This is a genomic window from Gilliamella sp. wkB195 (assembly GCF_001690445.1).
Lineage (GTDB): Bacteria > Pseudomonadota > Gammaproteobacteria > Enterobacterales > Orbaceae > Gilliamella > Gilliamella apicola_E.
In genome coordinates, this window is record NZ_LZGP01000025.1 from 57672 (window position 1) to 115342 (window position 57671).

At 36.5% G+C, this 57671-nt stretch carries 71 protein-coding genes (2 of these 71 cut by a window edge); 18 read left to right on the forward strand and 53 right to left on the reverse strand.

The window, feature by feature from the left end:
* A protein-coding gene (locus A9G08_RS06400; protein WP_065562900.1) for an SrfA family protein crosses the window boundary here: on the reverse strand, positions 1–428 show its 5' portion. The gene continues 1222 nt to the left of window position 1, outside the view; the window shows 428 of its 1650 coding nt (coding positions 1–428); the start codon lies at positions 426–428; its stop codon lies beyond the left edge, outside the window.
* A gap of 211 nt (positions 429–639) precedes the next feature.
* A complete protein-coding gene (gene gss, locus A9G08_RS06405; protein WP_065562901.1) occupies positions 640–2532 on the reverse strand; it encodes a bifunctional glutathionylspermidine amidase/synthase in 1893 nt (630 codons plus the stop codon).
* Positions 2533–2713: 181 nt separating this feature from the next.
* On the opposite strand from gss, the gene ybeD reads away from it, so the two are divergent.
* Together ybeD and A9G08_RS06415 are read left to right on the forward strand one after the other, a co-directional pair.
* Entirely contained in the window at positions 2714–2980 is a 267-nt protein-coding gene (gene ybeD / locus A9G08_RS06410) for a DUF493 family protein YbeD (protein WP_034883735.1), read from the forward strand.
* Positions 2981–3047: 67 nt separating this feature from the next.
* Positions 3048–4325 (forward strand): bifunctional O-acetylhomoserine aminocarboxypropyltransferase/cysteine synthase, encoded by a 1278-nt coding sequence (locus A9G08_RS06415; RefSeq protein ID WP_065562902.1) that lies wholly within the window; start codon positions 3048–3050, stop codon positions 4323–4325.
* A 46-nt stretch (positions 4326–4371) separates the two neighbouring features.
* On the opposite strand, the gene adk is transcribed toward A9G08_RS06415, so the two are convergent.
* The 11 genes from adk to putP form a co-directional block, all read right to left on the reverse strand.
* On the reverse strand, positions 4372–5016 hold the full coding sequence (gene adk, locus A9G08_RS06420; RefSeq protein ID WP_065562903.1) for an adenylate kinase: 645 nt from the start codon (positions 5014–5016) through the stop codon (positions 4372–4374).
* A gap of 33 nt (positions 5017–5049) precedes the next feature.
* Complete coding sequence (locus tag A9G08_RS11510) at positions 5050–5301, reverse strand: YfgJ family double zinc ribbon protein (RefSeq protein ID WP_065734947.1); 252 nt, start codon at positions 5299–5301, stop codon at positions 5050–5052.
* Positions 5302–5304: 3 nt separating this feature from the next.
* Positions 5305–6771, reverse strand: coding sequence for a ribosome biogenesis GTPase Der (gene der / locus A9G08_RS06425; RefSeq protein WP_065562904.1), 1467 nt, complete (start codon positions 6769–6771; stop codon positions 5305–5307).
* Between the two features lie 18 nt (positions 6772–6789).
* The gene (bamB, locus tag A9G08_RS06430) at positions 6790–7962 is read right to left on the reverse strand and encodes an outer membrane protein assembly factor BamB (RefSeq protein ID WP_065562905.1); all 1173 of its coding nucleotides are present in this window, start codon (positions 7960–7962) and stop codon (positions 6790–6792) included.
* Positions 7963–7988: 26 nt separating this feature from the next.
* Positions 7989–8756: a YfgM family protein gene (locus tag A9G08_RS06435; protein WP_065562906.1), complete on the reverse strand. Its 768-nt coding sequence runs from the start codon at positions 8754–8756 to the stop codon at positions 7989–7991.
* Between the two features lie 23 nt (positions 8757–8779).
* Positions 8780–10057, reverse strand: a complete 1278-nt coding sequence (hisS, locus tag A9G08_RS06440; protein ID WP_065562907.1) for a histidine--tRNA ligase — start codon at positions 10055–10057, stop codon at positions 8780–8782.
* A 24-nt stretch (positions 10058–10081) separates the two neighbouring features.
* The gene (gene ispG, locus A9G08_RS06445; protein WP_065562908.1) at positions 10082–11191 is read right to left on the reverse strand and encodes a flavodoxin-dependent (E)-4-hydroxy-3-methylbut-2-enyl-diphosphate synthase; all 1110 of its coding nucleotides are present in this window, start codon (positions 11189–11191) and stop codon (positions 10082–10084) included.
* A gap of 86 nt (positions 11192–11277) precedes the next feature.
* Positions 11278–11721 (reverse strand): helix-turn-helix domain-containing protein, encoded by a 444-nt coding sequence (locus tag A9G08_RS06450; protein WP_081299520.1) that lies wholly within the window; start codon positions 11719–11721, stop codon positions 11278–11280.
* A gap of 83 nt (positions 11722–11804) precedes the next feature.
* On the reverse strand, positions 11805–12671 hold the full coding sequence (pdxY, locus tag A9G08_RS06455; protein ID WP_065562910.1) for a pyridoxal kinase PdxY: 867 nt from the start codon (positions 12669–12671) through the stop codon (positions 11805–11807).
* 4 nt (positions 12672–12675) lie between these two features.
* On the reverse strand, positions 12676–13947 hold the full coding sequence (gene tyrS / locus A9G08_RS06460; RefSeq protein WP_218058428.1) for a tyrosine--tRNA ligase: 1272 nt from the start codon (positions 13945–13947) through the stop codon (positions 12676–12678).
* Between the two features lie 41 nt (positions 13948–13988).
* A complete protein-coding gene (putP, locus tag A9G08_RS06465; protein WP_065562912.1) occupies positions 13989–15476 on the reverse strand; it encodes a sodium/proline symporter PutP in 1488 nt (495 codons plus the stop codon).
* A 256-nt stretch (positions 15477–15732) separates the two neighbouring features.
* On the opposite strand from putP, the gene nth reads away from it, so the two are divergent.
* Genes nth through A9G08_RS06480 form a run of 3 tightly spaced genes read left to right on the forward strand, consistent with a single transcriptional unit; the run spans position 15733 to position 17301 of the window.
* A complete protein-coding gene (gene nth / locus A9G08_RS06470) occupies positions 15733–16371 on the forward strand; it encodes an endonuclease III (protein WP_065562913.1) in 639 nt (212 codons plus the stop codon).
* 6 nt (positions 16372–16377) lie between these two features.
* Positions 16378–16908 (forward strand): endonuclease SmrB, encoded by a 531-nt coding sequence (gene smrB / locus A9G08_RS06475; RefSeq protein WP_065562914.1) that lies wholly within the window; start codon positions 16378–16380, stop codon positions 16906–16908.
* Positions 16909–16941: 33 nt separating this feature from the next.
* A complete protein-coding gene (locus tag A9G08_RS06480) occupies positions 16942–17301 on the forward strand; it encodes a hypothetical protein (RefSeq protein WP_065562915.1) in 360 nt (119 codons plus the stop codon).
* 333 nt (positions 17302–17634) lie between these two features.
* On the opposite strand, the gene cgtA is transcribed toward A9G08_RS06480, so the two are convergent.
* From cgtA to rplU, 4 genes are all read right to left on the reverse strand, one after another.
* Positions 17635–18798 (reverse strand): Obg family GTPase CgtA, encoded by a 1164-nt coding sequence (cgtA, locus tag A9G08_RS06485; RefSeq protein WP_065562916.1) that lies wholly within the window; start codon positions 18796–18798, stop codon positions 17635–17637.
* On the reverse strand, positions 18782–19762 hold the full coding sequence (locus A9G08_RS06490) for a DMT family transporter (protein WP_065562917.1): 981 nt from the start codon (positions 19760–19762) through the stop codon (positions 18782–18784). The genes cgtA and A9G08_RS06490 overlap by 17 nt, the downstream gene beginning before the upstream one ends.
* An 86-nt stretch (positions 19763–19848) precedes the next feature.
* Entirely contained in the window at positions 19849–20109 is a 261-nt protein-coding gene (rpmA, locus tag A9G08_RS06495) for a 50S ribosomal protein L27 (RefSeq protein ID WP_034883716.1), read from the reverse strand.
* Between the two features lie 15 nt (positions 20110–20124).
* On the reverse strand, positions 20125–20433 hold the full coding sequence (rplU, locus tag A9G08_RS06500) for a 50S ribosomal protein L21 (RefSeq protein ID WP_065562918.1): 309 nt from the start codon (positions 20431–20433) through the stop codon (positions 20125–20127).
* Between the two features lie 232 nt (positions 20434–20665).
* On the opposite strand from rplU, the gene narX reads away from it, so the two are divergent.
* Both narX and narL read left to right on the forward strand, forming a co-directional pair.
* On the forward strand, positions 20666–22474 hold the full coding sequence (gene narX, locus A9G08_RS06505; protein ID WP_065562919.1) for a nitrate/nitrite two-component system sensor histidine kinase NarX: 1809 nt from the start codon (positions 20666–20668) through the stop codon (positions 22472–22474).
* A gap of 3 nt (positions 22475–22477) precedes the next feature.
* Positions 22478–23131, forward strand: a complete 654-nt coding sequence (narL, locus tag A9G08_RS06510) for a two-component system response regulator NarL (RefSeq protein ID WP_065562920.1) — start codon at positions 22478–22480, stop codon at positions 23129–23131.
* A 37-nt stretch (positions 23132–23168) separates the two neighbouring features.
* Here the strand turns inward: narL and cysG are convergent, their stop codons facing one another.
* From cysG to nirB, 4 genes are all read right to left on the reverse strand, one after another.
* Positions 23169–24542, reverse strand: coding sequence for a siroheme synthase CysG (cysG, locus tag A9G08_RS06515; RefSeq protein ID WP_065562921.1), 1374 nt, complete (start codon positions 24540–24542; stop codon positions 23169–23171).
* Between the two features lie 111 nt (positions 24543–24653).
* Positions 24654–25421: a nitrite transporter NirC gene (nirC, locus tag A9G08_RS06520; protein WP_065562922.1), complete on the reverse strand. Its 768-nt coding sequence runs from the start codon at positions 25419–25421 to the stop codon at positions 24654–24656.
* A gap of 22 nt (positions 25422–25443) precedes the next feature.
* Positions 25444–25776: a nitrite reductase small subunit NirD gene (nirD, locus tag A9G08_RS06525; RefSeq protein ID WP_065562923.1), complete on the reverse strand. Its 333-nt coding sequence runs from the start codon at positions 25774–25776 to the stop codon at positions 25444–25446.
* Between the two features lie 3 nt (positions 25777–25779).
* Positions 25780–28302 (reverse strand): nitrite reductase large subunit NirB, encoded by a 2523-nt coding sequence (nirB, locus tag A9G08_RS06530; RefSeq protein ID WP_065562924.1) that lies wholly within the window; start codon positions 28300–28302, stop codon positions 25780–25782.
* A gap of 278 nt (positions 28303–28580) precedes the next feature.
* On the opposite strand from nirB, the gene A9G08_RS06535 reads away from it, so the two are divergent.
* The 5 genes from A9G08_RS06535 to edd all read left to right on the forward strand — a co-directional run bounded on the left by A9G08_RS06535 (position 28581) and on the right by edd (position 34033).
* Positions 28581–29078 carry a MarR family winged helix-turn-helix transcriptional regulator gene (locus A9G08_RS06535; protein ID WP_065562925.1) on the forward strand — a complete coding sequence of 166 codons (498 nt, stop codon included), beginning with the start codon at positions 28581–28583 and terminating at the stop codon, positions 29076–29078.
* A 58-nt stretch (positions 29079–29136) separates the two neighbouring features.
* Entirely contained in the window at positions 29137–30273 is a 1137-nt protein-coding gene (locus A9G08_RS06540) for an HlyD family secretion protein (protein WP_065562926.1), read from the forward strand.
* A complete protein-coding gene (locus A9G08_RS06545; RefSeq protein ID WP_218058430.1) occupies positions 30270–31433 on the forward strand; it encodes an ABC transporter permease in 1164 nt (387 codons plus the stop codon). Before A9G08_RS06540 ends, A9G08_RS06545 begins: the two co-directional genes overlap by 4 nt.
* Positions 31434–31648: 215 nt before the next feature.
* Positions 31649–32179 carry a gluconokinase, GntK/IdnK-type gene (locus tag A9G08_RS06550; RefSeq protein WP_065562927.1) on the forward strand — a complete coding sequence of 177 codons (531 nt, stop codon included), beginning with the start codon at positions 31649–31651 and terminating at the stop codon, positions 32177–32179.
* Between the two features lie 48 nt (positions 32180–32227).
* Positions 32228–34033 carry a phosphogluconate dehydratase gene (gene edd / locus A9G08_RS06555; RefSeq protein ID WP_065562928.1) on the forward strand — a complete coding sequence of 602 codons (1806 nt, stop codon included), beginning with the start codon at positions 32228–32230 and terminating at the stop codon, positions 34031–34033.
* A gap of 88 nt (positions 34034–34121) precedes the next feature.
* Here the strand turns inward: edd and A9G08_RS06560 are convergent, their stop codons facing one another.
* Positions 34122–35843, reverse strand: a complete 1722-nt coding sequence (locus A9G08_RS06560; RefSeq protein WP_065562929.1) for a thiamine pyrophosphate-dependent enzyme — start codon at positions 35841–35843, stop codon at positions 34122–34124.
* 260 nt (positions 35844–36103) lie between these two features.
* On the opposite strand from A9G08_RS06560, the gene A9G08_RS06565 reads away from it, so the two are divergent.
* A complete protein-coding gene (locus A9G08_RS06565; RefSeq protein ID WP_065562930.1) occupies positions 36104–37972 on the forward strand; it encodes an SLC13 family permease in 1869 nt (622 codons plus the stop codon).
* 253 nt (positions 37973–38225) lie between these two features.
* Positions 38226–39185, forward strand: coding sequence for a methionyl-tRNA formyltransferase (fmt, locus tag A9G08_RS06570; RefSeq protein ID WP_065562931.1), 960 nt, complete (start codon positions 38226–38228; stop codon positions 39183–39185).
* Between the two features lie 35 nt (positions 39186–39220).
* On the opposite strand, the gene tehB is transcribed toward fmt, so the two are convergent.
* Positions 39221–40090 carry an SAM-dependent methyltransferase TehB gene (gene tehB / locus A9G08_RS06575; RefSeq protein WP_065562932.1) on the reverse strand — a complete coding sequence of 290 codons (870 nt, stop codon included), beginning with the start codon at positions 40088–40090 and terminating at the stop codon, positions 39221–39223.
* A 189-nt stretch (positions 40091–40279) separates the two neighbouring features.
* Here tehB and fabI point away from each other — a divergent pair, with 189 nt between their 5' ends.
* Positions 40280–41068 (forward strand): enoyl-ACP reductase FabI, encoded by a 789-nt coding sequence (fabI, locus tag A9G08_RS06580; protein WP_065562933.1) that lies wholly within the window; start codon positions 40280–40282, stop codon positions 41066–41068.
* 105 nt (positions 41069–41173) lie between these two features.
* Here the strand turns inward: fabI and ppnP are convergent, their stop codons facing one another.
* Positions 41174–41464, reverse strand: coding sequence for a pyrimidine/purine nucleoside phosphorylase (ppnP, locus tag A9G08_RS06585; RefSeq protein ID WP_065562934.1), 291 nt, complete (start codon positions 41462–41464; stop codon positions 41174–41176).
* A 243-nt stretch (positions 41465–41707) separates the two neighbouring features.
* Between ppnP and slyD the strand changes: the two genes are divergently transcribed.
* From slyD to A9G08_RS06600, 3 genes are all read left to right on the forward strand, one after another.
* Positions 41708–42274: a peptidylprolyl isomerase gene (slyD, locus tag A9G08_RS06590; RefSeq protein WP_065562935.1), complete on the forward strand. Its 567-nt coding sequence runs from the start codon at positions 41708–41710 to the stop codon at positions 42272–42274.
* 159 nt (positions 42275–42433) lie between these two features.
* Complete coding sequence (radC, locus tag A9G08_RS06595; RefSeq protein WP_065562936.1) at positions 42434–43105, forward strand: RadC family protein; 672 nt, start codon at positions 42434–42436, stop codon at positions 43103–43105.
* Between the two features lie 48 nt (positions 43106–43153).
* On the forward strand, positions 43154–43357 hold the full coding sequence (locus A9G08_RS06600; RefSeq protein WP_065562937.1) for a SlyX family protein: 204 nt from the start codon (positions 43154–43156) through the stop codon (positions 43355–43357).
* A 180-nt stretch (positions 43358–43537) separates the two neighbouring features.
* On the opposite strand, the gene rplQ is transcribed toward A9G08_RS06600, so the two are convergent.
* From rplQ to A9G08_RS06745, 29 genes are all read right to left on the reverse strand, one after another.
* Entirely contained in the window at positions 43538–43924 is a 387-nt protein-coding gene (gene rplQ / locus A9G08_RS06605) for a 50S ribosomal protein L17 (protein ID WP_034884211.1), read from the reverse strand.
* 29 nt (positions 43925–43953) lie between these two features.
* The gene (locus A9G08_RS06610) at positions 43954–44943 is read right to left on the reverse strand and encodes a DNA-directed RNA polymerase subunit alpha (RefSeq protein ID WP_065562938.1); all 990 of its coding nucleotides are present in this window, start codon (positions 44941–44943) and stop codon (positions 43954–43956) included.
* Positions 44944–44968: 25 nt separating this feature from the next.
* Entirely contained in the window at positions 44969–45589 is a 621-nt protein-coding gene (gene rpsD / locus A9G08_RS06615) for a 30S ribosomal protein S4 (protein WP_065558591.1), read from the reverse strand.
* Positions 45590–45635: 46 nt separating this feature from the next.
* The gene (rpsK, locus tag A9G08_RS06620) at positions 45636–46025 is read right to left on the reverse strand and encodes a 30S ribosomal protein S11 (RefSeq protein WP_025314405.1); all 390 of its coding nucleotides are present in this window, start codon (positions 46023–46025) and stop codon (positions 45636–45638) included.
* 15 nt (positions 46026–46040) lie between these two features.
* Complete coding sequence (gene rpsM, locus A9G08_RS06625; RefSeq protein ID WP_034884217.1) at positions 46041–46397, reverse strand: 30S ribosomal protein S13; 357 nt, start codon at positions 46395–46397, stop codon at positions 46041–46043.
* Positions 46398–46568: 171 nt separating this feature from the next.
* Positions 46569–46682: a 50S ribosomal protein L36 gene (gene rpmJ, locus A9G08_RS06630; RefSeq protein ID WP_034884218.1), complete on the reverse strand. Its 114-nt coding sequence runs from the start codon at positions 46680–46682 to the stop codon at positions 46569–46571.
* A gap of 26 nt (positions 46683–46708) precedes the next feature.
* On the reverse strand, positions 46709–48046 hold the full coding sequence (gene secY / locus A9G08_RS06635) for a preprotein translocase subunit SecY (protein ID WP_065562939.1): 1338 nt from the start codon (positions 48044–48046) through the stop codon (positions 46709–46711).
* Positions 48047–48054: 8 nt separating this feature from the next.
* Positions 48055–48489: a 50S ribosomal protein L15 gene (gene rplO / locus A9G08_RS06640; RefSeq protein ID WP_065562940.1), complete on the reverse strand. Its 435-nt coding sequence runs from the start codon at positions 48487–48489 to the stop codon at positions 48055–48057.
* A 5-nt stretch (positions 48490–48494) separates the two neighbouring features.
* A complete protein-coding gene (gene rpmD / locus A9G08_RS06645) occupies positions 48495–48674 on the reverse strand; it encodes a 50S ribosomal protein L30 (protein ID WP_025314400.1) in 180 nt (59 codons plus the stop codon).
* 6 nt (positions 48675–48680) lie between these two features.
* Positions 48681–49181, reverse strand: coding sequence for a 30S ribosomal protein S5 (rpsE, locus tag A9G08_RS06650; RefSeq protein ID WP_025314399.1), 501 nt, complete (start codon positions 49179–49181; stop codon positions 48681–48683).
* A 14-nt stretch (positions 49182–49195) separates the two neighbouring features.
* A complete protein-coding gene (gene rplR, locus A9G08_RS06655; protein ID WP_025314398.1) occupies positions 49196–49549 on the reverse strand; it encodes a 50S ribosomal protein L18 in 354 nt (117 codons plus the stop codon).
* Positions 49550–49558: 9 nt separating this feature from the next.
* On the reverse strand, positions 49559–50092 hold the full coding sequence (gene rplF, locus A9G08_RS06660; protein WP_065562941.1) for a 50S ribosomal protein L6: 534 nt from the start codon (positions 50090–50092) through the stop codon (positions 49559–49561).
* An 11-nt stretch (positions 50093–50103) separates the two neighbouring features.
* Positions 50104–50496 (reverse strand): 30S ribosomal protein S8, encoded by a 393-nt coding sequence (rpsH, locus tag A9G08_RS06665; RefSeq protein WP_034884228.1) that lies wholly within the window; start codon positions 50494–50496, stop codon positions 50104–50106.
* A 17-nt stretch (positions 50497–50513) separates the two neighbouring features.
* Complete coding sequence (rpsN, locus tag A9G08_RS06670) at positions 50514–50819, reverse strand: 30S ribosomal protein S14 (RefSeq protein WP_025314395.1); 306 nt, start codon at positions 50817–50819, stop codon at positions 50514–50516.
* Between the two features lie 11 nt (positions 50820–50830).
* Complete coding sequence (gene rplE, locus A9G08_RS06675; RefSeq protein ID WP_025314394.1) at positions 50831–51370, reverse strand: 50S ribosomal protein L5; 540 nt, start codon at positions 51368–51370, stop codon at positions 50831–50833.
* A gap of 17 nt (positions 51371–51387) precedes the next feature.
* Positions 51388–51702 carry a 50S ribosomal protein L24 gene (gene rplX / locus A9G08_RS06680; protein ID WP_034884230.1) on the reverse strand — a complete coding sequence of 105 codons (315 nt, stop codon included), beginning with the start codon at positions 51700–51702 and terminating at the stop codon, positions 51388–51390.
* A 10-nt stretch (positions 51703–51712) separates the two neighbouring features.
* Complete coding sequence (rplN, locus tag A9G08_RS06685) at positions 51713–52084, reverse strand: 50S ribosomal protein L14 (protein ID WP_025314392.1); 372 nt, start codon at positions 52082–52084, stop codon at positions 51713–51715.
* 194 nt (positions 52085–52278) lie between these two features.
* Positions 52279–52539 (reverse strand): 30S ribosomal protein S17, encoded by a 261-nt coding sequence (gene rpsQ / locus A9G08_RS06690; protein ID WP_025314391.1) that lies wholly within the window; start codon positions 52537–52539, stop codon positions 52279–52281.
* Position 52540: 1 nt separating this feature from the next.
* Entirely contained in the window at positions 52541–52732 is a 192-nt protein-coding gene (gene rpmC, locus A9G08_RS06695) for a 50S ribosomal protein L29 (protein WP_034902373.1), read from the reverse strand.
* Positions 52733–53143 (reverse strand): 50S ribosomal protein L16, encoded by a 411-nt coding sequence (gene rplP, locus A9G08_RS06700; RefSeq protein ID WP_025314389.1) that lies wholly within the window; start codon positions 53141–53143, stop codon positions 52733–52735. It lies immediately after the preceding gene.
* A gap of 12 nt (positions 53144–53155) precedes the next feature.
* A complete protein-coding gene (gene rpsC / locus A9G08_RS06705) occupies positions 53156–53893 on the reverse strand; it encodes a 30S ribosomal protein S3 (RefSeq protein ID WP_065562942.1) in 738 nt (245 codons plus the stop codon).
* A 14-nt stretch (positions 53894–53907) separates the two neighbouring features.
* Entirely contained in the window at positions 53908–54240 is a 333-nt protein-coding gene (gene rplV / locus A9G08_RS06710) for a 50S ribosomal protein L22 (protein WP_034884235.1), read from the reverse strand.
* Between the two features lie 13 nt (positions 54241–54253).
* Entirely contained in the window at positions 54254–54532 is a 279-nt protein-coding gene (gene rpsS, locus A9G08_RS06715; protein ID WP_024496505.1) for a 30S ribosomal protein S19, read from the reverse strand.
* A gap of 19 nt (positions 54533–54551) precedes the next feature.
* On the reverse strand, positions 54552–55376 hold the full coding sequence (gene rplB, locus A9G08_RS06720) for a 50S ribosomal protein L2 (protein WP_065562943.1): 825 nt from the start codon (positions 55374–55376) through the stop codon (positions 54552–54554).
* 18 nt (positions 55377–55394) lie between these two features.
* Positions 55395–55697 carry a 50S ribosomal protein L23 gene (gene rplW, locus A9G08_RS06725; RefSeq protein WP_034885052.1) on the reverse strand — a complete coding sequence of 101 codons (303 nt, stop codon included), beginning with the start codon at positions 55695–55697 and terminating at the stop codon, positions 55395–55397.
* Positions 55694–56296, reverse strand: coding sequence for a 50S ribosomal protein L4 (rplD, locus tag A9G08_RS06730; RefSeq protein WP_065562944.1), 603 nt, complete (start codon positions 56294–56296; stop codon positions 55694–55696). Before rplD ends, rplW begins: the two co-directional genes overlap by 4 nt.
* A 16-nt stretch (positions 56297–56312) precedes the next feature.
* Positions 56313–56939, reverse strand: a complete 627-nt coding sequence (gene rplC / locus A9G08_RS06735) for a 50S ribosomal protein L3 (RefSeq protein ID WP_034902384.1) — start codon at positions 56937–56939, stop codon at positions 56313–56315.
* 31 nt (positions 56940–56970) lie between these two features.
* On the reverse strand, positions 56971–57282 hold the full coding sequence (gene rpsJ, locus A9G08_RS06740) for a 30S ribosomal protein S10 (protein ID WP_006120582.1): 312 nt from the start codon (positions 57280–57282) through the stop codon (positions 56971–56973).
* A gap of 366 nt (positions 57283–57648) precedes the next feature.
* On the reverse strand, positions 57649–57671 hold the end of the coding sequence (locus tag A9G08_RS06745; RefSeq protein ID WP_065562945.1) for a pseudouridine-5'-phosphate glycosidase. The gene runs 913 nt beyond the window's last position; only the last 23 of its 936 coding nucleotides appear in the window; its start codon lies beyond the right edge, outside the window; its stop codon occupies positions 57649–57651.

A 57671-nucleotide genomic window follows, 5' to 3' on the forward strand; every position in this document is an offset into this window, starting at 1 on the left:
CGTATCGCCATCAAATTAGGTTCAAGGCTATCTGCGCTTTGTTTAGGATCATAGATAAGCCGACTAAAAAGTAGTTGGTCACCTTCTAAATTGGGGTTTCTAGATAATTTTTGACCTAATTCGATAACTTTGTTTTCAAAATCTTTAAGCAAAACTAGGGCAGATTCTTTTTCTGATTCACTAGCTGATGTCCAAGGAACAATATCATATTCCCCATCAGGTGAGTCTGAATCGAAAGGGATATACCAATCAACAATATTACCCTGATCATTACGTTGTGGGATAGCTAAACAATCTGAGTATTGACGCCCTAATTTGACTCGAAACATTTCTCGAATTTGAGAAGCAACAAGATAAGCTGCTTTACCATCATGCCCGAGCATTTTAAAATCTTTTATATCACCACTTCGGAGTAATGTGTTTGCCATATATTTCCTGATATTCCTTTAAATTACTTATATTTTTTGTAATTATTATTTAATTAAATCAATTCTATCAGAAATAGCAAGTTGTTGTCATTGTTAACCCAAAAGATAATATGATTTTTTTGTCATATTTAATTCTTTATAATGATTTAAGCTATAAATATTCAATTAATTAATGACTAAATTGTTAAATTAGACCTCAAAAACCCGTTCCTCAACTTTTTTTTGATTTTTGTTTTAAAAATTCTTCATCCGTTAACACTCGTAGTGGTTGCATATCACTTTCTCCTCTTATAACCAAAGAAGGATCAGAACGTAAACACGCACCACCATAATGGCCACCAACGGTGAAAGTACAAACTTGCAAATAACGATCATCAACTTTTGGCAAACACCATAATTCTTGATAAATATTTTCCTGTTTTGCAAATCGTCCAACAGTTTTATCCAACACTTGTTCATGACTACCAACTAACTCAATATCACTACCTCTGCGCCCAGCAATAGGCTTTATTGCATAGCCTTTTTTGATTAAGTTGTCATTAAGTTCAAATGTAGATTCAAGCAAATAACGATGATTCGGAAATAAAGACCATAATACAGGTAAAATAGCTTTATTACTTGGAATTACAGTCCATAAAGGCTCAAAAACAGATACCTCAGGCCGCAGCAATACATCAATTAGTCTTACCGCATTTTCAGGATGCCATGTTCGAATCGGTAATCCTGCTACTTGTGCCTCACTTTCTTGGCGTAGTTGTTCAAGTACGGTTTCCCATGCCCACGTTTTCCAGACACAGGTAACTTGACGATCTTCATCATCAACTAAACGTCCGCGTTTATCCCATCTTAGCCCGGTTAGTCCTCGTAAAATTTTACTTTTAAATCCAGCTTGGGTCAGGGCCTTTTGCATAAATAGCGCATGATAATTTTCCTCATTGTCATTATCTTGCATAATGTGTACAAATGCTTTTGCGTCGCTATGCTTCCAACAACTCGCTAAAGCATTGAGTAATCCTGCACTCGGGTTTACCCCAACATTTAATTCGGCTTGGATTGCCCAATTTTCCAATATTTTTCCAGCTTCGGTATGACATGATGCAGAATCAGCATTGTATTCATAAACTTTAAAGCCTCGCTCATCCATACAAAAATCTAATCGGCCAGTGATCATTTGATAACGCCGTTGCTGCCAAGATAACCGAAGTCTAGGCCAAAGAATTTCAGGAATATTGAAATTGCATAATAAATTATCATCTTTTAATACTTTATCTGTCGCATGTAAATACATTAAATGAAGCTCATTTGTGGCACGAATAAGTTCCTGTTCTGCACTCTCAGAAATAGTGAAATAACGATATTGATCATCATGACTGATAGCATGACCAGTTGCTGATACATAAGCGCTTTCTAACGGATCGTTTTCGTTTAGCCATTTGCCATCAAATTGACCATGATTTTCAATGTGTACGCTGTGGATTTCGAGTAAGCGCTTATTAACTTCAGGTTGTGGTAGGCTGTGAAGTGTATTATCAGTTTGAATCATCCAACCTAAAATTTTAGTATCATCAAAAGTATCATGTAAATAAAAGCCATCATCAGATACGGTCATCTCCAACTCACGCGTCCATTGCTGACCAATAGGAAGTCGGGTATGGATAACATTTTGTTCCGCAATTCGAATTTTATTATCAAAAACTTCAGTAACAATAGCAACATGGCCTGTTCTATCAAATATACCGCCATCATCCCATATTAATAATGCTCCTGCTTCTGGCATTTTTTTACTGCCGTTAGCAAATGCTTGTAATGGTAAAATAGCTTCATTGATAACCTGGCGAAGAAACCTTAATGAGAAAATTTCATGTGCCATGCCAACATCAGTAAAAACAATACCATAATTTAAAAATAAAAATCTTCTGGCAAATTCAACACATTGCCACTTGTACCCCATATACTCATGACCAGAATAGCTTCGAAATGAAGCATCATTAGGAAATTGTTCAGGATCTAATGTTTCATAATCAGATGAATAAATTGCGACACCACCTGGTGCATAACCAAGTAATGTACCAAAAGGTTCTTTATTAGCGGATTGGGATGACATGTTATTTTAGCCTTTTAGAATAATAGTAAGGTAGGTTTTACTAAGCTATGTTAGAATTTGCTTATCATAGATCAAATTATAAGCTTTAAAAAGTGATGTTTATGGCTTGAAGAATAATAAATTGACTATATATATTAGCAAAAGTTAGTAGTTATATTGATAAAACGAGAAAAAGACTATTATGCAACAAACAAAATTAAATGAATTATTAGATTTCCCTTGTTCTTTCACTTATAAAGTAATGGGTGAAGCAAAACCTGAATTAGTTGATAAAGTGGTGTCAGTTATTCAGCGCCATGCGCCTGGAGATTATACACCGTCGATTAAACCAAGTAGTAAAGGTAATTATCATTCTGTTTCAATTACGATTAATGCAACACATATTGATCAGGTGGAAAGTTTATACAAAGAATTAGGTGAAATAGATATAGTGAGAATGGTTTTATAATTCTTTACTTTTTGGTAATTTTTTGCACAAAATAAGAGTCTTATAGTTGTAAATATGAGGCTCTTATATGAAACCAGAAACAATTGTTTTGCACGCAGGCTATACTCCTGAACCAACCACTCACTCCGTCGCTGTTCCCATATATCAAACGACATCTTATGCTTTTGATGACACACAACATGGTGCCGATTTATTCGATTTAAAAGTCACGGGGAATATTTATACTCGAATAACAAATCCAACAAATGCAGTACTTGAAGCACGTGTTGCTGCTCTTGAAGGTGGTATAGGCGCTCTTGCGGTAGCATCTGGTATGGCGGCGATTACTTACGCAATACAAGCCATCACATTTGCTGGAGAAAATATTGTTTCAGTGTCTAAACTTTATGGTGGCACATATAATTTACTTGCTCATACATTGCCTAATTTTGGTATTACAACTAAATTTGCACCACACAATGACCTAAACGCTATCGAAAACCAAATTGATGACAAAACTAAAGCCATATACTGTGAAAGTATAGGTAATCCGGCTGGTAACCTTGTTGATTTGACTGCACTTGCTGATATTGCCCATCGGCATGGTATACCATTAATTGTTGATAATACAGTTGCCAGCCCTGCCCTTTGCCGACCATTTGAATTTGGCGCTGATATAGTTGTACATTCATTAACTAAATATATCGGTGGGCATGGCAATAGTTTAGGTGGAATGATAGTTGATTCTGGTAAATTTCGTTGGAAAGATCATGCCGATAAGTATCCTATGTTAAACCAACCAGACCCTTCTTATCATGGCGTTTCTTATACTGAAAGCTTTGGTGATGCAGCTTATATTGCACGTTGTCGAGTAATACCTCTTAGAAATATGGGAGCAGCTTTATCGCCATTTAATACGTTCTTATTATTGCAAGGCCTTGAAACACTCTCTTTACGTATTGAACGTCACTGCCAAAATACACTTAAAGTTGCCAAGTATTTGGCTTCACACCCTCAAGTTGAGTGGGTCAATTATGCAGGGCTTATTGATCATCCAGAACATCATCTAGCCGTAAAACAAATGGATAATGGATTACCTGCCGGGATTTTGTCTTTTGGTATTAAGGGGGGAAAACAAGCTGGTGCAAAATTTATTGATGCCTTAAAATTGATTATTCGTTTAGTCAATATTGGCGATACGCGTTCATTAGCTTGTCACCCAGCATCAACTACGCATAGGCAACTCAATGATGAAGAATTGCAAAAAGCTGGTGTAAGCCAAGAAATGATACGTTTATCAATTGGTATTGAACATATCGATGATATTATTGAAGATTTAGAGCAAGCACTTAACTCAGCTAAATAGTAAATTTGATAATAAGAGGGATGAGTATCATCCCTCTTTTTAAAAATTAACCTAAAATTTTAGTTAATTCATTAGTCACATCTGAAACAGCTTGTGTTCCATCAATGCGGTAATATTTAGTTCGCCCTTCTTTCGCTTCATGTTGATAATAGTTAACTAAAGGTTTAGTTAAATCATGATATTCAACAAGACGTTTACGAACAATCTCTTCATTATCATCTTTACGGATAGTCAATGGTTCACCAGTTACGTCATCAATATTTTCCACTTTCGGCGGATTATGACGAATATGATATACACGTCCTGAACCAGCATGAATACGGCGACCACTCATACGATCAATAATAACTTCATCAGGTACATCAAATTCAAGCACATAATCTACATTAATTCCGGCTTCTTTCATTGCATCCGCTTGTGGAACTGTGCGAGGAAAACCATCTAATAAAAAGCCTTTTTCACAGTCGCTTTGTGCAATACGCTCTTTAACTAAAGCAATAACTAACTCATCAGTAACAAGCTTACCATTATCCATAAGCTCTTTTGCTTGTAGACCTAGTGGGCTACCTGCTTTTACCGCAGCACGCAACATATCACCCGTTGAAATTTGGGGAATGCCATATTTTTGCATAATAAATTGAGCTTGAGTTCCTTTTCCTGCCCCTGGTGCGCCTAACAAAATAATTCGCATAAAATAACCTCTTATGGCTTTAAATATAAATTTCTATTCTGGTAAATAATGAAATATCACTTTACTGCTGGAGATTAAGCCATCAGTGTGACAAATGTAGTTTATAGCACCACAACCTTTAACTATTTGAGCACTTTGCTGACAAATTGGACAGATATACTGTTCTAGATAATGTTGCTTGCAATGAGGACAGTCATAATGTTGTGGGGACACAATGTCCATTTTATTATGGCATTTCGGACAAATACCTTCTTGCCCCTCATCAATACTCTTTTTTGTTGTCATAAGTTATTTACGCCCCCGTACATGTTTCATTAAACGACGACGTTTACGTTGTTGGGAAGCCGTCAAACTATTTTTTCGGCCTTCAAATGGATTTGCGCCTTCTTTAAATTGAATTCGTATTGGTGATCCCATAATTTTTAATGAGCGTCTAAAATAATTCATCAAATAGCGTTTATAAGAATCAGGTAAATCTTCAACCTGATTACCATGAATAACAACAATTGGTGGGTTGTATCCACCTGCATGAGCATATTTTAATTTTACTCGACGCCCTCTCACTAATGGTGGCTGATGGTCATCTTGCGCCATTTGCATGATTTTGGTTAATAATGCAGTATTAACACGACGTGTCGCACAATCATATGCTTCTTGGATCGAGTCAAATAAGTTTCCTACACCACTGCCATGAAGTGCAGATATAAAATGTAAACGAGCAAAATCGATAAAATCAAGCCGATCATCTAACGTCGTTTTTACTTGCTCTTTGATATCTTGTGATAAACCATCCCACTTATTGACTGCAATAACAAGTGAGCGCCCACTATTAATAATGAAACCAAGCAAGGACAAATCTTGATCAGATATGCCTTCTCGGGCATCTATTACTAAAATAACAACATTAGCATCTTCTATCGCTTGCAGAGTTTTAATAACAGAGAATTTTTCGACGGTTTCTGTTACTTTACCTCGTTTACGAACTCCCGCTGTATCTATCAAGATATATTCACGATCATCACGCGTCATGGGGATATAAATACTATCGCGTGTTGTGCCGGGCATATCATAAACGACAACTCTCTCCTCACCTAAAATTCGATTAGTTAGTGTTGACTTACCTACATTTGGTCTTCCAACAATAGCAACTTTGATTGGCTGGTTGATGAGTGAGTCAGCTTCATCTTCAATGTCATCATAAGATTCAGGAAGCTCTTCATCTTCTGAATCATTTGATAAGATTTCATGCTGATCATCTTCAAAATGGAAAATAGGATCGAGTACAGTTTCAATTAAAACATTTACACCACGACCATGACTTGCTGCAATCGGATGAATGTCCCCTAATCCTAAACTATAAAAATCAGATATTGCGCTATCTGCATCAATACCATCAATTTTATTAGCAACTAAAAATGTTGCTTTTTCACGAGCACGAAGATGCTTAGCAATTGCATGATCAGCAGGCATAGCACCAGCTCTTGCATCAACTAAAAAAAGGACAATATCTGCTTCTTCAATTGCTTGTAGGGATTGTTCCGCCATAAAGCTTTCAACCCCATCTTCGGTGCCATCAATACCACCAGTATCAATGACTATATATTCATGCCCTTTGATTTCTGCTCGTCCGTATTTACGGTCACGAGTTAATCCCGGAAAATCAGCTACTAAGGCGTCTCGAGTTCGAGTTAATCGATTGAATAAAGTCGACTTTCCTACATTCGGACGACCAACTAGTGCGACAACAGGTACCATATTTTTTCTCTAATTACCTTAATTTTTTGTGAATGCGTAAATATCACCATTTTTAGCTTGGACAATAACTTTATTGTCGACAACTAATGGTTTCGAAATCAATCCACTACTACTAACTTGTGTTTTAGCAACGACTTCACCGTTATCTTTATTTAACCAATATAGATAACCTTCAAAATCACCAAGAACAATATAGTTTTCATATAAAACAGGATCGGTTAATTGACGATGTAACAAATCAGCTTGAGTCCATAGTACTGTACCACCATTTTTGCTGACGGCTTGTACATTATCATCTTGATCTACAACAAATAAATGTTGACTATCAACTGCAAAACTATGCGTTGACCCCATCTCTTTACGCCATACAATCTGACCATTACTTAAGTCAAGTGCTACAACATTTCCATTATACCCAATTGCATAAGCTAAATTACCTTCGATGACAGGGGTTGAATCAACATCATTCAATTTTGCAATTTCAGTTGATCCACTTGGGTGTGAAATACGTTGTTGCCAAATCAGTTGTCCATCGTTTAAGTAGTAAGCATTTACATGGCCAGTGTCATCACCAAGTATTGCTGCGCCATGTGCAATTGTTGGGGTTGAATTACCTCTTAATGAAAGAGGTGGAACTTCAAGCATTACATCCCATACATCCTCACCGGTATTACGATTCAAAGCTTGTAAATTACCACTTGCGGTATAAACAATGAGTTTGTCTTCAGAAGAAATAGGACGAGCAAGTACTTCGCCTTTTACCGGTTTTTCCCAAATAACATTACCATCATTACGATCTAAAGCATATACAACAGCACGTTCACTTCCAACATATACATATTTATCATCTGCACTTACACCGCCAGAAAATAGCGCTGTTTTGCTGCTAAATAATGTACTTTTTGACAAATTTTTATCCCATATTGTATGACCATTTAATAGATCAATAGCTTTAACTTGTCCGCTTCGGCTAGCAGCATAAATAGCATTATCATAATTAATAGGACCTAATAATGAATAAATATGTGTATTGCCTGATGTACTATTTCGCCATACTTCTTTTATTGAAAATTGGTTACTTACTTTCGGTGAAGGTGATACTTGTACTATCTCTTCTTCTCCACCAAACAATGAACATCCAGCAAGTGAAAACATAAAAACACTAATAGAAAGACATTTTGTTAACTTCATTGTATAAACCCTTATATCAGGATAAATTAATTTTTATTTTCTTGCGCTGCATTTACGTTAGCTTCTGCTTCTTGCTTTGCTTTATCTTTGGCGTCTTGAGCTTCTTGTTCAGCTTGTTGCTTATCTTTAAGATATTGAGCCTGATTTAACTTCATTTTGATATTTTTATCTAACTGTTCTGTAGGCAATGAAGCTTTGGAATTATTTTCCCCAGATTGATCAGCTGGAGCAGGAGCTAATGCAACATTATAAGCTGCAACAGCTTCAGCGTAATTATTCAATTTCATATAGGCATCACCACGAATATCATTAACTACAGGTACCCAACTTTTTTCAGTTACCTTATTTAAGGTCGCTAAAACATCTTGATAACGTTCAAGTTGATATTGTATTCTTGCAATACGAATATAACTGATTGATTTAATAACTTCTGAATCAGTCTTACTTAATGAATCAGTGAGTAACTTTTCAGCTTTTGGATAATCTTTCAATTCTTCAACATAAAATTTAGCTGCTTTTAAATTAGCAAAAACACTATAAATAGTATTATCACTCTCTGCGAAAGAGACTAATTCATTTACTGAATCTGGTTTATTTTTGTCTAAATTAGCTATTAATTGTTCATACCGTTCGGAAGATTCAATCGTTTTTTCTAATTTGTAAGATTGCCAGTAACGCCAGCCATAAAAAGCTAGTAATCCAATTACTATAACTGCAACAATGATTTTCCACGTTTTAGCAAGAAATTCTTTTATCTCTGAAACTTGTTCTTCGCCAGATAATTGATAACTCACGTTCTTCTCCTATTTTCCTTAACTTACAATATTGCCAAACACGTTTGAACAATATCTTTTTGTGCAACTTCAACTTGTTCACCTGTTTGTAAATTTTTAATTGTTACTGTTTGATTGGCTATTTCATTCTCACCAATGATTACAGCTATTTTAGCACCTAATTTGTCAGCTTTGGCAAATTGTTTCTTAAAATTACTGCTACCATAATTTGTAACAATTCTTCTATCAGGTAAACCATCACGTAATGTTTCCGCCGTTCTTTGTGCAGCAGATATTGTTTGCTCATCACCAGAAGATATCATATAAATATCAATCGAGTTGTCACGATTTAAAGAAGGGTTAACCGCTTGTACAAGCAATACTAAACGCTCAACGCCCATGGCAAAACCTACAGCTGGGGTTGGTTGTCCACCAAGCTGACTAACAAGCCCATCATAGCGTCCTCCACCACACACAGTACCTTGAGCACCTAAACTGGTAGTAACCCATTCAAAAACAGTACGATTATAATAATCTAAGCCACGAACTAATCTTTGATTAATATTATATTTTATTCCTGCGTTGTCCAATAAATGACATAACCCATCAAAATGATTTTTAGATTCTTCATCTAAATAATCAAATAATTTTGGTGCCTGATTAAGCAATTCTTGTACAACAGGATTTTTTGAATCTAACACACGTAATGGATTAGTATACATTCTACGTAAGCAGTCTTCATCTAATTTATCTTTATGTTGTTCTAAGAAAATAACTAAAGCGTTACGGTAATTGGATCTAGCTTCAACTGAGCCAATTGAATTGAGTTCAAGTGTAGTGTGCTTTTCAATACCAAGAGCTTTCCAAAAACGAGCGGTTAATAATATAAGCTCTGCATCAATATTCGGTCCTTCAAGGCCAAATACTTCAACACCAAATTGGTGGAATTGGCGATAACGCCCTTTTTGAGGTTTTTCATAACGAAATGCAGGTCCTAAATACCATAAGCGCTGCTCTTGATTATAAAACAGACCATGTTCAATTCCTGCACGAACACAACCTGCTGTAATTTCTGGGCGAAGAGTAAGACTTTCATCATTACGATCGTTGAAAGTATACATCTCTTTTTCAACGATATCTGTCACTTCACCAACTGCTCGTTTAAATAATCCAGTATCTTCAACAATTGGGGTTCTAATTTCATTATAACCGTAACTGTTTAGCACACCTTTGACAATTTTTTCAATTTGTTGCCATGTTGCACTATCACTTGGGAGTAAATCATTCATTCCCCGTATTGATTGGATTTTTTTTTCTGTCATATTTTTATTCGCTATCTAATAAGATTATAGTTCAGTGGTTGCTATTCTATTTTTCAAAATTAAGGCTTTAGCCCGTATTTTAGCTTCCAACTCATCTATCATTTTTTCATTATCTATACGCCCTATGCGCACACCATCTTCATAAAAACCGCTTTTATTGTGCCCACCAGCAACACCCATTGTGGAAGCTAATGCTTCACCTGGACCATTAACAACACAGCCAATAATAGAGACATCCATCGGTGTTATAATATCTTCAAGTCGTTGCTCTAGCGTATTAACGGTACTAATTACGTCAAATTCTTGTCTTGAACAAGTTGGACAAGCAATGAAATTAATCCCTCTAGATCGGATACGTAAAGATTTCAAAATATCAAATCCAACTTTGACTTCTTCCGTCGGATCGGCAGCTAGTGAAACTCTTAATGTATCGCCTATACCTTCAGATAGCAATAAACCGAGCCCAATTGCTGATTTTACAGCACCCGTACGAATACCTCCGGCTTCAGTTATACCTAGATGTAAAGGCTGCTTAATTTGTTTTGCTAATAATCGATACGAATCAACTGCGGTAAAAACATCTGACGCCTTAACACTTACCTTAAATTGCTCAAAATCAAGCCTATCAAGAATATCTACATGGCGCATCGCAGACTCAACTATCGCTTCTGGTGTTGGTTCACCATACTTTTCTTGGATATCTTTTTCTAGCGAACCTGAATTAACACCAATACGTATTGGAATATTTTTATCTTTAGCACAATCAACTACTGAACGAATTCTCGATTCATTACCAATATTACCAGGATTAATCCTTAAACAATTAACACCATATTCAGCAACTTTTAAAGCTATTCGATAATCAAAGTGAATATCGGCAATCAAGGGAACTCTTACTTGTTGCTTAATAAATTTAAATGCTTCAGCAGCTTCCATCGTTGGAATAGAAACGCGCACAATATCAACACCAACACGCTCAAGCGTTTGGATTTGAGCTACTGTTTTCTCTACATCTGTTGTTCGTGTATTGGTCATGGATTGGACAGCAATCGGAGCTCCGCCTCCAATTGGCACATCACCGACATAAATTCGGGTAGATTCTCTCCTAACAATTGGTGATTCTTGATGACTCATAAGATGCCTAATCACATTACAAAATAACTAGGTCGCGATCTTAACAAGATTTGGGGCAAATGTCTGTATGTGAATTCGAAAATTTGCTAACTGTTAACGCGATCAGAGGCGCCAGGAGAAATATAATGGCTAACTTCAACATAATTATTTTTGTTTTGACAGGTAGCGTAATATAATCCAACACCTAATAACAAAATAAAAATGGATAAAACAATGAAGATAATCTTTTTACTATGATTTTTTTTATTATCTATTGATTCAAGTTTGAAAGGTTTTTTTACTGAATATTGCTTTGCTAATGCCTCAAGATAAGGTTGATATTCTTCACTAGGTAAACCAACAATTTTTGCATAGTTTTGAATATAGCTTTTAACAAGAACATAAGGGGCATGAACTAACTGATTATTTTCTATTTCTGAAATAACTTGAGTTCTAACATGAAGTTGAGCAGAGATATCTTTTTGGGTTAAGCCCATGTTATCCCTTAAATCGGAAAGAATCTTACCCAAAGTAATATTGTTTTCCATCATTCTCTCTTATTTCGCCTTCCATCAATTAACGTATTTTTAACTTATTTTTGCATAATTTTATATATTTTTACATACTTTAAAAATTAATCAATTTTTTTTGCATTAAACCATTGTTTCGGTGTTTCAATTTCATTTTGTGCAGCGACTAATTGCAATTCATATTCATTTTGTTTTAATGTTTCAAGCATAACAGCATAAACTGCAGAGGTAGTATGTTCGAAAGCTTCAACCATTGATTTACCAAGCATTATATTTGCTAAAAATAGCCCGCTAGTCACATCGCCAACACCTACTGGTTGCTTAACACCAAAATCGACTAACGGGCGCTCAATATGCCAAGCTTCATCCATAGTTACAAGCAACATTTCAAAACGATCTTTTTGATAACCAGCGCGACTTAAATGTTTAACTAACACCACTTTAGGCCCTTTTTGACAAATTGAACGACAGGCTAAAATTGCTTCATTAACATTACTGATTGGTTGTTTACCATTAAGTTCCTCTAGCTCTAAGATATTTGGAGCCATCATATCTGCAATAGGCAAAGCGGTATTACATAAAAATTCGGATACACCTGGCGCAACAAAACAACCTTTTTCAGGATGTCCCATTACCGGATCACAAAGATAAATTGCTTCAGGATTTACTGCCTTTACTTTCTTAACTATGTCGATGATTGCATTACCTTGCTCTGGAGATCCCATATACCCACTTAATACAGCATTACATCGTTCTAATTCCCCAATAGCATTAATTCCTTCAGCAATATCTACCAAATGAGATGCTGACATTACCGATCCAGTCCATTGACGATACTGGGTATGATTTGAAAATTGAACCGTATTTAGAGGCCAAACATTCACACCCAAACGACGCATTGGAAATACAGCTGCACTATTACCTGCATGACCAAATACAACATGAGACTGAATCGATAAAATATTTTTCATGAAATCATCTCCAAATGAGTAAGCAGTAGTATTTTTTACCTCGACGCAATAATGTATAACGATTAAAGAGTTTATCACTACTAGAAAAACGATAATCTGTTGTGGAGTTACGTTCACCATTAACAGAAATAGCATTTGATTCAATCATTGTTCTTGCCTGCCCTCTTGAAGGTGCAAAATCTGCATTAACGATTGCTTGTTGCAAATCTAGCTCTTCTTCAACACCCAATGTAGGCATACCATCTTGAGCTAACTGCTCAAAATCAGCTTCAGATAAGTCAGTTAACTTACCAGAAAATAAACTTTCAGTGATACGTTTCGCTGCGGTTAAGCCATCTTCGCCGTGAACTAAACGAGTAACTTGCTCAGCAAGTACATATTGAGCTCTAGGGGCTAAGCCACTATTCTTATCTTCTTCTTCCAATGCATCAATTTCTTCCAATGACATGAATGTAAAGAATTTAAGGAAACGATAAACATCGGCATCAGCAGTATTAATCCAAAATTGATAAAATTTATACGGGCTGGTTTTTTTAGGATCTAACCATACTGCACCGCTTTCAGTTTTACCAAATTTGGTTCCGTCCGATTTAGTAATTAATGGTACGGTTAAACCATAAACTTGTTTTTGATGTAAACGACGAGTTAAATCGATACCTGCGGTAATATTACCCCATTGATCAGAACCACCTATCTGTAACACGACATTATGTGCTTGGTTTAGGCTTGCAAAATCATAAGATTGTAACAAGCTATAAGAAAACTCAGTAAATGAAATACCTGACTCATCGCGGTCAATACGTTGCTTAACAGATTCTTTATTAATCATTGAATTGACGGAAAAATATTTACCAATGTCCCGTAAAAAAGATAAAACATTCATGCCACAAAACCAATCATAGTTATTGGCTACAATAGCTGCATTATCACCACATTCAAAATCCAAAAACGGCGATACTTGTTGTTTGATTTTCTCACTCCATTCAATAACAGTATCTTCAGTGTTAAGCTTACGTTCAACGGCTTTGAAGCTTGGATCCCCAATTAGCCCTGTTGCACCACCAACTAATGCAATTGGTTTATGACCAGCCAATTGAAAACGTTTTAAACAAAGTAATGGAACTAAATGACCAAGATGCAAACTGTCAGCTGTTGGATCAAAACCACAATATAGCGCAATAGGATTTTTTTCGATTAATTCCATTAGCGCGTTTTCATCAGTAAGTTGAGCAATAAGCCCACGCTCTTGCAGTTGTTTGATCACATTTTTTGTCATGATATTTTACCTATTAACGTTTCTATTCTATTTAATTACATTTATTTATTATGATATCTTTTATACGCTTGTTCAAAATGATCTTCGACTATTTCATTTGGTTTTTTATCTAATAAACTAAAAATAACTATTGCTATTGACGCAAATAAAAAACCTGGAATCAAGGAATACAAATTAAACCAATTGAAATTTATCCAAAGTAAAACGGTAATTGCTCCCGTTATCATTCCTGCTAGTGCACCATTGCGAGTCATTCGAGCCCAGAAAACCGAAAATACAACAATAGGGCCAAATGCCGCTCCAAATCCTGCCCAAGCATGACTGACTAAATCAAGCACACTGTTATTTGGGTTTATTGCGAGTAAAATAGCAATAACTGAAACTAATAAGACCATAACACGCCCAACCCAAACTAATTCTCGTTGTTTAGCCTTTGGTCTGATAAATGCTCGATAGAAATCTTCAGTTAATGCACTTGAACAAACTAATAATTGGCAACTTAAAGTACTCATTACTGCAGCTAAGATAGCTGCAAGCAAAATACCTGCAATCCACGGATTAAAAAGTAATTTAGATAATTCGATGAAAATACGTTCATGCTTACCATCATCAATTAAATAAGCTAAATTTGGATTGTTAGCAAAAAAAGCTATACCAAAGAAACCAACTGTAATAGCACCGGCTAAACACAAAATCATCCATGTCATACTAATTCGACGAGCGTTTTTCATTACTTCATGTGAATCAGCAGCCATAAACCTTGCTAAAATATGGGGCTGACCAAAATAACCAAGTCCCCATCCTAATAAAGAGATTATGGCAATAAAATCCATATGTGAAAAGATGTTTGTATAATCGGGATTTAATGATTGAATATTAGCCAACGCATCTGAAAACCCCCCAGCATTTATCATAACCATGATTGGGGTTAAAATTAATGCAAACATCATTAAACTAGCTTGAATAGTATCTGTCCAGCTGACAGCTAAAAAACCACCGATAAAAGTATAAGCAATGGTTGCTCCTGCACCAGCAAGCATAGCCCAGCCATAACTAAGGCCAAATGTACTTTCAAATAATTTAGCGCCAGCAACTACACCAGAAGCACAATAAATCGTGAAAAAGATTAAAATTATTACTGCCGAAATAATTCTTAGTAATGAGCTGTTATCATCAAATCGACGAGAAAAATAATCAGGTAAAGTTAATGAATTATGATTTATTTCAGTAAAAACTCTTAGCCTACCCGCAATAAGAAGCCAATTTAAATAAGCTCCAATTATTAAACCTATTGCAATCCAACTTTGTGAAATACCAAATAAAAAGACTGCACCCGGCAATCCCATTAATAACCAACCACTCATATCTGAAGCACCAGCAGAAAGTGCAGTCACTACACTACCGATACGTCGCCCACCTAATATGTAATCACCAAAATTTCGCGTTGCACGGAATGCAAAAAAACCGATAGCAATCATTCCTAATATGTAAACAGCAAAGGTGACAATCATTGGTAATGACATTTTTATAATAAACCTTGAATGATGAAATAAAAAAATAGTTGGCTAGCTTACCACAAAAAGCCAATGCTAAAAAGCAGGTGATTTCTGCAGGTAAATGTTAAATAAAAAAGAAAAAACGATTCAAAAGTAAAAATATTTTATTATTTTCCAATAGATAGATTTTTAATAGTCTTAACTTTTATAAAAACTCAATAGATCCTACGGTTAAATCTAAAATAAAAGTATATAATATTAATTAACCATCTTATGTTTATAATATATTGTGAAACAATCAACACGAATACAAATTTTAGAAAGACTAAAAGATCATATTAAAGATCCTACAACAGAATTGGTGTATCAAACACCGTTCGAGCTACTTATTGCCGTTGTGCTTTCAGCCCAAGCTACAGATGTTAGTGTTAATAAAGCTACAAAACCGTTATTTGCGATTGCAAACACTGCAGAGCAAATTTTAGCGTTAGGCGTCGATAAATTAAAAGATTATATTCGCACAATAGGTTTATATAATAGTAAAGCTGAAAACATTATTAAAACTTGTCAGATTTTGGTTGATAAATATCAAGGACAAGTCCCCGAAAACTTTGATTCATTAATTGCGCTACCTGGTGTGGGTAGAAAAACAGCCAACGTTGTGTTAAATACAGCTTTCGGCTGGCCAACTATTGCGGTCGATACACATATATTTAGGGTAAGTAATCGAACTGGTTTTGCTCCAGGTAAAACCGTTGAAGCAGTTGAAGAGAAGTTACTAAAAGTGGTACCAAAGGAGTACAAAATAAATTGTCACCATTGGTTAATATTACATGGTAGATATACGTGTATTGCTAGAAAACCTCGTTGTGGCTCTTGTGTTATTGAAGATTTGTGTGAATTTAAAGAAAAAGTTTATCCAGAGTAAGAATCAATGTCGAATAAATTTATATTAGATCATGAAGACATAGACTTGTTTAAAAATAGTATTGGTAAAACCAAACAACTCAAACAAGATACTGTGATTCATAAACCTCAAAAACGATCTCAAAAGCTAATAGAAAATCAAAAAATTCAACATGAAAAAGTAAATAATGAATTTTACTTTTCTGATGATTACCAACCTCTATTACAAGAAGATCCGATTCGTTATAGTCGTGAAAACTCAGATCCTAATGAATTGAAAAAATTACGACGTGGATTTTATGCACCTGAATTCTTTTTAGATTTACATGGATTAACTCTGCAAGAAGCGAAAAAAGAAATAGCAGCATTAATCGCCGTTTGTTTAAAAGAAAATGCCAATTGCGCTTGCATCATGTATGGGCACGGTAAAAACATATTAAAAAAACAAACTCCAATGTGGTTAGCCCAGCATCCTAATATCATTTGTTTTCATCAAGCACCGAAAGAATTTGGCGGCAGTGCAGCATTACTTATTTTATTTGATACCATCAATAACTAAAAAATAAATTTTAAATATATAAGGAATAAAAAAATGAAATTATTAAAAAAAATAAAACATGTTTATTTATTTCTAATACTTGCTATCTTTATAACTGCATGTGGCGGGCTTGATGCAATTCCTTCAGAAAAAAGTAACTATATTGGCAAATGGCAAGGTGAATATATGGTGATAACTATCACTAAAGACGCCAAAGTTATTTACAATTATAAAAAAGATGGGGTAACTAAAAGCGTTGAAGGGCCGATACAAGAATTTATTGGTGATGATTTTAAAGTAGGGGTTTTAGGTTTAAATTCTTTATTCAAAGTAAGTAAGCCTCCTTATTTTGAGGACGGTCAATGGAAAATGGTCATTGATGATCAATTAGTTATCAAAACATCGTATTTTTAATCACTTTAAAATAAAAAAGCCAGCATAGTTGCGCTAGGCTGGCAAACATTGGAAGCAATGTGAGCAATGTCATACTTTTTCAGAAGTCTTGCGACGCTCTAATCAAGTACATCTTAATGATAATAATTCTCATTATTAAAAGCAAGCGTTTTTTTTGACTTTTTTCAAAAAATAAAAGAAAAATGTAAACCACCAATTTTTTTAATATGAAATCATTGTGTTAGCGTTAGAATAATAGAGAGGAATACAGGGCTATGTCACCCTGTATTTTTGTAATGGTGATTTTTTAGTTGATAATTTGAAATGATAAGTTTAACTTATTTTAGGTTATTACTATTTTTGATAGATAAATTCAACCCCTTCTTCGTCACTGTCATCCCAATCATCAAAATCATCGTCATCAAAAGCCTCATCCATCGCTTGTTGGTGATAATCATCCCACATAAATTCAACTTTTTCTGCTGCCGTTTCTGCTTCTTCTGCTTCACGAGGATGCGCATTAATGTAGTCCATTAGATCCCAACATAAAGCTTTTACCCCTTCATGATTAACTGCTGAAATCACATAATATTTATCATTCCAGTCGAGTGCTTTTGCAATTTCTGCTGCACATTTGGCACTTTCTTCTTCACCCAATACATCCATTTTATTGAAAACTAACAAGCGCGGTTTATTGGCTAATTTTTCACTATATTGGTGAAGTTCTTGAATAATAACTTTAGCATTTTCAATTGGATCTGATTCATCAATTGGTGCAATATCAATTAGATGAACTAAAATCCTACAGCGTTCTAAGTGTTTTAAAAAACGAATACCAAGTCCTGCGCCATCCGATGCTCCTTCAATCAACCCTGGAATATCAGCAACAACAAAACTCTGCTCATTATCCATTCTAACTACCCCTAAACTAGGTACTAAAGTTGTAAATGGATAATCAGCGACTTTCGGTTTTGCTGCTGAAACTGAACGAATAAACGTTGATTTACCTGCATTAGGCAAACCTAACATACCAACATCAGCTAATAGTAAAAGTTCTAGTAGCACATCACGTTTTTCACCCGGCGTACCATCAGTCTTTTGTCTTGGTGCGCGATTCACTGATGATTTAAAACGTGCGTTACCAAGCCCATGAAAACCACCTTTAGCCACAAGAACTTTTTGTTGATGATGAGTTAGATCACCAATAATTTCACCAGTATATTTGTCAGTGATACGAGTCCCAACAGGTACTTTAACGGTAATATCTTTACCTCGCTTGCCGGTACAATCAGAACCTTGTCCATTTTGACCACGTTCAGCGCGATAGTTCTTTTCAAATTGAAAATCCACGAGTGTGTTTAGATTTTCATCGGCAATAAAAAATACATCGCCACCATCTCCACCATCGCCACCATCAGGACCACCTTTAGGTATATATTTTTCACGACGGAAACCAACACAACCATTGCCACCGTCACCAGCTTCCACTCGAATTGAAGCTTCATCTACAAATTTCATTATTTGTCCTCTTTTTTCGGTTAATCAGCCAGCCCTTTCTAGGTTGCCATAAATGATGTCCAACTGTTGCAAACATTGCACCTGCTACAACAGATACCGCGCCAATATAACCTATAATATTTAAATATTGCATTACAAACTTTTCTGGCCATAGTAAAGCAAATAAATCTGAGAAAATCAGTGCAAAAAGTGGTGTCAGTGTTGTTATAGCACTTACTTGCGCAGCTTGCCAACGCTCCATTGCCATAACTAAAGCACCATAAGCAATAATGGTATTTAAACCACAAAAAATAATTGCAAACAATTGACTAAAATCAGCATTAGCAATTTTAGTCGGCGATGCTAGAGGCCATAAAAAGATACTACATATAAGATAAATCAACCAAAGTAGCTGCTCTGCTCTTAATTTTCTTAATAATACTTTTTGCGCTAATGCATAACATGCCCATGATATAGAGGCTAATAAGGCCAGCCACACACCTATACCATATGAAGACATATTGGCAAAGAGATCTGCTAGATTTTCATTAAAAAATAGCGCTAAACCAATTAACAATATAGTAATACCAATAATTTGTGTTGGTCTTAATTTCTCTTTGAAAATAAAAGCACTAGAAATCATAAATATGACAATGCCAGTTTGTCCAACAACTTGAGCTGTAGTTGCAGATAAATACTGAACAGCTGTAGCAAAAAGCGCAAAATTACCTAATAAACCAAATCCGGCAATCATTAATAGAATAAAACGGCGTCGTTTTTTAAACATCATCAAATTAGGAAATTGTTTTTTATAAGCCAACCAAAGCGTTATACCTACTGCTGATATACTTAAGCGTGACCAAGCTAACGTTAATGGATCAATAACAACTAATGCATATTTCATAGCAATTGGCACGAGTCCCCACATCACTGACGTCAACATGGCTAGCGCAAAACCTAATTTAACATTTTGCTGTTTTATCATAATGAATTAATTTATATAAATTTCAAGAAATGAAAAAAGCCCCACAATAACTGTGAGGCTTCTATAACTTATGAACCGCTGGTTTATTAGCTGTTAGCAACTACACTAACATAACGGCGGTTTTTAGGTCCTTTAACTTCAAACTTAACTTGTCCATCAACTAACGCGAATAGGGTATGATCACGACCACAACCTACATTAGTACCAGGGTGGAATTGAGTTCCACGTTGACGAACTAAAATATTACCAGCAAGAACTTCTTGAGAACCATAACGTTTAACACCTAAACGTTTACTCTGGGAATCACGACCATTACGTGATGAACCACCAGCCTTCTTATGTGCCATTGTTCGATACTCCTATTAAGCGATTGCAGTGATCTTCACATCAGTGAACCACTGACGGTGACCTTGTTGTTTACGATAGTGTTTACGACGACGGAATTTAACAATTTTCACTTTCTCGCCACGACCGTGCTCAACAATCTCTGCTTTAACTGTTGCACCTTCAACAAACGGAGCACCAACTTTGATGTCTTCACCATTTGCTACCATTAAAACTTTATCGAAAACAACTTCTGCACCTGTTTCGACTTCAATTTTTTCCAAGCGAACGACTTGTCCTTCGCTAACTCGGTGTTGTTTACCACCACTTTGGAAAACTGCGTACATACTTAACTCCGCAATAAAAAGCAGACGATTCCTGATTTAACATATATGTCTGCATTGATTAATCTTATAGGGCGTGAATTTTACGCAAAATTTATGCTTGTTGCAAGCGCTGTTTAATAAAAGATCGCAAAAAGTCATAAAAAAGATCTTTGATCAACGGTTTTCACGATACAATAGAGCTAAATTATTATTTATTTAAACAATATTTAACACAAAAATATTGAGTATCGATATGCTAAAAAGAAAATTTCGCTACAGTGCATCTATTTTAAATCGTTTAACACTTTTAATGTTTTCTTTAGGTGCCATGGCGTTATTAGCTTTGTTTTTATCAATACAAGTAGCTAATGATACTAAAGGCAGTGCTTATATGATAAACCAATTGGGTTTAATTAGGATGAAAAGCTATCAATTTTTAGCCATGATCCCGATTGAAAAAAAGGACTATGATCGACTTAATATTTTTAATGATATTCCGTCTTCTGAGCAATTAAAATTATTTGAACGTTACCATTTAATTGATGAGCTTAACCAATTACAGTCTCAATGGATAACTGATATTGTCCCCAAAATTAAACAAGCAAACAGTATAGATGAAATAAAAAATGAAATTGATAAGTTTGTAACTCAGACCGATAAATTAGTCCATCAAATTGATCAAAAAACAGAAAATCAAATCCATTATATATCACAATTGCAATTTGTTTTTATCATTCTTATTGTTCTATTTCTTCTTGCGCAAATTTACTATTTACGTCGTTATCTTCTTGCGCCTTGGCGCAAATTAATTAATATGGCTGAATCTATTTCGCAACATAACTTTAGCCAACGATTTAACAGTAAGAAAAGTAAAAAGAACGAATTTGATTTATTGGGGCAAGCCTTCAATGAAATGGCAGAACAAATTGAATTGCAGTACCAATTATTAGAAGAACGTGTCACAGAAAAAACTGCCGAATTACAACAAATCAATAAAATATTGTCGTTTCAGTATCAAGCTATAAAACAACTGCACACATCAGATCCATTATGTGAACGCTTTTTAATTATACTCCGCCAGCTTGAGGAATTAGTGCCATTAACACAGTTTCAAATTCGTTTTTATGAGTCGGATAATATAGAACATTATCAACAAATCAGCTATGCCAACCAACAAAGACTACCTTATTGCCAAAATTCAGAATGTAACGCTTGCCTTATTCCATCAAAATCTTATCAAGAAAATGGATTTCAACGTTATTGGTATCTTCAAGAAAAAGGTGAAAAATTTGGTATTTTATTTGCTCTACAACCATCAACAATGCATCTAAGTGCAGAACAAGAAAATTTAATTACAGCCTTAGTCGAGCAAATGACGACAGCACTAATGCTTGATAGGCAAATAGAACAACAAAAACAATATCTATTAATGAAAGAGCGCTCAGCAATGGCCAGAGAGTTACATGACTCTATAGCACAATCTCTTTCTTGTTTAAAAATTCATCTTAGTTGCTTACAAATGCAACCAGATTTAACCTCACAAACAAGTAGTGATTTGCTAGCTATTATGCGTACAGAAGTTAATATTACTTATTCTCAATTAAGAGAATTAATAACTTCTTTTCGTTTACGACTTAATCAAACCGGTTTTTATGCCAGCTTAATGGAATTGATCGAAGAATTTAATCAAAAATTGAAATTTAAAATACAAGCTGAATATCAACTACCTCTCAATATCATTAAGAGCAAATATGCATTCCATCTATTGCAATGTGTACGCGAATCTTTAAATAATATTTATAAACATGCTAATGCAACACAAGTTAAAATAAGTTTAACTATTGATGATAACCAGATTATTACTGTCAGCATAAAAGATAATGGTATTGGTTTACAAAATAATGCTAATCAAGATAATCATTATGGATTAATAATTATGCGTGATAGAGTTGGAATATTAAATGGCAATTTAACCATTAATAGTAAGCCTAATCTAGGCACTGAGATTGTAATAACGTTTAAAGCAACTACAATGATCCCATTTAAAATGATAGAAGAATAACAAATGGAACAAGTTAAAAGTTCAATATTACTTATTGATGATCATCCCATGTTAAGAAATGGGGTTAAGCAGCTTATAAAAACAATCAATAATTTTGAGGTTATCGGTGAAACAGGCTCTGGCTTAGAAGGGGTTATGCTTGCAGAAACACTTGATCCAGACATTATTTTATTAGATATCAATATGAATGATGTGAATGGATTAGAAATCTTGCGTTATTTACGAGAAAAAAATATTTCTGCTCGAATCATTATATTTACTGTATCAGATGCAAAAGAAGATATCATTACTGCTATCAAAACCGGTGCTGATGGCTATTTATTAAAAGATATGGAACCGGAAAACCTTCTGAAAGCATTAATAGATATTTCTGAAGGCAAAATCACCATGGATGAAGCAATTTCACCTATTATTCTTGATTATATGCGTCATGGTGGAGGCACGACTACAAGCCAGTCCCATAATATTAATTTACTCACACCAAGAGAACGAGAAATATTTAATTTATTAGTTCAAGGATTATCAAATAAATTAATAGCGAAAGAGTTAGATATTGTCGAAAACACAGTAAAAGTCCATATAAAAAGTATATTTAAAAAACTAAATTTTAAATCTAGAATGGAAATGACTGTATGGTATTTACAAAGTAAAGAATAGCTAGTACTAATTATGCCATTCTTCACTTTATCTAACATTAAAGTTTAGAAAACCAATTTAACTTTTTGCGTAATGCAACTACACGTCCAATAATAATTAAACTAGGACTACAAGCATGTAATGCAAGTTGAGTAAGATCACATAATAATCCCTCTACAACTTTCTGATTGGCTTTTGTACCTTCTTCTACTATAGCCACCGGTATATTACTATCCATACCATGTTTAATTAATTGTGTTTTAATATTTTCTGCTTGTGATAACCCCATATAAAAAACGAGAGTCTGTTTTTCAGCAGCTAAACTTTGCCAATCCAAATGAGTGCCATCTTTCAAATGCCCCGTAATTAAACGAACACTATGAGCATAATCACGATGAGTTAATGGTATTCCACTATAAGCTGAGCATCCTGAAGCAGCTGTAATTCCTGGTACTAACGAAAAAGGAATATTAGCATCAAATAGTGTTTCAAGCTCTTCTCCGCCTCGACCAAAAATGAAGGGGTCACCACCTTTAAGTCTTACTACTCGCAACCCTTTTTGGGCTTGCTCAAGTAATATTTGGTTAATTTGTTCTTGTGGCACACAATGAAAACCAGGCCGCTTACCGACAAAAATTCGCTGAGCATCTCGTCGAGCTAAATTCATTATTTCATCGGATACTAATCGATCGTAAACAATAATATCGGCTTGTTGAATTTGTTGAAGAGCTTTTAATGTCAACAACCCTGGGTCACCCGGACCGGCACCAACTAAAACCACTTCACCTCGATAATCAACGGGCTCTTCAAATAATTCATTAGTTAACATTTCAACTTTTTCTGAATCATTATTAGCTATAGCTTGAGCTAACCTATCATGTGTAAATAGCTTTTCCCAGAATCTTCTCCGTTCAGTCATGCTTTGATAAGTTGCTTTTACTTTATTACGCAAATAACCAGCATATTTCGCTAGTTTGCCAATATTTTGCGGTAAAATCGCTTCTAGTTTTTCACGTAATAACCGTGCCAATACAGGGGCATGACCTTCTGAAGATATCGCAACCATTATTGGAGAGCGATCAATAATAGAAGGCATAATAAAACTAGCACCTTTAGGTGAATCAACGATATTACAGAAAATACGTCGCTTTTCTGATTCTATACTGACTTGCTGATTGGTTTGTTGACAATCTGTTGCGGCAATAACTAACCATTTATTATCGAGTAGTTGTGTATCAAATTCACCTTGTATTAAAACCAATTGTTTTTGTTCTTGCCAACAGACAAATTGCTGAGTAAATTCGAGAGCATTGACAGTTAAATTTGCGCCAGCTTCAAGCAATAACCGAGCTTTACGCTCGGCTATTTCCCCACCACCAACTAATAAGCAATCACGGTTTTCTAATTTACAAAATAAAGGTAAATAATCCATAGACTTTAAAAACAACCATTAATATCTTATTGATCTAAAAAATTTACTGTTAATAATCCAATAATTCTTAAAAACAGTAAGCTAAACAATTACAACCTTATTCAATAATGATTAAGGTCGATCTGCTTTAGGTGTTGAAAACCAATATCCTAAGCCCATAAACAGTGCTCCAGATACTAAATTACCCAATGAAACCCATAACAAGTTATGCCCAATACCACCTAAAGTATAGGCATCAGTATGATTTCCAAACCAAGAAAGAGAAAATAACGTCATATTAGCAACACTATGCTCATACCCACAAGCAATAAATGCCAATAAACACCACCATATAGCAATAAATTTAGCTGAACCTTCAACTCGATTTGCCATCCAAATAGCTAAACAAACTAACCAATTACATAAAATTCCACGAAAAAATAGAGCCATTGCGGGAGTGGATGTTTTTGCTAATGCCGCAGTATGTATAAGGGAAGTATCTGTTGCCAATAATGGGCTTGCAGCCCAATAAAATAAAGCAGCAACAAAAATAGATCCCAGTAAATTGCCTAGCCACGTTTGTGGTAATACCCACCACATTTGAAAGTGTGTAATCTTTTTAGCTTGAACACCAAATGTTAAAAACATGGTATGCCCAGTAAATAACTCCGAGCCCGCTATAACAACTAAAGTTAATGCAATTCCAAATGTTGCTCCCATAACTAAAGGTCTAACTGATGCATCAAGCAAATTACCCAGAGTAAAAATTAATATGATACCCAGACCAACATAAGCACCAGCCATAGCAGAACTTAGCCAAAACCCTATAGGATTGGTTTTAGCTAATTTAACAATACGTGCTGCATTAACAGCACATTTATTAATTGTTTCTGTATACATTTATTATTCCTATTTTTATTTATTAGTTAAATTTAACTTTAACAAATCCATCATTATCAATTTTGACCTCATAGTGTGCGATGGAATAACTTGCATCTTCAAAACAATAACCATCTTTTAAACGAAAGCGTTGTTTTTTCAGAGGACTAGCAACCCATAATTCATTTTCATGCTCACAAATAATCCCCCTAGAAAGCACACTAGCATTAGCAAAAGGATCAATATTACTAATCGCATAAAGCTCGTCAGAATGAAAAGGACGAAAAACAGCGACATGCTCTTTACCAACTAAAGCACAAACTCCTGTTTCAGGAAAAATATCTTCAATTTTACAGATAGTTACCCATTGACTCATAATCTACTCTCCTGACATAACTTGACGTTCTTCAAGGGTGGCGGGACGATGTTGTTGTCGCTCAGGTACAAACTGAACATTATCGTCTCGTTTAGGACTATTAATAAAATGAGCAAACCGGATTTGTGCTTCTGGATTATTAACAGTTTCTTTCCATTCACAAACAAAAAGCTTACGAATGCGAGCCATCTCTTTTTCAAGTTCGTCATTGATACCTAATTTGTCATCAATAATGACACTACGCAAATATTCGATCCCCCCCTCAAGGTTTTCAAACCAGACAGAAGTCCGTTGTAATTTATCCGCTGTACGAATATAGAACATAAGGAAACGGTCTAGGTAGCGAATAAGGGTTTCTCGATCTAAATCTGCAGCTAAAAGATCGGCATGACGAGGTTTCATACCACCATTACCACAAACATAAAGATTCCAACCTTTTTCAGTTGCAATAACGCCAATATCCTTACCCTGAGCTTCGGCACATTCACGGGTACAACCTGAAACACCAAGTTTGAATTTATGAGGCGCTCGAATACCTTTATAGCGGTTTTCTAATTCGACACCTAAACTAACACTATCTCCTACCCCAAACCGACACCAAGTGCTACCTACGCAAGTTTTTGCCATACGTAATGCCTTAGCGTAAGCGTGACCACTCTCAAAACCAGCATCAATCAGTTCTTTCCAGATAGCAGGAAGATCATCTTTTTGCGCACCAAACAACGCTATACGTTGTGAACCAGTAATTTTTGAATAGAGATTGTATTTCTTAGCAATCTGACCAACCGCAATCAATCCTTCTGGAGTAATTTCACCACCAGCACTACGAGGAATAATTGAATAAGTACCATTTTTTTGAATATTACCTAAAAAGATATCATTACTATCTTGTAACGGTACAAGATCTGGTTTAAGAATATAATTATTCCAACATGAAGCTAATATAGATCCAACTGTTGGTTTACAAACTTCACAGCCATAGCCGGTACCATGCTTTTTTATCACTTCATCAAAGGAAGTTAATCCTTCAACACGAATTAAGTGAAAAAGCTCTTGCCGAGAATATTTAAAATGTTCACAAAGTGCATGGCTTACTTCAATACCTTGTTTCGCTAATTCCAAATTAAGGATTTGCGTTACTAGTGGTATACAACCACCACATCCACTACCCGCTTTAGTTTCAGCTTTAATTGCAGCAATAGTATGACAACCAGCATGAATAGCTTGAACAATTTTTGCCTTTGTCACATCAAAACAAGAACATATTTGTGCACTATCAGGTAATGCGTCAGCGCCTAATGCAGGCTTAGCACCTGCATGTGATGGTAAAATTAGAGAATCAGGATGTTCAGGTAAATCCATATCATTAAGCATCAGTTGCAGCAAGTTACTATAATCAGATGTATCACCAACTAAAACAGCACCTAATAGTTTTTTATTATCATTAGATACCACTAACTTTTTATAAACTGGTACACTTTCATCTAAATAAACATAGCTTCTGCTAGCTATTGTTTTAGCCTTTGCATCACCAATACTACCAACGTCGACTCCCATTAATTTGAGTTTAGCACTCATATCGGCACCTTCAAATTTAGCGCTTTCACCGATTAAATGTGCTAAGGCAACTTGTGCCATTTTGTAACCAGGTGCAACTAAACCGTAAACTTTACCTTGCCAACAGGCGCATTCACCTATGGCATAAATATCCGGATCTGAAGTTTGGCAATAATCGTTAATAACGATACCTCCTCTAGGTCCAATATCTAATTCACACGCTTTAGCTAATTGGTCATTGGGACGGATGCCAGTTGAAAAAACAATAAAATCAATTTCAAGTGATGAACCATCAGAAAATTGCATAACTTTACCTGATGGGGTATGAATAATTTCTTGAGTATTTTTGCTTGTATGAACTCCAACTCCCATCTCTTCGATTTTTCTACGCAGTTGATCACCACCCATTGCATCAAGTTGCTCTGACATTAAGACTGGAGCAAATTCGACAACATGAGTTTCAACTCCTAAGTTTTTCAATGCACCAGCAGCTTCAAGTCCAAGTAAACCACCACCGACAACTGCACCTATTTTACAATTACTAGCACAATCACGAATCGCATCGAGATCTTCAATGGTACGATAAACAAAACAATTCGCCCCTTCAGCACCTTTAATTGGAGGAACCCATGGATAAGAGCCCGTTGCAATAATCAACTTATCATAAGAAACAATACGCCCAGTTTGTGAATGCACCTCTTTACGTTGGCGATTAATCAAAATCACCCGTTCATTAAGTAAAATATTAATATCATTTTCTTGGTACAAGCCTTCCCGAACTAAAGACAGTGCTTCTGCAGTATGGCCTGAAAAATAGGAAGAAAGATGAACACGATCGTAAGCTACTCTTGGTTCTTGGCAAAAGATGGTAATTTTAAAATTATCAGACTGCATTTTTTCGATAATTTCTTCGACAAAACGATGTCCAACCATCCCATTGCCTATAATAACGAGATTGGTTTTACTCATAAAAAGCTCCAAATTTATTTTTAATTCAATTATTTAATTTTTATCTATACGATATTTTAAGGAACTTTAAATAGAATATAATTACCCTCAAGGATTACCACTTTAGTAGTAGATTAAATAATAAGCTTTAAAACAATAAGTTATCATTATTGACTAACTAAATATCAATGAAAATTAACAAATTAATGATATCAACCTCTCAAACTAAAGTAAAAAAACAATTGCCAATTTAGGACAAACCAGTATAATTAGCCGACTAAATAAATTAGGTAAAGCAATTGAATTACAACTCAAGAATACTTCCTTCGCGCGAAACTTTAGCAAAAGCACAAAGTTTTAATGATGAAATTATCGAGGTTTCAGGCGTTGATCTGGTCCTAAGTTTAATTACTACTGCCGATTTAATTCGTTCTAATATTTATGCACAACTTGCAAAAGATTATGATGTTTCTGAAGGAAAATTTGCATTGCTAATGTCATTGTATAGTGAAGGTGAAACCTGCGCTAGCGAGCTAGCATTGAAAGTTGGCGTCACTCCTGCAACTGTCTCAGTAATGGTTAAACGGATGTTAGCTGCGCAAGATCCTTTAATATCGATGACGAAAAGTGGGGAAGATGGTCGTTCTCGACTAATCAGGCTCACCACAACTGGTGTAAATCTTATACAAAAAGCGCTACCTAATCACTTAAAATCGATTCGTGCTTTTGCTCAGGTTTTAAATGCACAAGAGCAGGAATCTTTAATTGCAATGTTACGTAAATTATTACGTAAATAATTGCTTTTAATCACTAAAAATCATGATATTTTAACAATATACTTAGCTGACTAAATAAATGAAAAATAAACTAAACTTAGATTTACCAAAAAACATTAAAATTCCTGCTATATTTTTATTGCTACTTCTAATTGGATCAACATTGATTTGTCTTGGTTCAAGGAACGATGCAGTAACTGTTGCTAAAAGTATCAAATCAGGCGTATTAACTGCTGATGAAATCAATGTTGCATTTCAAAATGTAGGTGGCAAAGTCATTAAACGGTTTGTCCAAGAATCACAATTTGTAAAAAAAGGCGATCCATTAATGCAACTTGAAGATACTGATACGCAGCTATCAATAGATCGCTTACAAGCGCTAGTTGATAGTCAAACAGCCGCAGTTAATCAAGAACAAGCAGCAATCGAAATCACTGAAAATGAAACTAACCTCAATGAATTATCAACGTGGCGGAAAATAGAAGAAGTTAAAGCGAACTTAGAAGCTGCAATATCTTCTCGAGACTTAGCTAATACTGAATTTCAACGTCATACTCAATTAAGAAAAACTGGAGGCTCTTCACAATCACAACTTGATGCTGCACGCAATGCCTACATTAATTCAAAAATGCAAGTTGTACAGATTGAAAGTCAATTATCAACATTGATGATTGGTGCATCACCTGAGCAAATCACCCAGTTTGAACAAACTAGAAATGCAACGGGTATGACATTGCAGTCGATTACTATTGCTAGACAAAAACTGCAAAATCGCCAAAATCAACTTGCTCAAATCCGTGCTCAACTCGCACAAGCCGAAGCTGATTTAAAACAACTAAAAGTAAATTATAGCCGCCTTACATTAGTTGCACCAGAAGATGGAAAAGTATTAAAACTAATGTTTGAAGATGGTGAAATGGTGCCTGCTGGTGCACCAGCAGTATTGTTAGAAACAGACCGTAAATATGTTGACATCTATGTTAACGAAAAAATGGTTAATGATTATCAACCTGAAACTAAAGTAAAAGCTAATGTGATTGCTCTGGACAAAACAGTAAAAGGAACTGTCCGTTTTGCAACAGCGGCGCCTTCATTTGCTGATTTACGAATGACTCGGGAACGAGGTCAGGCAGATTTAACATCTTATCAAGTCAGAATTTATATAGAACCTATACCGCATTTATTAACTGGTATGACAATTGAGGTTGATCAATGATGCAAAACATCATTAAATCTATGCTTGAAGAGCTTGATGCTATGTTATCAGGCCACTTCATTCCATATTATAAAGTGTGCTTAGGTTTAGCTGCTATCGTATCACTTGTATTTTCAATTGTGCTAAGCCATGGTTCAGTTTTTGAAGGAAAAATTGCTGTTATTGATCTTGATGGTTCCAATTACTCAACTGAATTAATCAGTAAAGTAAATACTTCACCATTTATTGAAATAACAGAAGTAATTCGCTCACCAATAAATCCAATTACATTAGTATCACACGACCGTAATTTAGGAGTGTTATATATTCCTAAAGGACTTGAAAAGTCTCTAAAAAAAGGGGATCAAACCGTTAAATTAGGTTATTTTGCTGATGATTCAAATGACGCACAAAATGCCAAGGTAATGCAAAGTCTTAATGAAATCATTCCTGAATCGGGTGCTGAATTGAGCGTTGGTAAAGTTGCAGCATTAGGACTTGGAAGAGAAGCAACTGAAGCAACCTTATCACCAATGCAATTGAAAACTAGGACCATGTTTAATCCATCTAGTTCATCAACAATATCCACTATAATCTATTTCGTTTACTTCTTCTCGTCATTAACGTATGGATTAACATCATTAATGATAATTGGCCGATTAAAAACAATGGGGATGTGGAATACCGTAATAGAACGTGGTTTTGTACCACTATTAGCGAGAACCGTGCCTTATGCCCTATTTTATACCACTGCTTTAACTTTAATTACTGCAATACTGGTTTTATTTGGACAATTACGCTTTGACGGTAATTACTTTATTTTTGTACCTAGCGTATTTATGACTGGACTCGCTTTTGGCTGGTTAGGTTTCCTATTATCTTGGAATACCAACCATCCTGGTGAAGGTGCTAGCAGAATGATTTTCCTTGTTCCACCAGGATTTATCATGGGCGGTTCAACCATGGCAGTAGGCATTATGCCAATCTGGGCATTTTATGTCAGCCACGCATTTCCATTAGTTTGGCTCTTCCGCTTTTTCCGCGATATAGGTATACGAGGACGTTCATTTGTCGATATGTTATCAACATATGGAATATTCATTATTTATTTAACCGTTATTGCTTTTATCGTGATGATGTTTGTTAATCGCTTGAAAAAACCAGACAATCAACTTGATTAAAACTTATCAAACTAAAGGCCTAATTTGCAAAAATCAATGCTCAAAAAGGCCTTTCCTCAACTTTTTTAATGTGTTAAATAAAACTTCAAAAAGATCACTAAATAAACCTTTAATAAAAACATGATCTAAATCACAAAAAAAACTTTTTTATATTGCAATAAAGAATTATAGTGACAAAATGTTACCCGTAACAGATTATTTTGGAGAATAACGTAATGACACAACAAAGGAAAAATGTTTTCGTATTCATGGGTGTATCAGGTAGCGGTAAATCGGTTGTTGCAAAACAAATAGCCGATAACCTAAATGCCGCTTTTCTAGATGGTGACTTTTTACATCCCAAAGCCAATATTTTGAAAATGCGCAGCGGTACCCCGCTAAATGATAACGACAGGATGCCTTGGTTAAACTTAATTAGTAATGCTGCATTTGCAATGAGTAATGTCAATGATATTTCGATTATTATCTGCTCAGCATTAAAAGAAAAATATCGAGACATTATTCGTGGAGAAAATGAAAATGTGCACTTTATTTATTTAAAAGGAAGTTTTGATGTTATCTCCCAACGTTTAGCTAAACGCCAAGGACATTATCAAAAAACAGGAATGCTACAGTCGCAATTTGACGCATTAGAAGAACCAACAGCCAATGAAAAAGATGTTTATGCTATCAATATTGAACAACCACTAAATGGTGTTATTGAAGATAGCATGAAGGTTATTAATTCAATATGTCATTGTGAATAAATTTATAAAAGTTTAGAAATTATAATAAATATAATCTAAGAGGTTAATGTGAATTCCACTATTTTAGCTGTAACTCAGCGCATTATTAATCGCTCTAAAGCAACACGTGAAGCTTATCTACAAAAAATAGAACATGCTATGTTAAAGAAAGTTACCCGAGCAAGTTTGCCTTGTAGTAACTTAGCTCATGGCTTTGCCGCTTGTTGCCTCGATGAGAAAAATGATCTTAAAAATATATTAAAAAGTAATATCGGCATTATCAGTTCTTATAACGATATGTTATCAGCACATAAACCTTATGAATTTTATCCAGAACAAATTCGAAAAGTGCTACATGAAGTCGGCGCTGTTGGCCAAATGGCTGGAGGAGTACCTGCTATGTGTGATGGTGTAACCCAAGGCGAACCGGGTATGGAAATTTCGCTAATGAGTCGAGATGTAATTGCAATGTCTGTTGCCGTTGGGTTATCACATAATATGTTTGATGGCGCACTGTATCTAGGAGTCTGCGATAAAATTTTACCAGGATTATTTATTGGGGCCCTATCTTTTGGGCATTTACCCGCTATCTTTGTGCCTTCTGGACCGATGCCTTCAGGTTTACCAAATAAAGAGAAAGTTCGCATTCGTCAACTTTATTCAGAAGGAAAAGCTTCTCGCGAAGATTTATTAGAATCTGAATCAGCCTCATACCATACCAGCGGAACTTGTACGTTTTATGGCACCGCAAATAGTAACCAAATGGTCATTGAATTAATGGGATTACATTTACCGGGAGCCGCTTTTGTTCACCCTGAAACAACATTACGCAATGAACTAACCAATGCCGCTGCAAGACAGATCACTCGTTTAACTAACCAATCAGGAAATTATATGCCAGTTGGTAAAATGGTGGATGAAAAAGTAATTGTTAATGGTTTAGTTGCGCTTTTAGCCACAGGTGGCTCAACCAATTTGACTATGCACATTGTCGCCATGGCTAAAGCGGCTGGTATTGTTATTAATTGGGACGATATTTCAGACTTATCAACAGTTGTTCCGTTATTGAGCCGAATATACCCTAATGGGCCGGCCGACATTAACTACTTCCAAGCAGCAGGTGGAACTTCATTATTGGTCCGAGAACTATTATCCGGTGGTTTGTTACATGAAGATGTTGAAACTGTAGTTGGCCATGGACTGAGCCGTTACACGAAAGAGCCAATTTTAGAAAATGGTAAACTCATCTTCCGCGAAGGTCCTAAAGAATCTTTAGATGAAAATGTGATTGCTTCAATAAAAAAACCTTTCAACTCTCATGGTGGCTTAAAAGTGATGTCTGGCAATTTAGGGAGAGCGATAATGAAAACGTCTGCAGTTACCGCTGAGCACCAAATTATCGAAGCACCTGCAGTAGTCTTTAATAGTCAGTATGATTTAGATGCAGAATATAAAGCTGGCAACCTCAACAAAGACTGTGTTGTAGTTGTTCGTTATCAAGGTCCAAAAGCTATCGGTATGCCAGAGCTACATAAATTAATAACACCATTGGGTGTTTTACAAGATCGCGGCTATAAAGTTGCGTTATTAACTGATGGACGGCTATCTGGCGCATCAGGCAAAGTACCGGCAGCTATTCATGTTACACCTGAAGCCTATGCTGGTGGATTATTAAGCAAAGTTGAACGAGGTGATATGATCAGAGTCAATGGTCAAACCGGTGAAATAACACTATTGGTTGATGAAGCTGAACTCGCAAAACGCAGTCCAGCACCCATCGATTTAACCGATTCCCATAAAGGTTTTGGTCGAGAACTTTATACAGTTGTTAGAGAAAATTTATCTTCAGCTGAAGAAGGCGCTGTTAGTTTTTAATCCAACTTATCTGCCGCAAAATGCGGTAGATATCGTAAAAATCCCCCTAAAAACCCCGTTCCTCAACTTTTTTTATCTATTGCTTAGTCTATTTTTTTACAAAATTATCAACCAACAAATTAACCACATCTTTCATTTTACCACTCAATGATGCCTTTACACTATAAAGCGCCATTCCCATTACTTGTGAAGTATGAATTTCAGGCGGCATAACTAATTCATATTCGTTTGTCTTAACATCTAATAATGCAGGTCCAGGGTGAGCTAAAAATGATTGCACTGCGGCTTCAAGCAAATCTGAACTATCGACACGAATAGCAAATAATCCCATCGCTTCAGCTACTTTAGCAAAATCAGGATTTTTTAAATCAGTATAGTGATCGACAAGCCCTTCTGATTTTTGTTCCAATTCAACAAAGTTAAGTGAGCTATTATTAAGTACAACAACTTTGATTGGCAGGTTTTCTTGAATTGTGGTTAACAAATCGCCTAACAACATACTAATACCACCATCTCCTGATAAGGTAATGACTTGACGATTAGGAAAAGCTTTTTGTACACCTAATGCTTGTGGCATCGCATTGGCCATAGTGCCATGTTTTAAACTAATAACGGTCCGTCTTTTGCCATTGGTTGAAAAATGACGGCAAGCCCAAACCATAGCAGAACCAACATCTGCACATAGTACGGCATCATCATTGGCATATTTATCAATCAATTCGGTTAAATATTGAGGGTGAATAACCGTTTTTGATGGTATCGCTTTTTTACCTAATTTATCAATTGCTTTAGTGTGTAATTCACGACATTTATCTAAAAATGCACTGTCTGCTTTTTCATTAACTAATGGCAATAAAGCGGCTAGGGTTGGTTTACTTGCACCTACAACACCAATATCTACACTATGGCGATGACCAAGATGAGTTGCATCGATATCTACCTGAATAATTGTTGCATCATCTGGATAAAATTGTGACCACGCAAAATCAACACCAAACATCAAAAGCACATCACACTCTTTTATCGCCGTTGCGCCAGACTCCATACCAAACATCCCTGTCATACCAACGTTATACGGATTATCATATTCGACGAAATCTTTAGCTCTTGAAGTATGAACAATTGGTGACTTTAATTTTTTTGCTAACGCAACTAATTCATCATGAGCTTCTGATACTCCATGACCTGCAAATATTGCCACTTTACTGTTTTTATTTAGAATTTCGGAGATTTGTGCTAGCTCTTCATCAGATGGCCGAATTACTGGTTTCGGGTGAAAAATTTTATGTCCACTATTATCTTCAACTTTGACTAAACTTATATTATAAGGAATGACTATAACAGCAACACCTCGTTGATTTATTGCTGCTTGTACAGCCGCTGTAGTAATTCGTCGTGCTTGTGTTGGATCCGAAATTTGCTGACAAAAGACAGAACAGTTTTTATAAATAGATTCAAAATCAACCTCTTGCGGAAAATCAGTTCCTTGTTGAGAGGTAACTAACTGGCTAGCCAGTAAAACCAACGGTACTTTATTGCGTTGTGCTTCATAAATACCATTTATAAAATGTAGGCTTCCTGGTCCACAAGAACCAGCACAAGCAGTTATTTGATCGGTAAGATAAGCTTCAGCTCCTGCAGCAAAAGCACCCACTTCTTCATGACGAACATGTACCCATTCAATATCACTTTTTTTGATAGCAGACGTAATTTGATTTAAGGTATCTCCAACAATACCATAACAATGTTTAACCCCCGCTTGAGATAACACTTCAATAATAATTTCCGCAACAGACTTTTTTGATGACATATTGACTCCTAAATATGGTTTTAAAATTAAACGCATCAAGTTGACTAAATTACACCTAAGTTTTATGAATGCGAAGAGCTTAAAAATAAAACAGCAAAAAATGTTAAAAATGTCATTTTAACCATAGTTGATACTTAAGAATCTTTACTTCAAGATATTCCCTATTACAATAAATCAAGGTATTATGTCAAAAATATAATCAACTTCATGAGCTACCTTTTGTGGAACATTCGTCATCTGGACATAGTTTTTTATCATCAATGTCTGCTCTTTTACCTAATTATATAATCGAATATTACCCACTCATTACTGTTTGTTTGTTACTTTTTATTGCGATTTTATTGTTTTCATTCAGTAAATTAAGAATGGATATTATTGCGTTATTGACGATAACTGCAATTACCGTCACGGGTGTATTAACTCCGGCTGAAGCGCTTGCGGGATTTAGCGATCCCAATATTATCCTCATTGCACTGTTATTCGTAATCGGTGAAAGTTTAGTAAGAACGGGTATCTCTTACAAAATGAGTGAATATATCTTAAAAGCAGCAGGTAAAAATGATATTCGAATTATTACCTTTATTATGTTAGGTGTAGCTTTACTGGGTTCGGTTATGAGCTCAACTGGTGTAGTTGCAATCTTTATTCCTGTTGCTATCAGTATTGCTAACCATACAGGTATCCATGTAAAAAAATTGATGATGCCACTGTGTATTGCAGCATTAATTAGTGGCATGATGACTCTTGTCGCAACAGCTCCAAACCTTGTAGTAAATAGTGAACTTAGCCGAGCTGCATTAACCGAGTTTGGCTTCTTTTCAATTACGCCAATAGGCCTTGGCGTATTAGTTGTTGGTGTGATTTATTGTTTATTAACACGCAATTGGTTACTTACAGCGGACCAAGTCACCGCTAACAATAGTTTACCTCAAAGACGTAAAATTACCGATTTAATTAGAGATTATAAATTAATTGGCCGAGCTCACCGCGCGCAAATTCTTGCTGGTTCTCCTTTTGTTGGGCGAACCATTGATGGATTACATTTACGTACTGAGCATGGTGTAAATGTAATTGGTATTGAACGTTGGCGAAAATTCCAAAAAGTGCTCATCCCTGTAAATGGTAGTACTGAATTTAGAGAAAACGATATTCTTTTATTGGACATGTCTCATTCCGAAGCTGACTATCGCACATTTCTAACCACTAACAATCTTGAACCAAAAGTATTACGTGGTGAATATTTTTCAGAACAAGTCAAAGAAGTCGGTATGGCTGAAGTTGCATTGCTGCCTGAATCATCATTATGTGGAAAGACTCTTAATGAAATTGATTTTAGGGAAAAATATTTTCTGACCGTTATTGGAATCTGGCGAAACCATGCGCCAGTTGAAACCAATAACCTATTCCAAGAACGACTAGAAATGAGCGATACACTTTTGGTATGCGGAGACTGGGGATCTATACAAAAACTACAAACTCGAACTAGTGATTTTGTGGTACTTGATTACCCATCAGACATTGATGATGTTGCACCAGCAAGCTCTCAGGCTTTTATCGCACTATTTAATCTAGCGGTAATGATTATTTTAATGGTGACAGGTATTGTCCCAAATGTTGTTGCTGCACTGATTGCTTGTTTATTAATGGGTGCCACTCGCTGTATTGATATGGCAAATGCTTATAAATCAATTCATTGGCCAACATTAATTCTAATTATCGGTATGATGCCTTTCGCGGTAGCATTAAATAAGACAGGAGGGATTTCGCTCATATCACAATGGCTTGAAATCCACTTACGTTCATTTGGCCCTTACATGGTGTTAACTTTTATCTTTTTATTATGCTCAACGGTAGGATTGTTTATTTCTAATACCGCAACCGCGATTTTAATTGCACCAATTGCGATTGATTTAGCAATAAAATTTGGATATTCACCCTATCCATTTGCTATGACCGTTGCTATTGCGACATCTGCATCGTTTATTACACCTGTTTCATCACCTGTAAAAACAATGGTTGTTGCACCTGGTGGATATAGCTTTAGTGATTTTGTTAAAGTTGGTGTGCCGTTAACCTTCTTGGTTATGTTAGTTGATATAGCTTTGGTACCAATATTTTTTCCATTTTAAGTAAAATAAAAACATAATTAATTGGTTAAATATAAGGTTACTAAGTTGTTTGTGGATTTTTACTATTATTTTATCCACAAACTTTTCACCAGCTATTATGAGATTTCGCTATGATTCAAGATCACTTAACGCTATAACCACCTTTACTCGGTATACATATGATATCCATTATGAGTACAGTGATGTGATTAAGGATTATTAGGTCAATTTAAAGTATAATATCTGTCATATTTTGATTATGGATATATTACACATGTCACACACAACAAATCCCCTAAAGATTATTTTTGCTGGTACGCCTGATTTTGCCGCTACCCATTTAAAAGCATTAATTGATGCTAAACATAATGTCATTGCAGTTTTTACTCAGCCCGATCGCCCTGCTGGACGTGGCAATAAGTTAACTGCAAGTCCGGTTAAACAATTAGCAATCGAAAATCATCTTCCTGTTTATCAACCAGCTACACTCAAAACTGAAGAAAATCAAAAAATCATTGCTGAGCTCAATGCCGACATTATGATTGTGGTGGCTTATGGTCTTATTTTACCGCAAGCTGTGCTTGATATGCCTAAACTAGGTTGTTTAAATGTGCATGGTTCATTATTACCAAGATGGCGAGGCGCAGCTCCTATTCAACGCGCTTGTTGGGCTGGTGATACTTTAACCGGTATCACAATTATGCAAATGGATGCAGGGCTTGATACGGGTGATATGTTATATAAACTCACCTGTCCAATAGAACCTTCTGATACCAGTGCAACGTTATATAACAAATTGGCGCAATTAGGTCCAGAAGGACTACTTGATACCTTAACACTAATTACCGAAGGAAAAATCCAACCTGAAAAACAAGATCCATCACAGGTCACTTACGCTGAAAAATTATCTAAACAAGAAGCTAAACTTGATTGGAACCTATCGGCACAGCAACTGGAACGTTGCATTCGCGCCTTTAATCCTTGGCCTGTTAGTTATTTTGACGTTAATGGCGAGCCAGTAAAGGTATGGCAAGCAGAAGTGATAAAAACATCCCACAATCGACCTGTTGGCACTATTTTACAAGCGGATAAAAAAGGAATATGTATTGCAACAAGTGATGGCGCATTAAATATGACACTTTTACAACCTGCTGGTAAAAAACCAATGTCTGCTCAAGATCTATTGAACTCTCGCAAAGCATGGTTTGAAGTAGGTAAGATACTGGGGAACTAGTTAAAAAAGATATTACAGGATAAATTCCTGTAATATTATCGTTTTTTGGCTAACAGCGTCGCAAAGCGGAGCTTTATTCGGTTGCCATGGATATCCGTTTTATGCAGTTCGCCAACATCTTCATTGTATTTTAGGATGTCCCAATTTTGATAATAATTAAGTAACTCATTCTCTTTAAACGTAAACGAAAATCCTACAGTGCAAGGAAAATCATCAGTTGACATAGCGCAAACAATTAAATTATAACCACCCGTTTTAGTTATGTTTTGCATATTATGAATGATATCGGGAATTCTATCTGGTTGTAAAAACATCATTACAACAGTTGAAATAATTAAATCGTAGTTACCTTTTAAATTAGCCTGGTTAATATCATAAATAGATGCATTGATATGCGATAAATGATCGTTTGCAATAATTTCTTGTAAATTACTAATACTCATTTCTGACTTATCAACGGCATCAACATCAAAACCAAGTAGCTGTAAATAGAGTGAATTACGGCCTGAACCACAACCTAAATCTAGCGCTTTTCCGGCCTGAATGATTTGACATACTTCCAACACGTCAGAATGGGTTTTAGTCATCTGATATTTTTTCTGGCTATAATCCTCAGGTTGACAATAAAAAGCCAACTGGCACTGCAAATCATCTGAAACATGAGCTATTCGATGCCATTGCTGAGGCTCAATAAATGGAGGCTGATGCTGAACATCAAAAACATATTGAGAAACGATATCGCCTTGCTCGGTTAACATATCAAAATTGATATGACCTTTTATAATATTTAATTTTGCCCAAGTACCTAGTTGTGTATTATGTTTTTCACGAAACAAATCGGGTAAAGTTTTTGCATCCCAAACAGGTAACGTTTTATAGCAAACTAAATCTTTATCTTTCATCATGAAGTACCAACAATGCCATCTAATAGTTGAGTATTATAGTCAAGTATTAATCAAATAAACAACTTATTTTTAGAAATAAAATGACGATTAAATAAGGAAAAATAAATTTATAGTAGCGAAGTTAACTATATCAACATATAATCATCAGCATTCTAGAATATATAGTAAAAAATATTAGAGGAACAATTTATGGGATTTTTAACAGGTAAACGCATACTGGTTACCGGCGTTGCAAGTAATCGTTCTATTGCTTACGGTATTGCAAAAGCGATGCACCGTGAAGGCGCAGAATTAGCTTTTACTTATCAAAGCGAAAAATTAAAAGGCCGTGTTGAAGAGTTTGCTGCTGATTTTAATTCTAAAATCGTTTTACCTTGTGATGTTGCGCATGATGAAAGCATCACGACATTATTTACAGAGCTAGCTAAAACTTGGGATAAATTCGATGGTTTTGTTCATGCAATTGCCTTCGCTCCTGGTGATCAATTAGATGGTGATTATGTTAATGCGGTAACTCGTGAAGGTTTTGCCATCGCACATGATATTAGCTCTTATAGCTTTGTTGCTATGGCTAAAGCTTGTCGTTCAATGCTAAATCCTGACTCAGCATTAGTCACTCTTTCTTATTTAGGCGCTGAACGTGCAATTCCTAATTATAACGTTATGGGTCTTGCTAAAGCATCTTTAGAAGCAAATGTACGTTATATGGCAAATGCAATGGGACCTGAAGGTATTCGTGTAAATGCAATTTCTGCTGGCCCTATTCGCACTTTAGCTGCATCAGGAATTAAAGATTTCAAAAAGATGTTATCACATTGTGAATCAGTAACCCCTATTCGTCGTACAGTAACCATTGAAGACGTAGGTAATTCAGCTGCATTCTTATGTTCAAATTTATCGTCAGGTATTACAGGTGAAGTCATTCATGTTGATGGTGGCTTTAGCATCGCAGCAATGAATGAATTAGAACTTAAGTAATATAGTAGAATATTTTAATGAAAGGCTAATTGTAAAATTAGCCTTTTTTATTGCATAAAAGCAAATCTATCAATGATTAAGCTTTCTTAGATTTAATATGAATGCCTATTTTGCTAAGTAACGACACAAATAAACTGTTGTCTCGCTGACTTGCACATCAAATTGACTCTCTTTGGCGACATGAAAAATCTGCCCGGCTTCAAAAATTTGCCAATCAGTTGCAGTAGGTAATAAAACTTTGAGCGAACCAGTTATCACTGTCATTTCTTCTGGATTATTGGTACTAAAAACATATTCGCCAGGCATCATCACACCAACAGAGGCTTTACCCGTTGAGCCATTTTCAAAACCTATAGACTTCACTTTTCCATCAAAATAATCATTAATTTCTAACATAAAAACCCCTCTCCTCAACATTTTTTATAAATTTTATTAAACTTATTATTATCAGCTTAATTGATTTCAATTAGCTATCCAACGATTATTTATTAGTTAAAAGTTATTTTTTTAAACCAAAATCGCATCAATAACTAAGATAATATTAAAACTTCCTAAATTACAAAGAAAATAGCATACAGAAGCGTTTTTTTCCGTTAAAATTTAACATTATTTGCTCAGTAACAGTTTGTTGGAGAAAACATGAAAATAGCAAAAAATACAGTTGTAAGTTTAGCATATAAAGTTCGTACAAAAGATGGCGTGTTAGTTGATGAAGCTACAGCAGCTGCGCCACTTGAATATTTACAAGGTGCAGGAAACTTATTACAAGACCTTGAAAATGCGTTAGAAGGCCATCAAGTTGGTGATAAATTTGATGTGGAATTAGTTAACCCTTATGGTGATTTTAACGATGCATTGGTACAAAATGTACCGCGTGATGTTTTTGTTGGAGTTGATGACCTCGAAGTTGGTATGCGTTTTTTTGCTGATACTGACCAAGGTTCTTTACCCGTTGAAATCACGGCTATTGATGGCGATACCGTTACTATTGATGGTAACCATATGTTAGCTGGCCAAGACTTAAATTTTAATGTTGAAGTGCTTGCTATTCGTGAAGCGACACCTGATGAGATATCTCATGGTCATATTCATGGTGCACACGATCATGGACATGGTGGCTGTGGTTGTGGTGGTCACGATGATCATGACGATGATGAAGAAAGCGGTTGTTGTGGCGGTGGAAACGGCAGTTGCGGATGTCACTAATATTTAAATAAAATAGAATTTTAAAAGCGCTGATTAGCGCTTTTTTTGAAAAATAGTCTCGATCTTTGCGAACCATTTCACAACTTTTCATCTGTTTCGTTATCAATTTATAAAAATTAATCAATAATCTCATTTTAAAAAAATGGGAATACCATAATTATGTCAACACAATGCAGACTTTTGATGCCACGAGAAAAATTATTACAATTTGGTGTTGAAGCGCTGTCAGATGCTGAATTACTTGCTCTTTTTTTACGTACGGGAACTCGTAATTTACCAGTATTAACGTTATCCCAAAAATTATTAAATGAATTCGGTTCCTTTTACCATTTAATGAATGCAAGTCATGATGAATTTTGTAAAAAAGAAGGTTTGGGAACAGCTAAATACACTCAATTGAAAGCGGTGGTTGAACTATCTCATCGTTATTTAAAAGTTAAAATGACCAAAGAAAATTATCTTACATCACCTACTTTAACTCATCATTATCTAGCTAATCGTTTAATGGATAAAGATCGTGAAATTTTTATGGTTATTTTTCTAGATAACCAGAATCACGTGATTAATTGTGAGGAGATGTTTGTAGGAACATACAACTGCGTTGAGGTTCATCCTAGAGAAGTCGCTAGAAAAGCCTTACAATACAATGCGGCAGCATTAATTTTAGCACATAACCATCCTTCAGGCCTAGCTGAACCAAGTCAAGCTGATCGTGCATTAACTAAAAAAATCGAACAAGTTTGTGAATTAATTGATGTCCGAGTTATCGATCATCTCGTCATTGGTAAAGGTGAATACGTCTCTTTTGCGGAACGAGGATGGATTTTATAATAACTTTTACTTACAATATAAAATTAAATAGCCATTAAGTAACAGACTATGAACCAACAATTGGAATTATTAGAAACAAAAGTTGCATTTCAAGAGATGACCATTGAAGAATTAAATCAAATGGTGGTTAATCTACAGTCCGATATCAGCAAACTTAAAGAACAATTAACGTTATTATCACAAAAATTACAAGCAACCCAAACATCGAACATAGCAAGTTTATCAGAAGAAACTCCGCCTCCACATTATTAACTTATAGCATTAAAATGTTTTGAAGAATTCCTACTAATTATGGACAAAATGGTGGCTATATCATTTGCCATCTCGTTTAAAATTGCTGGTACTTATATTAAACTTTGGTAGTTAAATCTATAATAATCAGCTAATAAAAAACCGGCTCATTAGCCGGTTTTAATTTTAAGCTTTAATTATTTATTCAGCTGCTGCTTCTGCTTCTACAGCAGGGCGATCAACTAATTCAATATAAGCCATTGGAGCATTATCTCCATCACGGAAACCACATTTTAAAATGCGTACATAACCGCCAGGACGGGTAGCAAAACGTGGGCCTAAATCTGAAAATAATTTTTTCACTGTATCTTTATCACGGATACGAGCAAAAGCCAAACGGCGATTAGCTACGCTATCGCTTTTGGCTAGCGTAATTAACGGTTCAACAACACGACGCAACTCTTTTGCTTTAGGCAATGTAGTTTTGATGATTTCATGTTCAACAAGTGAACTAGTCATGTTACGAAACATTGCTTGACGATGGCTGCTATTTCGGTTCAGTTGACGACCACTTTTACGATGGCGCATAACTTTATCCTTCTTATATAAATTTTATTTTAGTCTTCAACAATACTTGCTGGTGGCCAGTTCTCAAGACGCATGCCTAAAGACAAACCACGAGACGCGAGCACATCCTTAATTTCAGTAAGTGATTTCTTACCAAGATTAGGGGTTTTAAGTAACTCAACTTCGGTACGTTGTACTAAATCACCAATATAATGAACTGCTTCTGCTTTTAAGCAATTAGCAGACCGAACAGTTAATTCGAGATCATCTACTGGACGTAGAAGAATCGGATCAAATTCCGGTTTATCTTCTTTAACTTCAGGTTGACGTACATCACGTAAATCAACGAAAGCTTCAAGTTGTTCAGCCAAAATAGTTGAAGCACGACGAATAGCCTCTTCAGGATCAATCGTACCATTAGTTTCCATATCAATAACTAATTTATCTAAATCGGTACGTTGTTCCACACGAGCCGCATCGACAGAATAAGCGATACGCTCGACTGGGCTATAACATGCATCAACTAATAGACGACCAATCGGTCGCTCTTCATCTTCTGACTTAACGCGAGCAGAAGCAGGGACATAACCACGTCCTCGTTGTACACGAATACGCATACTAATTGAAGCATTGGCATCAGTAAGATGACAAATTACTAAATCAGGATTTACAATTTCAACATCACCATCGTGAGTGATATCCGATGCAGTTACCGCACCTACCCCTGATTTATTTAAAGTCAGCATAACATCATCTTTAGTATGTACACGTACTGCTAATTTTTTCAAATTAAGCAGAATATCAAGCACATCTTCTTGAACGCCTTCTTTAGTACTATACTCATGCAGAACACCGTCAATTTCAACTTCGGTCACTGCATATCCCGGCATAGATGATAATAAAATGCGGCGTAGTGCATTACCTAAAGTATGTCCAAAACCACGCTCAAGTGGCTCTAAAGTCACTTTTGCATGAGTTGGGCTGTATTGAACAACGTCAACTAGGTGAGGTTTTAAAAACTCTGTTACAGAACCCTGCATTATGTCCTCTCTTAAGTGCTAAACTTTACTTAGAGTAAAGTTCGACGATCAAATGTTCGTTGATGTCAGCAGATAAATCTGAACGTTCTGGTAAGCGTTTGAACACACCTTCCATTTTGCTAGCATCAACTTCTAACCATGTTGGTTTTTCACGTTGTTCAGCTAACTCTAAAGCGGCTTTAATACGTGCTTGTTTTTTAGATTTTTCACGAACACTAATCACATCTTCAGGTGAAACTTGATAAGATGCGATGTTAACAACGTGACCATTAACAAGAACAGCTTTATGACTAACTAATTGACGAGCTTCAGCACGAGTTGCACCGAATCCCATACGATAAACAACGTTATCTAAGCGACGTTCTAAAAGACCTAACAAGTTTTCACCTGTATTACCTTTAATACGTGCTGCATTTTTGTAGTAATTACGGAATTGACGTTCTAGAATTCCATAAATACGTCTAACTTTTTGTTTTTCGCGTAACTGAACACCATAATCTGATAAACGCGGTTTACGCGCACCATGTTGTCCAGGAGCTTGTTCTAACTTACATTTACTGTCAACCGCTCGGACGCCAGACTTAAGGAATAAATCTGTACCTTCACGACGACTTAATTTGAGCTTTGGTCCCAAATATCTTGCCATTTTTTTTCTCCAATAATCCTATAAACATTCAATGTTTAATAAAAAATTAAACACGACGTTTCTTTGGTGGACGACAACCGTTATGAGGAATCGGAGTAACATCAGTAATATTAGTGATGCGATAACCCGCTGCATTTAATGCACGAATTGTTGACTCACGACCAGGACCAGGTCCTTTTACCATAACTTCTAGATTCTTAATTCCGTAGTCTTTTACGGCTTCTGCACAACGCTCTGCGGCTACTTGAGCTGCGAACGGAGTTGACTTACGAGAGCCACGGAAACCAGAACCACCAGCGGTTGCCCAACCCAACGCATTACCTTGACGATCGGTAATTGTTACGATTGTATTGTTAAATGATGCATGAATATGAGCTATACCATCAGAAACTTGCTTTTTAACACGTTTACGTGTACGAACAGGTGTCTTTGCCATTTATTATCACCTCAATTATTTCTTGATTGGCTTACGCGGTCCCTTACGGGTACGAGCGTTAGTCTTAGTGCGTTGACCACGGACAGGAAGTCCACGACGATGACGCACACCACGATAACAACCAAGGTCTAATAAACGCTTGATACTCATAGTTACTTCACGACGTAAATCACCTTCAACAGTGAATTTAGCGACTTGTTCACGTAACTTTTCAATCTGATCTTCAGATAGTTCTCTGATCTTAACATGTTCAGGAATACCAGCTTCAGCACAAATTGTCTTAGCACGGGTATTACCGATACCATAAATTGCTTGTAACGCAATAACAGTATGTTGTTGATCAGGAATGTTAATGCCTGCTATACGGGCCACTATGCACTCCTTTATTGTTAATGTTCAGCAAATCCACCATACTGAAAAGCCCGTTTTCAGGATACTCAAACGGCGGATCTACAAAAAAATTTTAGGCTGGCTATTCTAGCCAGCTTTACTATACTTTGGCAAGTAAAATATGCAAAAGTTCAATTTCGCAGTTAAATAATATTAACCTTGACGTTGTTTGTGTTTACCTTCAATGCAAATAACACGAACGATGCCATTGCGTTTGATGATTTTACAATTTCTGCATAATTTCTTGACTGAAGCACGAACTTTCATGTTTTTCTCCGTAACTTCTGGCTAACTTATCGGCCGTAGCCTTTAAGGTTCGCTTTCTTTAACACTGACTCATAACGATTTGGCATCATTAAAGTCTGTACTTGTGCCATAAAATCCATGATTACAACAACCACAATTAACAAAGATGTTCCACCAAATTGAACTGGAACTTTCATCGCACTTGTCATAAACATTGGTACCAAACATACAAAAGTAATGTAGATAGCGCCAATTAGCGTTAAACGTGTCATTACTTTATCAATATACTTCGATGTTTGTTCACCTGGACGGATACCTGGAATAAATGCACCAGATTTTTTTAACTGATCTGCTGTTTCTCTCGGATTGAAAACCAATGCGGTATAGAAGAAACAGAAGAAAATAATCGCAGCTGCAAAAAAGATTATGTATAACGGTTGATCATGAGAGAAATATTGCCCAATAAGAACAAAGATATATCTCCATCCTTCACCATTTCCTTGAAACCAAGAAGCCATCATTGATGGTAACATAATAATTGTTGAAGCAAATATTGCTGGAATTACACCTGCCATATTAATTTTAAGAGGTAAATGCGTACTTTGTGCGGCATACACACGACGACCTTGTTGTCTTTGAGCGTAATTAACGACAATACGTCGTTGACCACGTTCAACAAAAACGACAAAGTAAGTCACACCAACCACTAATGCAGCGATTACTAATAATAAAATCGGATGCAAATCACCAGAACGAGCTTGTTCAATTGTTTCATATATCGCATGAGGAAGACTTGCCACAATACCAGCAAAGATAATGATAGAAATACCATTACCTACACCGCGCTCTGTGATCTGTTCACCCAACCACATAAGAAACATAGTGCCAGTAACTAAGCTAACCGATGCAATAAAATAGAAAGAAAATCCTGGGTTAATCACAACCTGACTATAACCCGGAATATTCGGTAAACCAGTCGCAATACCGACTGCCTGTACAATCGCTAAAGCTAGTGTGCCATAACGAGTATATTGGCTAATTTTCTTACGACCTGATTCACCTTCTTTCTTCAATTCAGCTAATTTAGGATTAATTGATGTCAATAACTGCACAATGATTGATGCAGAAATATAAGGCATTATCCCTAAAGCAAATATTGAAGCACGGCTTAAAGCACCACCAGAGAACATATTGAACATACCAACAATACCATTAGATGATGCTTGTAGTAAGTCCGATAACGCTTTAGTATCAACACCAGGAACCGGAACGTAAGAACCAAGACGGAAAACAATAAGCGCTAAAAGCACAAATAATAAACGTCTTTTAAGCTCACTACTACCGCCTCGTGTGCTTTGAAAATCTAATCCTGGTTGCTTTGCCATCTTTCTAATTATTCCTCAATTTTTCCGCCAGCAGCTTCAATTGCAGCTTTAGCACCTTTAGTTACTCGAATACCACGAACTGTTACTGGTTTAGAAATTTCACCAGATAACATGATTTTTGCATATTCGATTTGTGAATTAATCACATTAGCAACTTTTAAGCTATTTAGGTCAACAATATCACCTTCAACTTTCATTAAATCTGAAAGACGAACTTGTGCTGTTACCATAGCTTTACGTGAGGTAAAACCAAATTTTGGTAAACGACGATATAAAGGCATTTGACCACCTTCAAAGCCGCGACGAACGCCGCCACCTGAACGAGATTTTTGACCTTTGATACCACGAGTACCAGTTTTACCAAGCCCTGAACCGATTCCACGGCCTACGCGCTTAGGTGCATGCTTTGAACCTTCAGCAGGAGATAAAGTATTTAAACGCATTACTATTACTCCTCAACTTTAACCATGTAATAAACTTGGTTTACCATACCGCGAATTGCAGGTGTATCTTCACGTTCAACAGTATGACCAATACGACGTAATCCTAAACCAACTAACGTTGCTTTATGCTTCGGTAGACGACCAATAGAACTACGAGTTTGTGTAATTTTAATTGTCTTTGCCATGGCTAATTACCCCAAAATTTCTTCGACGGTTTTACCACGCTTAGCAGCAACCATTTCTGGAGATTTCATATTTTCTAAGCCATCAATCGTTGCACGAACCACGTTAATTGGGTTTGTAGAACCATATGCTTTAGCTAGAACGTTACGAACACCAGCAACTTCTAATACAGCACGCATCGCACCACCGGCGATAATACCAGTACCTTCTGATGCTGGTTGCATATAAACACGAGAACCTGTGTGAGCACCTTTAACTGGATGCTGTAAAGTATCGTTGTTTAACGCAACATTGATCATATTGCGACGTGCTTTTTCCATTGCTTTTTGGATTGCTGCTGGCACTTCACGTGCTTTACCATATCCAAAACCTACGCGGCCATTACCGTCACCAACAACAGTTAGTGCAGAAAAACTAAAAATACGACCACCTTTTACGGTTTTAGAGACTCGGTTAACTGCGATTAATTTTTCCTGCAGTTCACCAGCTTGTTTTTCGATGTTTGACATCTTTAACTCCTACCTTAGAACTGTAGGCCAGCTTCGCGAGCAGCATCTGCTAGCGCCTGAACTCGACCATGATATTGGAAACCTGAACGATCAAAAGAAACTTCTTTGATATCTTTCGCTAATGCACGCTCTGCAATTGCTTTACCAACTGCTGCTGCGGCATCTTTGTTTCCAGTGTATTTTAAACTTTCACTGATAGCTTTTTCTAATGTAGAAGCGGCTGCCAGTACTTCTGATCCGTTTGGTGCGATAATCTGCGCATAAATATGACGCGGAGTACGGTGAACTACTAAGCGAGTTGCAAGTAGTTCATGCATCTTACGACGCGCTTTAGTTGCACGACGGATACGAGCTGATTTCTTATCCATAGTGTTACCTTACTTTTTCTTAGCTTCTTTAGTACGCACAACTTCATCTGCGTAACGAACACCTTTACCTTTATAAGGTTCAGGACGACGATAAGCACGGATATCTGCTGCCACTTGTCCGATTAACTGTTTATCAGCACTTTTTAGTACGATTTCAGTTTGAGAAGGACACTCAGCTGTTACACCTTTAGGTAATTGATGTTCAATTGGATGTGAATATCCAAGAGATAAACCAATTGCATTACCTTTAACTTGTGCACGATAACCGACACCAACTAGCTGAAGTTTTTTAGTAAAACCTTCAGTAACACCAATTACCATTGCATTAATCAATGCACGAGCTGTACCTGCTTGAGCCCAAGCATCAGCAAAGCCGTCACGAGGTGCAAATTTAATTTGACCTTCTTCTTGATTAATTACAACAGCATTATTTATTGTGCGAGATAACTCGCCATTTTTACCTTTAATCGTAATTACCTGACCATTGAGTTTTACCTCTACGCCAGCAGGAACAACGACAGGTGCTTTTGCAACACGAGACATTTTTTTCTCCCTTACGCTACGTAGCAGATAATTTCACCACCAAGACCAGCTTGGCGTGCTGCACGATCAGTCATAACACCTTTAGAAGTAGAAATAACTGCAATACCTAATCCAGCCATTACTTTTGGTAATTCATCTTTACGTTTATAAATACGTAAACCTGGACGGCTAACACGTTTAATACTTTCTACAACAGCCTTACCTTGGAAATATTTTAAAGTGATTTCCAATTCTGGTTTAGTGTCACCAACTACTTTATAGTCCCCGATATAACCTTCTTCTTTTAGCACATTGGCAATTGCCACTTTTAGCTTAGAGGAAGGCATGGTGACTGCAACTTTATTCGCAGCTTGACCGTTACGAATACGGGTCAACATATCTGCTATAGGATCTTGCATGCTCATCTATAACACTCCCCTGATTACCAACTTGCCTTTTTAAGACCAGGAATCTCACCACGCATGGCTGACTCACGAACCTTAATACGGCTTAAACCAAATTTACGAAGGACGCCATGAGGACGACCGGTTTGACGACAACGACGACGTTGACGTGATGGACTAGAATCACGAGGAAGCGTTTGCAATTTAAGCACTGCATTCCAACGATCTTCATCTGATGCATTAAGATCAGAGATAATCGCTTTTAATTCTTGACGCTTTGCAAAATATTTTTCTGCTAGCTTTACGCGTTTCTTATCGCGTTCAATCATTGATTGTTTAGCCATTATGCCCTACCTTACTTACGAAATGGGAAGTTAAAGGCAGATAATAAAGCTCGGCCTTCTTCATCAGATTGTGCAGTAGTTGTGATAGTAATATCTAAACCACGAACACGATCAACTTTATCATAATCGATTTCAGGGAAAACGATTTGTTCACGAACACCCATGCTATAGTTACCACGACCATCGAAAGATTTTGCGCTTAAGCCACGAAAATCTCGAGTACGAGGAAGAGCAATATAAACTAGACGTTCAAAAAATTCCCACATACGTTCGCCACGTAAAGTGACCTTACAACCAATAGGATACCCTTGACGGATTTTAAAACCAGCAACTGATTTGCGTGCTTTAGTGACAAGTGGTTTTTGACCACTGATTGCTGCTAAATCAGCAACCGCATTATCTAATAATTTCTTATCAGTAATTGCTTCACCCACACCCATATTCAAGGTGATCTTTTCGATCCGAGGGACTTGCATGACAGATTTGTAGCCAAACTGTTCTTGCAGTTTATTTACTACCTGTGCTTTGTAGTAATCATGCAGTTTCGCCATCGTACACTCCAAATTACTTAATTGATTAATTTATTAGTAGACTTATAAAAACGGACTTTTTTTCCATCTTCAAAACGAAAGCCTACGCGATCTGCTTTGCCTGTATCTTGGTTAAAAATTGCTACGTTAGAAACGTTAATTGGCGCTTCTTTCTCAACAATTCCACCTTCTTGATTTAATGCAGGTACTGGTTTTTGGTGTTTTTTCACCAAATTAATACCTTCAACAATCACTTTACCAGTAGACAAAACACTTTTTACTTTACCGCGTTTACCTTTATCTTTACCGGCTAACACGATAACTTCATCTTCTCGACGGATTTTAGCTGCCATTACCCGCTCCTTACAGTACTTCTGGTGCTAATGAAATGATCTTCATAAACTTCTCAGAACGAAGTTCACGAGTGACCGGTCCAAAAATACGCGTACCAATCGGTTGCTCACTGTTATTATTTAAAATAACGCAAGCATTGCGATCGAAACGAATGACAGATCCATCAGGACGACGAACACCTTTTCTAGTGCGCACGACGACAGCTTTAAGTACATCACCTTTTTTCACTTTACCACGTGGAATTGCTTCTTTAATGGTAACTTTGATGATATCACCGACAGCTGCATAACGACGATGCGATCCACCGAGAACCTTGATACACATTACGCTACGTGCGCCAGAGTTATCAGCAACATCGAGCCTAGTCTGTTCTTGGATCATTTTAATGCTCCGTATAAATTAATTATTGTCTAATCTACCTTCATCCACCTCAACTACCATGGATAAGAATAGACAACCAAAAACCCACATATGTGAGGGCGCATAGTATAACACCACTCAAATAAAATGGATAGCATAAAATAAACGGCCGATGAGCCGTTTATGATATTATGTACAGTTTTTAATCAAAAAGATTAACTAACTGCTTTTTCAACGATTCGAACAAGAGTCCAAGATTTGGTTTTTGATAATGGACGACACTCTTTAATTTCAACAGTATCACCAATACCACACTCGTTGTTTTCATCATGTACATGCAATTTAGTCGTACGTTTAATGAACTTACCATATAACGGATGCTTCACTTTACGTTCAATAGCTACAGTAATAGATTTATCCATTTTGTCGCTAATAACACGACCTTGCTGAGTACGAATTTTTACTTCAGTAGTCATATTACGCACCCGCCTTCTCAGTTAATAACGTTTTAACTCGTGCAATATTACGACGCACTTGTTTTAACATATGAGTTTGTGTTAACTGACCCCCAGCTAATTGCATACGTAAGTTAAATTGCTCACGTAATAAATTAAGAAGTTCAGTATTTAACTCTTCAACGCTTTTTTCGCGTAGCTCTTTTGCTTTCATTTACATCACCGTCTTAATCACAAAGGTGGTTTTAATTGGCAGTTTTGCAGCTGCCAACGCAAATGCTTCACGAGCAACTTCTTCCGGTACACCGTCCATTTCATAAAGGACTTTACCTGGTTGAATCTGAGCAACCCAGTATTCAACGTTACCCTTACCTTTACCCATACGCACTTCAAGTGGTTTTTCAGTAATTGGTTTATCAGGGAAAACTCGAATCCAGATTTTACCTTGACGCTTAACTGCACGAGTCATTGCACGACGTGCCGCTTCGATCTGGCGCGCAGTCAAACGACCACGACCCACAGCCTTAAGACCGAATGTACCGAAACTAACGTCAGTACTTACAGCAAGACCACGATTGCGGCCCTTGTGCACTTTACGGAATTTTGTACGCTTTGGTTGTAACATCAGCGACGCTCCTTATTGTTTTCGGCCTTTGCGCTGCTTTTTCGGTTGAGCAGCAGGTTGTTTTTCTGCTTGTTCAACGGCAGCCATACCACCAAGGATCTCACCTTTGAAGATCCACACTTTAACACCAATAATACCATAGGTAGTTAATGCTTCAGATGTACCATAATCGATATCAGCACGTAGAGTATGTAGAGGCACACGACCTTCACGATACCATTCACTACGAGCGATTTCAGCGCCGCCTAAACGACCACTTACTTCAACTTTGATACCTTTAGCACCCGCTTTCATTGCGTTTTGAACCGCACGTTTCATAGCACGACGGAACATAACACGGCGTTCTAACTGAGAGGTAATACTGTCAGCAACTAATTTAGCGTCAAGTTCTGGTTTACGAACTTCAGCAATATTAATTTGTACTGCAACATCACGTTTCTCTCTTTTGTCTTTGTATTTATTGACAATAGAAGCTACGGCATTACGTAATTTTTCAACGTCCTCACCTTTTTTACCAATCACAATACCTGGACGAGCAGTGTGAATAGTAATGCGAACGTTAGTTTCTGCTGAACGGTCGATCACAATTTTAGAGATAGATGCTTGTGCTAATTCTTTATTTAAGAATTCACGCACTCTAAAATCACTTTCTAAATTATCAGCGAATGTCTTTGTACCCGAATACCATGTAGATGTCCAAGGCTTGACGATGCCTAGTCGGATACCATTTGGATTTACTTTTTGACCCATTGCTATTCTCCAGCCTAGCGATCAGAGACGATCACGGTGATGTGACTCGTACGCTTCAAAATTCGATCTGCACGACCTTTTGCACGAGGCATAATACGCTTCATGGTTGGGCCTTCGTCTACGAAAATTTTCGCAACTTTCAGATCATCAATATCAGCACCATCGTTATGCTCTGCATTAGCAATAGCAGACTCTAATACTTTTTTAACCAGTACAGCCGCTTTTTTATTGGTGTACGTTAAAATATCAAGTGCCTGAGACACTTTTTTACCGCGAACAAGATCTGCAACTAAGCGAACTTTTTGTGCAGAAGAACGAGCGTGGCGGTACTTTGCAATTGTTTCCATCTCTTTCTCCTACTTATTTCTTCTTAGCTTTCTTATCCGCAGCGTGGCCGCGATAAGTACGAGTCGGCGCGAATTCACCCAATTTATGACCAACCATTTCGTCGGAAACATAAACTGGAACGTGCTGACGACCATTATGGACAGCGATGGTCAAACCGATCATGTTAGGAAAGATCGTTGAACGACGGGACCAAGTACGAATTGGTTTCTTGTCCCCGCTTTCCACCGCTTTCTCTACCTTCTTCAGCAAGTGTAGGTCAATAAAAGGACCCTTCTTGAGAGAACGTGGCATAGCTAATCCTCTATATTAATTATTTCTTATTGCGACGGCGAACAATATACTTATCAGTACGTTTGTTGCTACGCGTTTTCAATCCTTTGGCTTTTTGACCCCATGGAGACACAGGATGTTTACCAAAGTTACGACCTTCACCACCACCATGTGGATGGTCTACCGGGTTCATTGCTGTACCACGAACAGTAGGACGAACACCACGCCAACGCGAAGCACCCGCTTTACCTAATACGCGAAGCATATGTTCTGAATTACCCACTTCACCAATAGTGGCGCGGCAATCAGATAATACTTTACGCATTTCACCTGAACGTAGACGTAATGTTACATAAGCACCATCACGAGCAACGATTTGAACATAACTACCAGCAGAGCGAGCAAGTTGTCCGCCTTTACCTGGTTTCATTTCAATATTATGCACGGTAGAACCGACTGGAATATTGCGCATCGGCAAACAGTTACCTGTTTTAATTGATGCATCAACACCAGATTGGATCTGATCACCTGCTTTTAAGCCTTTAGGCGCTAAAATATAACGACGTTCACCGTCTTTATATAGAACCAATGCAATATTTGCACTACGGTTCGGATCATATTCCAAACGTTCAACAACTGCTGGAATACCATCTTTATTACGCTTAAAGTCGACAATACGATAATGTTGTTTATGACCACCACCGATATGACGGGTAGTGATACGACCATTATTATTGCGACCACCAGTTTTGCTTTTTGAATCAAGCAACGGTGCATAAGGCTTACCTTTATGCAACTCTGGGTTAACCACTTTAACAACGTGGCGACGACCCGGAGATGTAGGTTTACACTTAACAACTGCCATTGTTCTTACTCCTCCGAATTACTCAGCGACGCCAGCAAGGTCTAAGTTTTGACCTTCTGCTAAAGTAACGTAAGCTTTTTTCCAGTCGCTACGGCGACCGATTTGTTGACCACGACGTTTTACTTTGCCTTTAACAACAAGAGTATTTACGTCATCTACTTTAACTTCAAATAGTTGTTCAACTGCGGCTTTAATCTCTCTCTTAGTAGCATCTTTAGCAACTTTCAATACTAATGTATTTGTTTTTTCCATTGAAATAGATGCTTTTTCAGAAACATGTGGTGCTCGCAGGACTTTAAGCAGACGCTCTTCACGAATCATGCTAACATCTCCTCTACTTGTTTAACGGCATCAACAGTGATAACCACTTTGTCAAATGCAATCAAACTAACTGGATCAATACCTGCCACATCACGCACATCAACTTTATATAAGTTACGTGCTGCTAAGAAAAGATTTTCATCAACTTCAGAGGTAATGATTAGAACATCATTTAAGTTCATATCATTTAATTTCTGAGTTAATAATTTAGTCTTAGGTGCTTCAACAGTAAATGTTTCAACCACGATTAAACGTTCTTGACGCACTAATTCAGAGAAAATACTCTTTAATGCACCACGATACATTTTACGGTTAACTTTTTGGCTATGATCTTGTGGTTTTGCTGCAAATGTTACACCACCACTACGCCAGATTGGGCTCTTAATAGAACCTGAACGAGCACGACCAGTGCCTTTTTGACGCCATGGTTTTTTGCCTGAACCAGCGATTTCTGCACGAGTTTTTTGTGCGCGAGAGCCTTGACGAGCAGCAGATGCATAAGCAACAACTACTTGGTGAACTAACGCTTCATTAAACTCACGTCCGAAGGTAGTTTCGGAAACAGAAAGCGCTTGCGCGTCTTTTACTACTAATTCCATCTCTATCTCCTCGACGTTAAGCCTTGATTGCCGGTTTAACAATTACGTCACTATTGATTGCGCCTGGTACTGCACCTTTAATTAATAAAAGGTTACGTTCTGCATCAACACGCACAATATCTAAGTTTTGAACAGTTACACGTTCATTACCTAGGTGACCTGCCATTTTACGACCTTTGAACACTTTACCTGGAGTTTGGTTTTGACCGATAGAGCCATGACCACGGTGTGCCAAAGAGTTACCATGTGTTGCATCTTGAGTACGGAAATTCCAACGTTTAGTTACGCCAGCAAAACCTTTACCTTTAGATGTTCCAGTAACATCAACTTTTTTAACGTCTGTAAAAATATCAACGTTAATGCTTTGACCTACAGTATATTCGCCTTCTTCAAAACGAAATTCCCATAGACCACGACCAGCTTCAACGCCAGCCTTAGCGAAATGACCTGCTTCAGGTTTATTTACGCGGCTTGCTTTTTTGCTGCCAGTAGTAACCTGAATAGCTTGATAACCATCATTCTCAAGCGTTTTAACTTGAGTAACGCGGTTGCTTTGAACTTCAACTACGGTGACAGGAATAGAAACACCCTCTTCGGTGAAGATTCGTGTCATTCCTACTTTACGACCGATTAAACCAATCATTGTTTAGACCTCTCAATCATTCAGCTTAGGATTAACCTAAACTGATCTGCACATCAACACCGGCAGCAAGGTCTAGACGCATTAAAGCATCAACTGTTTTTTCAGTTGGCTCAACGATATCAACTAGACGTTTGTGAGTACGAATCTCATATTGATCACGCGCATCTTTATTTACGTGCGGAGAAATCAATACGGTGAAACGTTCTTTGCGTGTCGGTAATGGAATAGGACCACGAACTTGTGCGCCTGTGCGCTTCGCAGTTTCTACAATTTCAGCAGTTGATTGATCAATCAAACGATGATCAAACGCTTTTAACCGAATACGGATTCTTTGGTTCGACATGAGACCAGAGCTCCACTATTTAAAAGTTATAACAAAAGATTACTCCTCTTGCCCTGTTTCGATTGACAGGAGAGTGTAATCCGTTCTTTTTCGTAATTCCCAAATCGGGAATATTGTTGATATAATTCAATATTTTTACATAAAGATTATATCTTTTTACTCATTTGCTTACATAAAGACAATAAACAAAGTGGCGGGATTATACCCCGTTAGTTAATCAACATCAAGTATTAATTATCATACAGATAGAGAAAATATGATCATTAATAGCTATCAAAAAAGTTGAGGAACGGGGTTTTTGGGCATATTTATGTCGCTATCAGTCACTCAAGTCTGACTATCAAAATGCGCCTCAATACATCATTTTTATTTAATATTGCAATAACTCA

Excerpts from the sequence above, each read along its gene's own strand:
- gss (WP_065562901.1), bottom strand. The coding sequence starts at position 2,532 with ATGTCATCCCAATCCGCTAATAAAGAACCTTTTGGTACATTACTTGGT.
- ybeD (WP_034883735.1), top strand. The coding sequence starts at position 2,714 with ATGCAACAAACAAAATTAAATGAATTATTAGATTTCCCTTGTTCTTTC.
- A9G08_RS06415 (WP_065562902.1), top strand. The coding sequence starts at position 3,048 with ATGAAACCAGAAACAATTGTTTTGCACGCAGGCTATACTCCTGAACCA.
- adk (WP_065562903.1), bottom strand. The coding sequence starts at position 5,016 with ATGCGAATTATTTTGTTAGGCGCACCAGGGGCAGGAAAAGGAACTCAA.
- A9G08_RS11510 (WP_065734947.1), bottom strand. The coding sequence starts at position 5,301 with ATGACAACAAAAAAGAGTATTGATGAGGGGCAAGAAGGTATTTGTCCG.
- der (WP_065562904.1), bottom strand. The coding sequence starts at position 6,771 with ATGGTACCTGTTGTCGCACTAGTTGGTCGTCCGAATGTAGGAAAGTCG.
- bamB (WP_065562905.1), bottom strand. The coding sequence starts at position 7,962 with ATGAAGTTAACAAAATGTCTTTCTATTAGTGTTTTTATGTTTTCACTT.
- hisS (WP_065562907.1), bottom strand. The coding sequence starts at position 10,057 with ATGACAGAAAAAAAAATCCAATCAATACGGGGAATGAATGATTTACTC.
- ispG (WP_065562908.1), bottom strand. The coding sequence starts at position 11,191 with ATGAGTCATCAAGAATCACCAATTGTTAGGAGAGAATCTACCCGAATT.
- A9G08_RS06450 (WP_081299520.1), bottom strand. The coding sequence starts at position 11,721 with ATGATGGAAAACAATATTACTTTGGGTAAGATTCTTTCCGATTTAAGG.
- pdxY (WP_065562910.1), bottom strand. The coding sequence starts at position 12,671 with ATGAAAAATATTTTATCGATTCAGTCTCATGTTGTATTTGGTCATGCA.
- tyrS (WP_218058428.1), bottom strand. The coding sequence starts at position 13,947 with ATGACAAAAAATGTGATCAAACAACTGCAAGAGCGTGGGCTTATTGCT.
- smrB (WP_065562914.1), top strand. The coding sequence starts at position 16,378 with ATGTCGAATAAATTTATATTAGATCATGAAGACATAGACTTGTTTAAA.
- A9G08_RS06480 (WP_065562915.1), top strand. The coding sequence starts at position 16,942 with ATGAAATTATTAAAAAAAATAAAACATGTTTATTTATTTCTAATACTT.
- cgtA (WP_065562916.1), bottom strand. The coding sequence starts at position 18,798 with ATGAAATTTGTAGATGAAGCTTCAATTCGAGTGGAAGCTGGTGACGGT.
- A9G08_RS06490 (WP_065562917.1), bottom strand. The coding sequence starts at position 19,762 with ATGATAAAACAGCAAAATGTTAAATTAGGTTTTGCGCTAGCCATGTTG.
- rpmA (WP_034883716.1), bottom strand. The coding sequence starts at position 20,109 with ATGGCACATAAGAAGGCTGGTGGTTCATCACGTAATGGTCGTGATTCC.
- rplU (WP_065562918.1), bottom strand. The coding sequence starts at position 20,433 with ATGTACGCAGTTTTCCAAAGTGGTGGTAAACAACACCGAGTTAGCGAA.
- narX (WP_065562919.1), top strand. The coding sequence starts at position 20,666 with ATGCTAAAAAGAAAATTTCGCTACAGTGCATCTATTTTAAATCGTTTA.
- narL (WP_065562920.1), top strand. The coding sequence starts at position 22,478 with ATGGAACAAGTTAAAAGTTCAATATTACTTATTGATGATCATCCCATG.
- cysG (WP_065562921.1), bottom strand. The coding sequence starts at position 24,542 with ATGGATTATTTACCTTTATTTTGTAAATTAGAAAACCGTGATTGCTTA.
- nirC (WP_065562922.1), bottom strand. The coding sequence starts at position 25,421 with ATGTATACAGAAACAATTAATAAATGTGCTGTTAATGCAGCACGTATT.
- nirD (WP_065562923.1), bottom strand. The coding sequence starts at position 25,776 with ATGAGTCAATGGGTAACTATCTGTAAAATTGAAGATATTTTTCCTGAA.
- nirB (WP_065562924.1), bottom strand. The coding sequence starts at position 28,302 with ATGAGTAAAACCAATCTCGTTATTATAGGCAATGGGATGGTTGGACAT.
- A9G08_RS06540 (WP_065562926.1), top strand. The coding sequence starts at position 29,137 with ATGAAAAATAAACTAAACTTAGATTTACCAAAAAACATTAAAATTCCT.
- A9G08_RS06545 (WP_218058430.1), top strand. The coding sequence starts at position 30,270 with ATGATGCAAAACATCATTAAATCTATGCTTGAAGAGCTTGATGCTATG.
- A9G08_RS06550 (WP_065562927.1), top strand. The coding sequence starts at position 31,649 with ATGACACAACAAAGGAAAAATGTTTTCGTATTCATGGGTGTATCAGGT.
- A9G08_RS06560 (WP_065562929.1), bottom strand. The coding sequence starts at position 35,843 with ATGTCATCAAAAAAGTCTGTTGCGGAAATTATTATTGAAGTGTTATCT.
- A9G08_RS06565 (WP_065562930.1), top strand. The coding sequence starts at position 36,104 with ATGTCTGCTCTTTTACCTAATTATATAATCGAATATTACCCACTCATT.
- fmt (WP_065562931.1), top strand. The coding sequence starts at position 38,226 with ATGTCACACACAACAAATCCCCTAAAGATTATTTTTGCTGGTACGCCT.
- tehB (WP_065562932.1), bottom strand. The coding sequence starts at position 40,090 with ATGATGAAAGATAAAGATTTAGTTTGCTATAAAACGTTACCTGTTTGG.
- fabI (WP_065562933.1), top strand. The coding sequence starts at position 40,280 with ATGGGATTTTTAACAGGTAAACGCATACTGGTTACCGGCGTTGCAAGT.
- ppnP (WP_065562934.1), bottom strand. The coding sequence starts at position 41,464 with ATGTTAGAAATTAATGATTATTTTGATGGAAAAGTGAAGTCTATAGGT.
- slyD (WP_065562935.1), top strand. The coding sequence starts at position 41,708 with ATGAAAATAGCAAAAAATACAGTTGTAAGTTTAGCATATAAAGTTCGT.
- radC (WP_065562936.1), top strand. The coding sequence starts at position 42,434 with ATGTCAACACAATGCAGACTTTTGATGCCACGAGAAAAATTATTACAA.
- A9G08_RS06600 (WP_065562937.1), top strand. The coding sequence starts at position 43,154 with ATGAACCAACAATTGGAATTATTAGAAACAAAAGTTGCATTTCAAGAG.
- rplQ (WP_034884211.1), bottom strand. The coding sequence starts at position 43,924 with ATGCGCCATCGTAAAAGTGGTCGTCAACTGAACCGAAATAGCAGCCAT.
- A9G08_RS06610 (WP_065562938.1), bottom strand. The coding sequence starts at position 44,943 with ATGCAGGGTTCTGTAACAGAGTTTTTAAAACCTCACCTAGTTGACGTT.
- rpsD (WP_065558591.1), bottom strand. The coding sequence starts at position 45,589 with ATGGCAAGATATTTGGGACCAAAGCTCAAATTAAGTCGTCGTGAAGGT.
- rpsK (WP_025314405.1), bottom strand. The coding sequence starts at position 46,025 with ATGGCAAAGACACCTGTTCGTACACGTAAACGTGTTAAAAAGCAAGTT.
- rpmJ (WP_034884218.1), bottom strand. The coding sequence starts at position 46,682 with ATGAAAGTTCGTGCTTCAGTCAAGAAATTATGCAGAAATTGTAAAATC.
- secY (WP_065562939.1), bottom strand. The coding sequence starts at position 48,046 with ATGGCAAAGCAACCAGGATTAGATTTTCAAAGCACACGAGGCGGTAGT.
- rplO (WP_065562940.1), bottom strand. The coding sequence starts at position 48,489 with ATGCGTTTAAATACTTTATCTCCTGCTGAAGGTTCAAAGCATGCACCT.
- rpmD (WP_025314400.1), bottom strand. The coding sequence starts at position 48,674 with ATGGCAAAGACAATTAAAATTACACAAACTCGTAGTTCTATTGGTCGT.
- rpsE (WP_025314399.1), bottom strand. The coding sequence starts at position 49,181 with ATGTCAAACATCGAAAAACAAGCTGGTGAACTGCAGGAAAAATTAATC.
- rplR (WP_025314398.1), bottom strand. The coding sequence starts at position 49,549 with ATGGATAAGAAATCAGCTCGTATCCGTCGTGCAACTAAAGCGCGTCGT.
- rplF (WP_065562941.1), bottom strand. The coding sequence starts at position 50,092 with ATGTCTCGTGTTGCAAAAGCACCTGTCGTTGTTCCTGCTGGCGTAGAG.
- rpsH (WP_034884228.1), bottom strand. The coding sequence starts at position 50,496 with ATGAGCATGCAAGATCCTATAGCAGATATGTTGACCCGTATTCGTAAC.
- rpsN (WP_025314395.1), bottom strand. The coding sequence starts at position 50,819 with ATGGCTAAACAATCAATGATTGAACGCGATAAGAAACGCGTAAAGCTA.
- rplE (WP_025314394.1), bottom strand. The coding sequence starts at position 51,370 with ATGGCGAAACTGCATGATTACTACAAAGCACAGGTAGTAAATAAACTG.
- rplX (WP_034884230.1), bottom strand. The coding sequence starts at position 51,702 with ATGGCAGCTAAAATCCGTCGAGAAGATGAAGTTATCGTGTTAGCCGGT.
- rplN (WP_025314392.1), bottom strand. The coding sequence starts at position 52,084 with ATGATCCAAGAACAGACTAGGCTCGATGTTGCTGATAACTCTGGCGCA.
- rpsQ (WP_025314391.1), bottom strand. The coding sequence starts at position 52,539 with ATGACTACTGAAGTAAAAATTCGTACTCAGCAAGGTCGTGTTATTAGC.
- rpmC (WP_034902373.1), bottom strand. The coding sequence starts at position 52,732 with ATGAAAGCAAAAGAGCTACGCGAAAAAAGCGTTGAAGAGTTAAATACT.
- rplP (WP_025314389.1), bottom strand. The coding sequence starts at position 53,143 with ATGTTACAACCAAAGCGTACAAAATTCCGTAAAGTGCACAAGGGCCGC.
- rpsC (WP_065562942.1), bottom strand. The coding sequence starts at position 53,893 with ATGGGTCAAAAAGTAAATCCAAATGGTATCCGACTAGGCATCGTCAAG.
- rplV (WP_034884235.1), bottom strand. The coding sequence starts at position 54,240 with ATGGAAACAATTGCAAAGTACCGCCACGCTCGTTCTTCTGCACAAAAA.
- rpsS (WP_024496505.1), bottom strand. The coding sequence starts at position 54,532 with ATGCCACGTTCTCTCAAGAAGGGTCCTTTTATTGACCTACACTTGCTG.
- rplB (WP_065562943.1), bottom strand. The coding sequence starts at position 55,376 with ATGGCAGTTGTTAAGTGTAAACCTACATCTCCGGGTCGTCGCCACGTT.
- rplW (WP_034885052.1), bottom strand. The coding sequence starts at position 55,697 with ATGATTCGTGAAGAGCGTCTGCTTAAAGTCCTGCGAGCACCACATGTT.
- rplD (WP_065562944.1), bottom strand. The coding sequence starts at position 56,296 with ATGGAATTAGTAGTAAAAGACGCGCAAGCGCTTTCTGTTTCCGAAACT.
- rplC (WP_034902384.1), bottom strand. The coding sequence starts at position 56,939 with ATGATTGGTTTAATCGGTCGTAAAGTAGGAATGACACGAATCTTCACC.
- rpsJ (WP_006120582.1), bottom strand. The coding sequence starts at position 57,282 with ATGTCGAACCAAAGAATCCGTATTCGGTTAAAAGCGTTTGATCATCGT.